This window comes from Anaeromyxobacter oryzisoli (assembly GCF_022690765.1).
In the GTDB taxonomy this organism is placed as follows: Bacteria; Myxococcota; Myxococcia; order Myxococcales; family Anaeromyxobacteraceae; genus Anaeromyxobacter; species Anaeromyxobacter oryzisoli.
The window spans coordinates 1-55609 of the sequence record NZ_JALCZA010000005.1 but is presented as its reverse complement, the minus strand read 5'-3'; the positions used below and the strand labels follow the sequence as shown (position 1 = coordinate 55609).

At 75.0% G+C, this 55609-nt stretch carries 50 protein-coding genes and 1 pseudogene (1 of these 51 cut by a window edge); 21 read left to right on the top strand and 30 right to left on the bottom strand.

Annotation, left to right across the window (positions count from 1 at the left end; genetic code table 11):
• Both MNZ27_RS02830 and MNZ27_RS02825 read left to right on the top strand, forming a co-directional pair.
• A protein-coding gene (locus MNZ27_RS02830) for an AMP-binding protein (RefSeq protein ID WP_242392513.1) crosses the window boundary here: on the top strand, window positions 1-975 show its 3' portion. The gene continues 528 nt to the left of window position 1, outside the view; the window shows 975 of its 1503 coding nt (coding positions 529-1503); its start codon lies beyond the left edge, outside the window; the stop codon is at window positions 973-975.
• Between the two features lie 188 nt (window positions 976-1163).
• A complete protein-coding gene (locus tag MNZ27_RS02825; RefSeq protein ID WP_242392512.1) occupies window positions 1164-2501 on the top strand; it encodes an SAM-dependent methyltransferase in 1338 nt (445 codons plus the stop codon).
• A gap of 27 nt (window positions 2502-2528) precedes the next feature.
• On the opposite strand, the gene MNZ27_RS02820 is transcribed toward MNZ27_RS02825, so the two are convergent.
• Window positions 2529-3371, bottom strand: a complete 843-nt coding sequence (locus MNZ27_RS02820) for an aldo/keto reductase (RefSeq protein WP_242392511.1) — start codon at window positions 3369-3371, stop codon at window positions 2529-2531.
• Between the two features lie 44 nt (window positions 3372-3415).
• A complete protein-coding gene (prpR, locus tag MNZ27_RS02815) occupies window positions 3416-5341 on the bottom strand; it encodes a propionate catabolism operon regulatory protein PrpR (protein ID WP_242392510.1) in 1926 nt (641 codons plus the stop codon).
• Between the two features lie 257 nt (window positions 5342-5598).
• On the opposite strand from prpR, the gene sucC reads away from it, so the two are divergent.
• The 3 genes from sucC to MNZ27_RS02800 all read left to right on the top strand — a co-directional run bounded on the left by sucC (window position 5599) and on the right by MNZ27_RS02800 (window position 8516).
• Window positions 5599-6765 (top strand): ADP-forming succinate--CoA ligase subunit beta, encoded by a 1167-nt coding sequence (gene sucC, locus MNZ27_RS02810; RefSeq protein WP_242392509.1) that lies wholly within the window; start codon window positions 5599-5601, stop codon window positions 6763-6765.
• A 17-nt stretch (window positions 6766-6782) separates the two neighbouring features.
• Entirely contained in the window at window positions 6783-7757 is a 975-nt protein-coding gene (gene sucD / locus MNZ27_RS02805) for a succinate--CoA ligase subunit alpha (RefSeq protein WP_242392508.1), read from the top strand.
• A 330-nt stretch (window positions 7758-8087) separates the two neighbouring features.
• Window positions 8088-8516, top strand: a complete 429-nt coding sequence (locus MNZ27_RS02800; RefSeq protein WP_242392507.1) for a CBS domain-containing protein — start codon at window positions 8088-8090, stop codon at window positions 8514-8516.
• A gap of 38 nt (window positions 8517-8554) precedes the next feature.
• Here MNZ27_RS02800 and MNZ27_RS02795 read toward each other — a convergent pair whose 3' ends face one another.
• The gene (locus MNZ27_RS02795) at window positions 8555-9091 is read right to left on the bottom strand and encodes a methylated-DNA--[protein]-cysteine S-methyltransferase (protein ID WP_242392506.1); all 537 of its coding nucleotides are present in this window, start codon (window positions 9089-9091) and stop codon (window positions 8555-8557) included.
• Between the two features lie 248 nt (window positions 9092-9339).
• Between MNZ27_RS02795 and MNZ27_RS02790 the strand changes: the two genes are divergently transcribed.
• Window positions 9340-9516 carry a hypothetical protein gene (locus MNZ27_RS02790; protein WP_242392505.1) on the top strand — a complete coding sequence of 59 codons (177 nt, stop codon included), beginning with the start codon at window positions 9340-9342 and terminating at the stop codon, window positions 9514-9516.
• Between the two features lie 33 nt (window positions 9517-9549).
• Here the strand turns inward: MNZ27_RS02790 and MNZ27_RS02785 are convergent, their stop codons facing one another.
• A complete protein-coding gene (locus MNZ27_RS02785; protein WP_242392504.1) occupies window positions 9550-11118 on the bottom strand; it encodes a sodium:solute symporter family protein in 1569 nt (522 codons plus the stop codon).
• A gap of 141 nt (window positions 11119-11259) precedes the next feature.
• Here MNZ27_RS02785 and MNZ27_RS02780 point away from each other — a divergent pair, with 141 nt between their 5' ends.
• Window positions 11260-13206 (top strand): APC family permease, encoded by a 1947-nt coding sequence (locus MNZ27_RS02780; protein ID WP_242392503.1) that lies wholly within the window; start codon window positions 11260-11262, stop codon window positions 13204-13206.
• Window positions 13207-13222: 16 nt separating this feature from the next.
• On the opposite strand, the gene MNZ27_RS02775 is transcribed toward MNZ27_RS02780, so the two are convergent.
• From MNZ27_RS02775 to MNZ27_RS02755, 5 genes are all read right to left on the bottom strand, one after another.
• Window positions 13223-13657, bottom strand: coding sequence for an acyl-CoA thioesterase (locus MNZ27_RS02775; RefSeq protein WP_242392502.1), 435 nt, complete (start codon window positions 13655-13657; stop codon window positions 13223-13225).
• Window positions 13658-13665: 8 nt separating this feature from the next.
• Window positions 13666-14763: a CDF family Co(II)/Ni(II) efflux transporter DmeF gene (dmeF, locus tag MNZ27_RS02770; protein ID WP_242392501.1), complete on the bottom strand. Its 1098-nt coding sequence runs from the start codon at window positions 14761-14763 to the stop codon at window positions 13666-13668.
• A gap of 767 nt (window positions 14764-15530) precedes the next feature.
• Window positions 15531-16010, bottom strand: coding sequence for a cupredoxin domain-containing protein (locus MNZ27_RS02765; protein ID WP_242392500.1), 480 nt, complete (start codon window positions 16008-16010; stop codon window positions 15531-15533).
• A 195-nt stretch (window positions 16011-16205) separates the two neighbouring features.
• Window positions 16206-16883 carry a polyamine aminopropyltransferase gene (locus MNZ27_RS02760; protein ID WP_242392499.1) on the bottom strand — a complete coding sequence of 226 codons (678 nt, stop codon included), beginning with the start codon at window positions 16881-16883 and terminating at the stop codon, window positions 16206-16208.
• Between the two features lie 209 nt (window positions 16884-17092).
• Window positions 17093-18223 carry a DUF3187 family protein gene (locus MNZ27_RS02755; RefSeq protein WP_242392498.1) on the bottom strand — a complete coding sequence of 377 codons (1131 nt, stop codon included), beginning with the start codon at window positions 18221-18223 and terminating at the stop codon, window positions 17093-17095.
• Window positions 18224-18469: 246 nt separating this feature from the next.
• Between MNZ27_RS02755 and MNZ27_RS02750 the strand changes: the two genes are divergently transcribed.
• Window positions 18470-19189, top strand: coding sequence for an alpha/beta fold hydrolase (locus MNZ27_RS02750; protein WP_242392497.1), 720 nt, complete (start codon window positions 18470-18472; stop codon window positions 19187-19189).
• An 87-nt stretch (window positions 19190-19276) separates the two neighbouring features.
• Here MNZ27_RS02750 and MNZ27_RS02745 read toward each other — a convergent pair whose 3' ends face one another.
• The 3 genes from MNZ27_RS02745 to MNZ27_RS02735 all read right to left on the bottom strand — a co-directional run bounded on the left by MNZ27_RS02745 (window position 19277) and on the right by MNZ27_RS02735 (window position 22827).
• Window positions 19277-19765 (bottom strand): DUF456 domain-containing protein, encoded by a 489-nt coding sequence (locus MNZ27_RS02745; protein ID WP_242392496.1) that lies wholly within the window; start codon window positions 19763-19765, stop codon window positions 19277-19279.
• A 201-nt stretch (window positions 19766-19966) separates the two neighbouring features.
• Entirely contained in the window at window positions 19967-21352 is a 1386-nt protein-coding gene (locus MNZ27_RS02740; RefSeq protein WP_242392495.1) for a sigma-54-dependent transcriptional regulator, read from the bottom strand.
• On the bottom strand, window positions 21349-22827 hold the full coding sequence (locus MNZ27_RS02735; protein WP_242392494.1) for a sensor histidine kinase: 1479 nt from the start codon (window positions 22825-22827) through the stop codon (window positions 21349-21351). The genes MNZ27_RS02740 and MNZ27_RS02735 overlap by 4 nt, the downstream gene beginning before the upstream one ends.
• Window positions 22828-23034: 207 nt before the next feature.
• Between MNZ27_RS02735 and MNZ27_RS02730 the strand changes: the two genes are divergently transcribed.
• Window positions 23035-23475, top strand: coding sequence for a cupredoxin domain-containing protein (locus MNZ27_RS02730; RefSeq protein WP_242392493.1), 441 nt, complete (start codon window positions 23035-23037; stop codon window positions 23473-23475).
• A 313-nt stretch (window positions 23476-23788) separates the two neighbouring features.
• Here MNZ27_RS02730 and MNZ27_RS02725 read toward each other — a convergent pair whose 3' ends face one another.
• Window positions 23789-24688: a transposase gene (locus tag MNZ27_RS02725; protein ID WP_242392492.1), complete on the bottom strand. Its 900-nt coding sequence runs from the start codon at window positions 24686-24688 to the stop codon at window positions 23789-23791.
• A gap of 134 nt (window positions 24689-24822) precedes the next feature.
• Window positions 24823-25833: an aldo/keto reductase gene (locus tag MNZ27_RS02720; protein WP_308197896.1), complete on the bottom strand. Its 1011-nt coding sequence runs from the start codon at window positions 25831-25833 to the stop codon at window positions 24823-24825.
• A 241-nt stretch (window positions 25834-26074) separates the two neighbouring features.
• On the opposite strand from MNZ27_RS02720, the gene MNZ27_RS02715 reads away from it, so the two are divergent.
• The gene (locus tag MNZ27_RS02715) at window positions 26075-27361 is read left to right on the top strand and encodes an RsmB/NOP family class I SAM-dependent RNA methyltransferase (RefSeq protein ID WP_242392491.1); all 1287 of its coding nucleotides are present in this window, start codon (window positions 26075-26077) and stop codon (window positions 27359-27361) included.
• A gap of 57 nt (window positions 27362-27418) precedes the next feature.
• On the opposite strand, the gene ilvD is transcribed toward MNZ27_RS02715, so the two are convergent.
• Complete coding sequence (ilvD, locus tag MNZ27_RS02710; RefSeq protein ID WP_242392490.1) at window positions 27419-29098, bottom strand: dihydroxy-acid dehydratase; 1680 nt, start codon at window positions 29096-29098, stop codon at window positions 27419-27421.
• Between the two features lie 120 nt (window positions 29099-29218).
• On the opposite strand from ilvD, the gene MNZ27_RS02705 reads away from it, so the two are divergent.
• Complete coding sequence (locus MNZ27_RS02705; protein ID WP_242392489.1) at window positions 29219-29893, top strand: NUDIX hydrolase; 675 nt, start codon at window positions 29219-29221, stop codon at window positions 29891-29893.
• 48 nt (window positions 29894-29941) lie between these two features.
• Here the strand turns inward: MNZ27_RS02705 and MNZ27_RS02700 are convergent, their stop codons facing one another.
• A complete protein-coding gene (locus tag MNZ27_RS02700) occupies window positions 29942-30106 on the bottom strand; it encodes a hypothetical protein (protein ID WP_242392488.1) in 165 nt (54 codons plus the stop codon).
• 191 nt (window positions 30107-30297) lie between these two features.
• On the opposite strand from MNZ27_RS02700, the gene MNZ27_RS23880 reads away from it, so the two are divergent.
• Window positions 30298-31812 carry a LysR substrate-binding domain-containing protein gene (locus tag MNZ27_RS23880; RefSeq protein ID WP_242392487.1) on the top strand — a complete coding sequence of 505 codons (1515 nt, stop codon included), beginning with the start codon at window positions 30298-30300 and terminating at the stop codon, window positions 31810-31812.
• Window positions 31809-33515, top strand: coding sequence for a phosphonate ABC transporter, permease protein PhnE (gene phnE / locus MNZ27_RS02690; protein ID WP_242392486.1), 1707 nt, complete (start codon window positions 31809-31811; stop codon window positions 33513-33515). The genes MNZ27_RS23880 and phnE overlap by 4 nt, the downstream gene beginning before the upstream one ends.
• Here the strand turns inward: phnE and MNZ27_RS02685 are convergent.
• A complete protein-coding gene (locus tag MNZ27_RS02685) occupies window positions 33464-34363 on the bottom strand; it encodes a putative selenate ABC transporter substrate-binding protein (protein ID WP_242392485.1) in 900 nt (299 codons plus the stop codon). The genes phnE and MNZ27_RS02685 overlap by 52 nt on opposite strands.
• An 85-nt stretch (window positions 34364-34448) precedes the next feature.
• Between MNZ27_RS02685 and MNZ27_RS02680 the strand changes: the two genes are divergently transcribed.
• Window positions 34449-35825 carry an IgA Peptidase M64 gene (locus MNZ27_RS02680; protein WP_242392484.1) on the top strand — a complete coding sequence of 459 codons (1377 nt, stop codon included), beginning with the start codon at window positions 34449-34451 and terminating at the stop codon, window positions 35823-35825.
• A 284-nt stretch (window positions 35826-36109) separates the two neighbouring features.
• Window positions 36110-37852 (top strand): acyl-CoA dehydrogenase family protein, encoded by a 1743-nt coding sequence (locus MNZ27_RS02675; protein ID WP_242392483.1) that lies wholly within the window; start codon window positions 36110-36112, stop codon window positions 37850-37852.
• Window positions 37853-37925: 73 nt separating this feature from the next.
• Here MNZ27_RS02675 and MNZ27_RS02670 read toward each other — a convergent pair whose 3' ends face one another.
• Both MNZ27_RS02670 and MNZ27_RS02665 read right to left on the bottom strand, forming a co-directional pair.
• Window positions 37926-38624 (bottom strand): glycine cleavage system protein H, encoded by a 699-nt coding sequence (locus MNZ27_RS02670; protein WP_242392482.1) that lies wholly within the window; start codon window positions 38622-38624, stop codon window positions 37926-37928.
• A 412-nt stretch (window positions 38625-39036) separates the two neighbouring features.
• Complete coding sequence (locus MNZ27_RS02665; RefSeq protein ID WP_242392481.1) at window positions 39037-39993, bottom strand: ketopantoate reductase family protein; 957 nt, start codon at window positions 39991-39993, stop codon at window positions 39037-39039.
• Between the two features lie 271 nt (window positions 39994-40264).
• Here MNZ27_RS02665 and MNZ27_RS02660 point away from each other — a divergent pair, with 271 nt between their 5' ends.
• On the top strand, window positions 40265-40897 hold the full coding sequence (locus MNZ27_RS02660; RefSeq protein ID WP_242392480.1) for a hypothetical protein: 633 nt from the start codon (window positions 40265-40267) through the stop codon (window positions 40895-40897).
• Window positions 40898-41068: 171 nt separating this feature from the next.
• Window positions 41069-41326, top strand: a complete 258-nt coding sequence (locus tag MNZ27_RS02655) for a hypothetical protein (RefSeq protein WP_242392479.1) — start codon at window positions 41069-41071, stop codon at window positions 41324-41326.
• Between the two features lie 46 nt (window positions 41327-41372).
• Here MNZ27_RS02655 and MNZ27_RS02650 read toward each other — a convergent pair whose 3' ends face one another.
• The 4 genes from MNZ27_RS02650 to MNZ27_RS02635 form a co-directional block, all read right to left on the bottom strand.
• The gene (locus MNZ27_RS02650) at window positions 41373-42194 is read right to left on the bottom strand and encodes a C40 family peptidase (RefSeq protein WP_242392478.1); all 822 of its coding nucleotides are present in this window, start codon (window positions 42192-42194) and stop codon (window positions 41373-41375) included.
• Window positions 42191-42772, bottom strand: coding sequence for a TIGR02265 family protein (locus tag MNZ27_RS02645; RefSeq protein ID WP_242392477.1), 582 nt, complete (start codon window positions 42770-42772; stop codon window positions 42191-42193). Before MNZ27_RS02645 ends, MNZ27_RS02650 begins: the two co-directional genes overlap by 4 nt.
• Before the next feature lie 195 nt (window positions 42773-42967).
• Complete coding sequence (locus MNZ27_RS02640) at window positions 42968-43795, bottom strand: family 1 encapsulin nanocompartment shell protein (RefSeq protein ID WP_242392476.1); 828 nt, start codon at window positions 43793-43795, stop codon at window positions 42968-42970.
• A complete protein-coding gene (locus MNZ27_RS02635; protein WP_242392475.1) occupies window positions 43792-44154 on the bottom strand; it encodes an encapsulin-associated ferritin-like protein in 363 nt (120 codons plus the stop codon). Before MNZ27_RS02635 ends, MNZ27_RS02640 begins: the two co-directional genes overlap by 4 nt.
• Before the next feature lie 207 nt (window positions 44155-44361).
• Between MNZ27_RS02635 and MNZ27_RS02630 the strand changes: the two genes are divergently transcribed.
• Together MNZ27_RS02630 and MNZ27_RS02625 are read left to right on the top strand one after the other, a co-directional pair.
• The gene (locus MNZ27_RS02630) at window positions 44362-45006 is read left to right on the top strand and encodes a DedA family protein (protein ID WP_242392474.1); all 645 of its coding nucleotides are present in this window, start codon (window positions 44362-44364) and stop codon (window positions 45004-45006) included.
• A 120-nt stretch (window positions 45007-45126) separates the two neighbouring features.
• Window positions 45127-45495, top strand: a complete 369-nt coding sequence (locus tag MNZ27_RS02625) for a response regulator (RefSeq protein WP_242392473.1) — start codon at window positions 45127-45129, stop codon at window positions 45493-45495.
• Between the two features lie 7 nt (window positions 45496-45502).
• On the opposite strand, the gene MNZ27_RS02620 is transcribed toward MNZ27_RS02625, so the two are convergent.
• Genes MNZ27_RS02620 through MNZ27_RS02590 form a run of 7 tightly spaced genes read right to left on the bottom strand, consistent with a single transcriptional unit; the run spans window position 45503 to window position 53456 of the window.
• Entirely contained in the window at window positions 45503-48004 is a 2502-nt protein-coding gene (locus MNZ27_RS02620) for an MMPL family transporter (RefSeq protein WP_242392472.1), read from the bottom strand.
• A 55-nt stretch (window positions 48005-48059) separates the two neighbouring features.
• On the bottom strand, window positions 48060-48761 hold the full coding sequence (locus tag MNZ27_RS02615; protein ID WP_242392471.1) for a metallophosphoesterase: 702 nt from the start codon (window positions 48759-48761) through the stop codon (window positions 48060-48062).
• On the bottom strand, window positions 48758-49501 hold the full coding sequence (locus MNZ27_RS02610) for a lysophospholipid acyltransferase family protein (protein WP_242392470.1): 744 nt from the start codon (window positions 49499-49501) through the stop codon (window positions 48758-48760). The genes MNZ27_RS02615 and MNZ27_RS02610 overlap by 4 nt, the downstream gene beginning before the upstream one ends.
• On the bottom strand, window positions 49498-50208 hold the full coding sequence (locus MNZ27_RS02605) for a 1-acyl-sn-glycerol-3-phosphate acyltransferase (RefSeq protein WP_242392469.1): 711 nt from the start codon (window positions 50206-50208) through the stop codon (window positions 49498-49500). The genes MNZ27_RS02610 and MNZ27_RS02605 overlap by 4 nt, the downstream gene beginning before the upstream one ends.
• 5 nt (window positions 50209-50213) lie before the next feature.
• A complete protein-coding gene (locus tag MNZ27_RS02600) occupies window positions 50214-51362 on the bottom strand; it encodes a glycosyltransferase family 4 protein (protein WP_242392468.1) in 1149 nt (382 codons plus the stop codon).
• Window positions 51363-51367: 5 nt separating this feature from the next.
• A complete protein-coding gene (locus MNZ27_RS02595; RefSeq protein WP_242392467.1) occupies window positions 51368-52129 on the bottom strand; it encodes a CDP-alcohol phosphatidyltransferase family protein in 762 nt (253 codons plus the stop codon).
• A 25-nt stretch (window positions 52130-52154) separates the two neighbouring features.
• Window positions 52155-53456 (bottom strand): inositol-3-phosphate synthase, encoded by a 1302-nt coding sequence (locus MNZ27_RS02590; RefSeq protein WP_242392466.1) that lies wholly within the window; start codon window positions 53454-53456, stop codon window positions 52155-52157.
• Between the two features lie 381 nt (window positions 53457-53837).
• On the opposite strand from MNZ27_RS02590, the gene MNZ27_RS02585 reads away from it, so the two are divergent.
• A complete protein-coding gene (locus MNZ27_RS02585; protein WP_242392465.1) occupies window positions 53838-55355 on the top strand; it encodes a Ppx/GppA phosphatase family protein in 1518 nt (505 codons plus the stop codon).
• Between the two features lie 57 nt (window positions 55356-55412).
• Window positions 55413-55609 (top strand): annotated as a pseudogene (locus MNZ27_RS02580) (hypothetical protein); the annotation flags it as partial.

The following is a 55609-nucleotide window of genomic DNA, read 5'->3' as shown; positions in this document are numbered from 1 at the left end:
CACGGCAACCTCTCCTCGAACGCCGAGGCGCTCACCCGCGCCTGGGGCTTCACCCCGCGCGACCGGCTCCTCCACGTGCTCCCGCTCTTCCACGCCCACGGGCTGTTCATCGCCGCGCACTGCGCCCTGTTCTCCGGCAGCGCGATGATCTTCCTGCCCCGGTTCGCCGCCGACCGCGTCCTCGCGCTGCTGCCGCGCGCCACCGTGCTGATGGGCGTCCCCACGTTCTACACGCGGCTCCTCGACCTCCCGGGGCTCGGCCCGGAGGCGTGCCGCGGCGTGCGCCTGTTCACCTCCGGTTCGGCGCCGCTCCTCGCCGAGACGAGCCGGGCGTTCACCGCGCGGACCGGCCACGCGATCCTCGAGCGCTACGGGATGACCGAGGCGGTCGTCATCACCTCGAACCCCCTCGAGGGGGAGCGGCGTCCCGGCAGCGTCGGGCGCCCGCTCGAGGGGGTAGCGCTGCGGATCGTGGACGCCGAGGACCGGCCGGTGCCGCCCGGGGCGGTGGGGCTCGTCCAGATCCGCGGCCCCGCCGTCACCCGGGGCTACTGGCGACAGCCGGAGAAGACCGCCGAGGCCTTCACCTCCGACGGGTGGTTCCGCACCGGCGACCTCGGCGCGCTCTCCGACGACGGGTACCTGACCCTCGTCGGCCGCAACAGCGACCTCGTCATCTCCGGGGGCTTCAACGTCTACCCGAAGGAGGTCGAGCTGGTCCTCGACGCGCTCCCGGGCGTCGCCGAGTCGGCGGTGATCGGCGTACCGCACCGCGACCTCGGAGAGGCCGTGGCGGCGGTGGTCGTCCGACGCGATCCCACCCTGGACGCCGACGCGATCCTCGAGGCGCTGCGGGGCCGGCTCGCCCCCTACAAGCTCCCGCGGCGCGTCCACTTCGTGGGCGCGCTGCCGCGCAACGCGATGGGCAAGGTCCTCAAGACCGTCCTCCGCGCGACCTTCTCCTCCGCTTCCTGACGGCGCCAACCGGTCGAGCGTCACGCCGCGACGACGGGGCGCCGCGGCGGCGCACGCCCGGCCGATCGGCCCCCCCTCGAGTCGCCCCCTTCGCGAACACCGCGGTGCCGACGCGCCCGGGCGACCCCACCAGGGAGCGCCTCCGAGGCGCGGCGGCCGAATAGCGTCGGCGGTGGGAGGGGACGGACATGGAGACCGCCGCGGCCCGGGAGACGAAGCACCTCGCGCCGTCGTCCGGCGCGCGCGACGCGCTCCGGGCGCTCGAGACGCTCCTCGCGCCGCTCGAGCCGCGCGAGTTCTCGGTGCGGCTCTGGAGCGGCGACGTCCTGCCGCCTTCGCCCGGCCGCCCGGTCCGCTTCGTCCTGGTGCTCCCGCACCCCGCGTCGCTCCTCCGCATGTTCTGGCCGCCGGGCGAGCTCACCGCGGCCGAGGCGTTCCTCCGCGGCGACTGGGACGTCGAGGGCGATCTCGTGGCGGCGCTCGCGCTGCGGAATCGCCTGCGCTTCGGCCTCCGCGAGCTCCTCGCGCTCCTCCCCCTCGCCCCCGCGCTGCTCCGCGGCGCCGCGTCCCCCGCGCCGCCCGGGTCCGCCGTCCAGCTCCGCGGCGGCCTGCACAGCCCGGCGCGGGACGAGCTCGCGGTGCGGCACCACTACGACGCCGGCAACGACTTCTACGCGCTCTGGCTCGACGCACGGATGGTGTACTCGTGCGCCTGGTTCCCGGAGCCGGGGACGAGCCTCGACGCCGCGCAGGAGGCGAAGCTCGAGCTGATCTGCCGCAAGCTCCGGCTCGCGCCCGGCGACCGCCTCCTCGACATCGGCTGCGGCTGGGGTGGGCTCGTCCTCTGGGCGGCGGAGCGCCACGGCGTGACGGCGCTGGGGGTGACCCTGAGCCCGGCCCAGGCGGCGCTCGCGCGCGAGCGGATCGCGGCGCGGGGGCTCGGCGCGCGCTGCCGGGTCGAGGTGGCCGACTACCGCTCCCTCGGCACGGAGGCGTTCGACAAGATCGCGAGCGTCGGGATGGTGGAGCACGTCGGCGTCGCGGAGCTGTCGGCCTACTTCCGGCAGGCGGCCCGCCTGCTCCGGCCGGGCGGCCTCTTCCTGAACCACGGGATCGCGTCCCTCGGCCCCCGGGACGGCGGGCTGCGAAGCCGGCTCCTCCGCGAGGGCGTCTTCCTCCGCAAGTACGTCTTCCCGGACGGCGAGCTGCCGTACCTGCACGAGGTCGCCGAGGCCGCGCTGCAGGCAGGGCTCGAGCTCCGGGACGTGGAGTCGCTCCGCGAGCACTACGCCCTCACCCTCCGCCACTGGATCGACCGCCTCGAGCGGCGCCGCGCCGAGGTGGAGCGCGTCGCCGGCCCGACCGCGTACCGCACCTGGCGGCTCTACATGGCGGGCGCCGCGGCGGACTTCGAGCGCGGCGAGAACACCGTGTACCAGGCGCTCCACGTGAAGCCCGCGCGCGGCGCGAGCGGGCTCCCGCTCACGCGCCGCGGGTGGTACGAGGAGCCCGTCCCGCCGCGGTGATCCTGGCGACGGAGCCCGGCGCGTTCGTCAGATGATCTCGAGCGGCACCTTCCGCGCGGGCGGCGGGAAGGCGCGGTCGAGCGCGGCGAGGTCCTCCGGACCGAGGAGCAGCTCGAGCGCGGCGCGGTTCTCCCGCACGTGCGCGGGGGTGCGGGCCTCCGGGATCGCGCAGACGCCGCCGCCGCGGATCGCCCAGGCGAGCGCCACCTGGACCGCGGTCGCGCCGTGGCGCCGCCCCACCTCGCGGAGCGCGCGGTTCCCGAGGAGGGCCCCCTGCTGGAGCGGCGAGTACGCCATCACCGCGACCCCGCGGGCGCGGCACCAGGGCAGGAGGTCGTGCTCGACGCCGCGGCGGCTCGGGTTGTAGAGCACCTGATCGGAGGCGACCTCGGCCCCGCCCCGCAGCGCGACCAGCTCCTCCAGGTCGGAGACGTCGAGGTTGCTGACGCCCCACGCGCGGATCTTCCCCGCGCGCACGAGGTCCGCGAACCCCGCGACCGTCTCCTCGAGCGGCGTCGCGCCGCGCCAGTGCAGGAGGTAGAGGTCGAGCCGGTCGGTCCGGAGGCGCCGCAGGCTCCCCTCGCAGGCCCGCACCACCCCGCGCCGCGTCGCGTGGGAGGGCAGGACCTTCGAGACCAGGAAGACCTCGTCGCGGCGCCCGCCGATCGCCTCGGCGACCCGCTCCTCGGAGGCGCCGTCGCCGTACATCTCCGCCGTGTCCACGACGGCGAGCCCGAGGTCCAGCCCGAGCCGGAGCGCCGCCACCTCGTCGGCCCGCCGCGCCGGGTCCTCCCCGAAGCGCCAGGTCCCCTGCCCCAGGACGGGCATCGACCCGCCGCCCCGGAGCGCGATCCGCGCCACCTTCGCCATGGAGACCTCCTCCGCCGGCGCGCGCCGGCCCGATGACCTCATGGCTAATCGGACCCCCCGAGCTTCCGCCACAGCGTGGTCCGCCCGATGCCGAGCCGCCGCGCCGCCCGGGACTGGTTGCCGCCGCACTCCTCGAGGACGCGGAGGATGTGCGCGCGCTCGAGGTCGTTGCGCGCCGCGCGCAGCGTGCTCGCCTCGCGCGTCCGGCGCCGGTCCTGGAAGAGCTCGGGGACGACCACCCGCAGCTCCCGGGCGTCCACCGCCGCCCCCTTCGGCTCCGCGTAGAGCACCGCCACGCGCTCGAGGACGTTCTCGAGCTCGCGCACGTTCCCGGGCCAGGCGTGCGCGAGGAGCCGCGGCAGCACGGCCTCGAGCGCCCGCTCCCGGGCCTCCAGCGCCCCGTGCTGCGCGAGGGCGCGCCCGAGCAGGTCCTCGGCGAGGAGCGGGATGTCCTCCGGGCGGGCCGAGAGCGGCGGCAGGTGCAGCCGCAGGATCGCGAGCCGGTAGTAGAGATCCTCGCGGAAGTCGCCCTGCTCCACCCGCGCGGCGAGGTCCTGGTTGGTGGCCGCGATCACCCGCACGTCCACCGGCGTCGGATCGTTGCTCCCGAGGCGGAGCACCTCGCGCTCCTGCAGCACGCGCAGGAGCCGCGTCTGGAGGGCGACCGGCATGTCCCCGACCTCGTCGAGGAAGATGGTGCCGGTGTGCGCCGCCTCGAAGAGGCCGGCCCGCCCGCCGCGGCGCGACCCGGTGAACGCGCCCTCCTCGTAGCCGAAGAGCTCCGACTCGAGGAGCGTCTCCGGCAGCGCCGCGCAGTTGACCGCCACGAACGGCCGATCGGACCGGCGGCTCGCCGCGTGGATCCCCTGCGCGAACAGCTCCTTCCCGGTGCCGCTCGCGCCCGTGACGAGCACGGTCGCGTCGGTGCGGGCGTACCGCTCGGCCAGCTCCCGGGTGCGGGCGATGGCCTCCGAGCGACCGATCACGTCGGAGAGGCGGTGGCGCGCCTCGTAGCGGCGCGGCCGGTGCTGCGAGCGGAGGCTCCGGTCCACGCGCTCGATCGCGCTCGCCTCCTGGCACGTCAGCACCGCCCCCGTCCGCACGCCCTGCTCGCGGATCGGGATCCGGTTGGTGACCAGCGTGTGCCCGCCGAGCCGCTCGATCTTCTCCAGCTCGGCGTCGCCGGTCTCGAGCACCCGCGCGAGGCTGAGCCCCGGCGCCACCCGGGAGAGCGGCGCGCCGAGGGCGGCCTCGGCGGAGACGCCGAGGAGCCGCTCCATGGCCGGGTTGAGCGACTGGATCCGCTGCTCCAGGTCCACCGCGACCACGCCCTCGGCGAGGTGGCGCAGGACCGCGTCCACGCGCTCGCGCTTCGCGTCCTCGACCCGCGTGGCGCGGGCGATCTCGATGGCGCGGTCGATCGCCTCGCACACCGCGGTCTTGGAGTAGAGGAAGATCCCCTTCAGCCCCAGCCGCTCCGAGATCTCGGCGACGCCCGAGGGGCCGACCACGACCTCGATCCCCTTCGCCGCGAGCTCCTGCACGCAGGCGCCGGCCTCCTCCATGGTGTCGTAGGCGCGCTGCTCGATCTCGAGGCCGTAGAGGCTCTTGAAGTGCTCGAGCTCGGGCGTGACCGCCCCGTAGTTCACGATCGCGACGCGGCGCGAGAGCCGCCGGGCCTTGGCGAGGGCCTGGAGGACGTCGAAGCCGGTGGCCTGGATCGCCACGACCGGGACGGCGGTGCGCTTGCGGATGTAGGCGCCGTTCGCACCCGCGGAGATGAGGACGTCCACCTCCTCGCCGGCCCGGATCAGCTCGCGCGCGGTCTCGAGGGCGTCGTCGAAGGCCTTGTGGAAGACGCGGATGTCGGCGCGGCCGGCGTAGGAGGGGACGACGCGCTCGAGGAGGTCGGTGAGCCGGCTCAGCGTGAACGCCCACAGGATCGGCTTGCGGTCTCGCGCCTGGGTCATGCGTTTCATGACCGGAACACACCTGTTCCGGAAATGGAAGCTCCGTCCCCGCCGCCCGGTGGGGGGTCGCCCGGCCGCGCCGTGGAGACGCGCACTTGCGACCCGGCGCCGCGCGCGCCGCCGGCTGGCGCGCGCCTTGCGATGACCCGTCTCGTCCGGCGCGAAGGGACGCCGGCGTTTCGGGCACGGTGGACCGGCAGCGCTCGCGCGCCGGATCCAGCGGCCGGCGGCATCGGCTCCGTGGCCCCGGAGGTCGCGTGAAGATCCACGAGTACCAGGCGAAGGAGCTCCTCCGACGCTTCGGCGTCGCGGTGCCGCGCGGCTACCTCGCCGCGACCGCCCTCGAGGCGGAGAGCGCGTCGCGCCAGCTCGGCGGCCCGATCTGCGTGGTGAAGGCCCAGATCCACGCGGGCGGCCGCGGCAAGGCGGGCGGCGTGAAGCTGGCGCGCTCTCCGGAGGAGGCGCAGCAGCACGCGGAGGAGCTGCTCGGGACGATCCTCCGCACCGCCCAGACCGGACCGGCCGGCCAGGAGGTCCGCAAGCTCTACGTCGAGGAGGGGTGCCGCATCGCCCGCGAGCTCTACCTCGGCGTCACCCTCGACCGCGAGAGCGGCCGCGTCACGATGATGGCGTCGTCGGAAGGTGGAGTCGACATCGAGGATGTCGCGAGGAACCATCCGGAGCGGATCCTCCGCGCGTCGGTGGATCCGCTCACCGGCCTGACGCCACACCAGGCGCGCCGCCTCGCGTTCGAGCTCGAGCTCGTCGGCGAGTCGGTGGACGCCTTCGTGCGCTTCGCCACCGGGCTGTACCGCGCCTACGCCGCGACCGACGCCTCGCTCGCGGAGATCAACCCGCTCGTCGTCACGGTCGCCGGCGAGGTCGTCGCGCTCGACGCGAAGATGACGTTCGACGACAACGCGCTCCCGCAGCACCCGGACGTCGCGGCGCTGCGCGATCCCGCCGAGGAGGACCCGCGCGAGGCGGCGGCGAAGGACCACGAGCTCTCGTACATCGCCCTGGACGGCGACATCGGCTGCATGGTGAACGGCGCCGGCCTCGCGATGGCGACCATGGACGTGATCCGGCTGGCGGGGGGCGCGCCCGCGAACTTCCTCGACGTGGGCGGCGGCGCCGACGAGGCGAAGGTCGCCGCCGCGTTCGAGCTCCTGCTCGCCGACCCCAACGTGAAGGCCGTCCTGGTGAACATCTTCGGCGGCATCATGAAGTGCGACGTCATCGCGAACGGGATCCTCGCCGCCGCGCGGCAGGTCGGCCTCTCGATCCCGCTCGTCGTCCGGCTGCAAGGCACGAACGTGGCGCTCGGCGCGCAGCTCCTCGCCGAGAGCGACCTCGACATCATCCCCGCCGACGACCTCGGCGACGCCGCCCGCAAGGCGGTCGCCGCCGCCCGGGCCGCGTGAGGCGAGAGGAGCGGACCATGAGCATCCTCGTCGATCGCAGCACCCGGCTCCTCGTCCAGGGCATCACCGGCTCCGCCGGGAGCTTCCACGCCGAGCAGATGATGGACTACGGCACCCGCCTGGTGGCCGGCGTCACCCCGGGGCGCGGCGGCACCCGCTTCGCGAACGCCGTGCCGGTCTTCCACACCGTGGAGCGCGCCGTCCGCGAGACGGGCGCCGACGCGTCGGTGATCTTCGTGCCGCCGGCGCACGCCGCCGACGCGATCCTCGAGGCCGCCGAGGCGGGCCTCCGGCTGGTCGTCGCGATCACGGAGGGGATCCCCATCCTCGACATGGTGCGGGTGAAGCGGGCGCTCGCCGGGAACACCCGCACCCGCCTCCTCGGCCCGAACTGCCCCGGCGTGATCACCCCCGGCGAATGCAAGATCGGGATCATGCCCGGTCACATCCACCGGCCGGGCCGCGTCGGCATCGTCTCCCGCTCCGGCACCCTCACCTACGAGGCCGTCGCGCAGCTCTCCGCGCTGGGGATGGGCCAGTCCACCGCCGTGGGCATCGGCGGGGACCCCGTGCACGGGACCGGCTTCGTGGACGTCCTTCGCCTCTTCGAGGAGGACCCCGGGACCGACGCGGTGATCCTGATCGGGGAGATCGGCGGCACGGAGGAGGAGTCGGCCGCGGCCTGGATCGCCGAGCACATGACCAAGCCGGTGGTCGGCTTCATCGCCGGCCGGACCGCCCCGCCGGGCAAGCGCATGGGGCACGCGGGCGCGGTGATCTCCGGGGGGAGCGGCACCGCCGAGGCCAAGCTCGAGGCGCTCCGCCGCGCCGGCGTCGCGCTGTGCGACGGGCCGCACCTCCTCGGCCGGACGATGCGCGAGGTGCTCTCCGCGCCGGCGCGGAGAGCCCAGCACCGACGCGAGCGGCGCGGCGCGGGTGGAGTCCGGGTCGTCCCCGCACGCGCGGCCAAGGCCCCCGACCGTGAGGCGTGACCGTCCCGCGGCGCGCGGGTCGAAATACTCCGTTGCCGGCCCTGACGCCCGCCACGGTCTCCGGCCGATCGATCGGTCGCCGTCCCCGCCTCCGCGTCACGCAAATCCACACGCCGATGACCGGGCGCGGTGCCCGGCGGCCGGGCGGGGACCAGGCCGCGAACCTCCGATCCGATGTCACGCAACCTTCGCGTTGGCGCGCGCCCACCGCCGTCCCCATCCTGACGCAGGGATCCGCCGGCGCCGCCCGGCCGCGCCGACCGCGGGCTGGGTCGCGACGGTGGCGGCAAAGCGACCAGCGCCTCGCCCGGCCGGCCGCCGGAGGGGATCATGCACGTGGAAGAGCTGATGAGCAGCGCGAAGTGCTGCATCGAGGGGCAGTCCGTCCGCGACGCCGCCAGGCTGATGCGCGACGAGAACATCGGGTTCGTACCGATCTGCGACGCGCAGGGGATGCCGCTCGGCGCCGTCACGGACCGCGACCTGGCGATCCGCGTCCTCGCCGAGGGACGCGCGGCGGACGAGCGGATCGAGCAGGTCATGACGCACGATCCGGTGAGCTGCCGGCTGGGCGAGGACGTGAAGAACGCCGAGCGGCTGATGCGCCGGAGCCGGAAGTCGCGGGTGATGGTGTGCGACGAGCGCGGTCGGCTCGCTGGCGTGATCAGCCTTGCGGACATCGCCGAGGTCGAGAGCGGCACCACGACGGGCGCGACGCTGCACGAGGTGAAGAGCGATCAGCCCCCGGTGATCCACTGATCGCGCCGGCGCCCGGCCGGACCGCCGGGCGTCGCCGCTCACCCTGCCGGCGGGAGGGGGAGCCGGGGCGGGGACCCCGCACCGGCACGCGCCGCCTCATGCGCGAGGAGCCAGCGCTTGCGGTGGAGCCCGCCGGCGTATCCGGCGAGGGCGCCGTCCGCGCCGATCACGCGGTGGCAGGGCACCACGATCGCGAGCGGGTTGCGGCCGTTCGCGGCGCCGACCGCGCGCACCGCCGCAGGGCGTCCGAGCGCGCGCGCGATCTCCCCATACGAGCGGGTCTCACCGAACGGGATCTCGAGCAGGGCTGCCCAGACCGCGCGCTGGAAGGGAGTCCCCTCGAGGCGGAGCGGCAGGTCGAAGGTGGTCCGATCGCCCGCGAGGTACTCCTGGAGCTGGGCACGCGCCCGGGCGAGCACCGGCTCCACCGCGGCCGGGGCGAGGCTCCACCCGGCCGGCCGCTCACCCGCGTGTACGAGGTGCACGGCCGCGAGCGCGCCGTCCCTCGCCACCAGGCGCAGCGCGCCGAGGGCCGCCGGCGCCTCCATCCACAGCTCATGGCCCCCCGCCGTCATCGACTCGACTCCTCCGTACTGACCCGCATGCGCCTCCGACGCGGGAGAGCGGGTGGCCCCATGGTGTGCACCGGGCGCGGCGCCGGCGCGCCCCCCTCGCGACCGTGCACCTCGCGCCGCGATCGTCGGCCCGCCACGCGCGCGGCCGGGCGGGCCCCGCGGTCGAGCTACCCCGCCTGCGCCGTGCCCACCGCGCCCCGCCGAGCGACGATTCAAGACGATTCAATCGTCCAACGGGAGGTTCGGCGATGGCGGAGACCAGACGAGGCGGATTCCACGCGCTGGAGAAGAAGATCCACGACATCGAGAGCCAGGATCGCGCCACGGAGAAGAAGGCCGAGGCGGAGAAGAAGGGCAAGGTCCAGGCGCCCCCGGAGGCCGAGAAGGCCGCCGAGCGCCGTCCGCCGCCGGAGCACGACGAGTGACCCCGGCCGGGCCGCGCCGGGGCGCGCTCGCCGTCACGCGCTGAGCCGCTCCGGCGCGGCCGCCTCGACGCCCGCCGCGCCCGTCCCGAACGCCGCGTCGAGCCGCGCCGCGTCCGGCGGGCGGGTGACGAGCGAGACCGCCGGGACGACGAGGAGCGGCACGATCATCCCGATCGCGCCGGCGAGGGGGACGCCGTCGCCTCCCCAGAGCGCGAAGAGGACGCACGCGACGAGCAGGCCGACGGCGATGCCGGCCCAGACGCCGGCGCGGGTCGTGCGGCGCCAGAAGAGGCCGTAGAGGTACGGCGCGAGGAACACGGCGGAGAGCGCGCCCCAGCTCATCACCATCAGGTTCACGATCAGCGCCGGGCGGGACAGGGCGATCGCGAGGGAGAGCCCGACGAACACGGCGCACAGCGTCCGCATGAGCGCCATCGCGCGCCGCGGGTTGGCCCGGTGGTCCACGAACGCGCCGTACACGTCGATCGCGATCGCCGAGCTCGAGACGAGCACGAGCGACGACAGGCTCGACATCGACGCGGAGAAGACCATCAGCACGATCACCAGCACCAGCGCCTCGGGCAGCCCGGCGGTCGTGATGAAGTGCGGCATGATCTTGTCCCAGATCGGCCCCTGCGGACCCATCAGCGCCGGGGGCAGGCGCGGCCCGTAGTAGAGGTGGGTGAGGGCGCCGCTGAAGTAGGCGCCGAAGGACATGAAGAGGGCGAAGATGGCGGCGATCAGCACCGCGCGGTTCACGTCGGCGCGGCTGCGGATCGAGTAGAACTTCTGCACCATCTGCGGCAGCGCCCACGGGCCGAAGCTCGTGACGAGCACGAGCGCGGCGAGGGTGAGCCAGCCCGGGATGGCGAGCGCGAGCGGCGACCCCGCCCCGACCTGCTTCACCGCCACGACCCCGGGCGCCATCACCGCCGGGTCGCCGAGCAGCCGCGAGGCCGCCGCGAGGAAGCCGCCCGTCTCCGGCCGGTGCGCGAGCAGGTACACCATCAGCATCACCCCGGCGAACTCGACGATCCCGCGCACGAAGTCGCTCACCGCCACCGCGAGGTAGCCGCCCATCGTGAGGTAGACGGCGGTGATCACGGCGAGCAGCCAGAGCGCGCTCTCGTACCGGATGTGCAGCGTCATCTCGAACAGGTACGAGAGCCCCATCAGCACCGAGGCCGAGTACGGCACGAGGAAGACGAACACCACCGCGGCGGCGACGATCTGCAGCGCCCGGCTGCCGTACCGCGCCGCGAGGAACTCCGGCATGGTGAGGGCGCGCAGCCGCGCAGTCATCTCGCGGGTGCGCCCGGCGAGGAGCCGCCAGGCGAGGATCGTCCCCACCACCGTGTTGCCGAGGACGATCCACATGGTGTGGATCCCGAACCCCCACCCGAGCTTCCCCGCGTAGCCGATGAAGAGCACCGCCGAGAAGTAGGTGGTGCCGTACGCGAAGGCGCTCATCCACGGGCCGAGCGTGCGGCCGCCGATGAAGAAGTCCTGCACGTCCCGGGTCCGACGCATCGCCAGGTAGCCGATGGCGAGCATCGCGAGGACGTACAGGACGACGATCCCGACACGGACGGTGGAGGCCATCCCGGCACTCTACCGCCTCCGCATGCCCCCGATCACCTGCCGGCGCGCCGGGCGGCCGGCGGCCGTTGGCGGCGATCGGCGAGGCGGGCGGCGAGCGGTCGCGGGCGGGGCGCGGCCGCGCCGGCGACGTACCTTGCTCCCATGCGGCTCCGCGAGGCGCTCCTCGGCCAGCGCATCCCCGACTCCGAGGCGGAGCGCGAGGAGCTCGGGGCGCTCTCGGGCGTCCCCGTGCTCGGGCTCGACGCGCTCGCCTCGGCAGCGTACGGGCCGGAGGCGGCGCTCGCGCTCCTCGCCCCGCTCGGCGCGGCGGGCGCCGGCCTCATCACCCCGATCACCGGCGTGATCATCGCCCTCCTCCTCGTCGTCCAGGCGTCGTACCGGCAGACCATCGGCGCCTACCCGGACGGCGGGGGGGCGTACACGGTCGCGAAGGAGAACCTCGGAGCCGGGGCGAGCCTCCTCGCCGCCGCCGCGCTCTCCGTGGACTACATGCTGAACGTGGCGGTGGCGATCTCGGCCGGCGTGGGGGCGCTCGTCTCCGGCGTCCCCGCGCTCCAGCCGCACACGCTCGGCCTCTGCCTCGCGCTCCTCGCCCTGCTCACCCTCGCGAACCTCCGCGGCCTCCGCACCACGGGGGTCGTCTTCATGGCGCCCACCGTCGCGTTCGTCGCCTGCCTCGCCGCCGCGATCGTCGCGGGCATCGTGAAGCTCCTCGCCTCCGGCGGCCACCCGGCGGCGGTCATCCCCCCACCGCCGCTCCGCCCGCCGGCCGAGGCGGTCACCCTGTGGGTCGTCCTCCGCGCGTTCGGGAACGGGTGCACCGCCATGACGGGCGTCGAGGCGGTGTCGAACGCGGTCCCGGTGTTCCGGGAGCCGGCGCGGCGGAACGCCCGGCGCACCCTCGCGATCATCATCGGGATCCTGGTGGTGCTCCTCGCCGGGATCGCCGTCCTCGCCCACGGGTACCGGATCGGGGCGATGGACCCGGACCGCCCCGGCTACCAGAGCGTGCTCTCGCAGCTGGTCGCGGCGGTGTCCGGCCGCGGCGCCTTCTACGGCGTCTCGATCGCGAGCATCCTCGCGGTGCTGTGCCTCTCGGCGAACACGAGCTTCGCGGACTTCCCCCGCCTCTGCCGCGCCCTCGCCCTCGACCGGTACCTCCCGGAGACCTTCGCGCACGCCGGCGGTCGCCTGGTCTACTCCACCGGTGTCGTGTTCCTCGCGGGCACGGCCGCGCTCCTGCTCGTGGCGTTCCGCGGGCTGACCGAGCGGCTCGTGCCGCTCTTCGCGGTGGGCGCGTTCAGCGCGTTCACCCTCTCCCAGCTCGGGATGGTCCGGCACTGGCATCGCCGGCTGCGCGAGCCCGGCGCGCGATCGGCCCTCGGGATCAACGCCGTCGGCGCGATCGCGACCGCCGCGACGCTCGGGGTGGTGCTCGTCTCCAAGTTCGTCGAGGGCGCGTGGCTGACCGTGCTCGTCGTCCCCGCGCTCGTCCTGCTCTTCCGGCGGACGCGCCGCGCCTACGACGAGGCGGATCGGGCCGAGGCCGCCGCCGTCCTCGACCTCGAGGACGCCGCGCCGCCCGTCGCGGTCGTGCCGGTGAAGCGCCTCGACGCCGTGACCCTCAAGGCGCTGCGCTTCGCGCTCACGATCAGCCCCCGCGTGCACGCGGTGCAGGTCGTCGCCGAGGGGCACGCCCACGACGACGTGGCGCGGCGCTGGCCCGACGCGGTCGAGCGGCCGTGCCGGGCCGCCGGGCTCGCCCCGCCCGACCTCGTGGTGCTCCGCTCGCGCTACCGGCAGGTGGTCGACCCGCTGCTCGGGCACGTGCACCGGCTCGCCGCCCTCGACCCGTCGCGCTTCGTCGCGGTGCTCGTGCCGGAGCTCGTCGAGACGCGGTGGTACCACTACCTGCTCTTCAGCCACACCGCGACCGCGCTCAAGATGATGCTCCTCTTCCGCGGCGGGCCGCAGGTCGTGGTCGTGAACGCGCCCTGGTACCTCGAGCCGCGCTCGCGGCGTCGCCGCTGGCGGCGGTGGCTGCGGCGCGGGGTCGTGCCGCTCGCGATCCGGACGGCGGAGCGGTGAGGCGGCCGCTCCTCGATCACCCCTGCGGCGCGACCACTCGCCGGAACGCCTCCGGCATGCTCACGACCTTGCGCGCGGCGTAGTCGAACCAGACCAGCCCGGTGGCGACGCGCGCGATCTCCTGCTTCGTCGCCGCGTCGCGCATCCGGTAGAGCAGCTCGAGGCGGCGCGAGCGGACCTCGCCGATCGCGAGCTCCACCTCGAGGACCATCCCGTACCTCCCCTCGGCGCGGTACTGGACGGCGGCGTCGGACATCAGCAGGCCGACGCCCCCCACGTCGAGCTCGGAGGCGAACCCGTTCGCGACGAGGAAGCGGAGCCGCGCCTCGTGCGCGAGGGCGAGCACCGCGTCGTTGCCGAGGTGACCGCCGTAGTTCAGGTCGCCGACGCGGATGGGCAGCTCGGTGCGGAAGAGGCTCTGCTCGGGGAACGCGACGTCGACGCGGGGCATGCGCGGCATCAAGCCCGAAAAGCACCGCCGGCGCCAGCGCCGACCGCGGTCCGGTCGGCCGGGGTGCCCTCCGCGCACCCGTTCACCTCGACGGTGACGTGCACCAGGTCCGGGAACCCCTCGAGGCGGGCGCGGTAGTGCGCCGGCTCGCGCGGCGCGCGGGTGACCACGGAGACGATCGCCGCGAGGTGGCGGGGGCCCACGCGCCAGACGTGGAGGTCCGCGACGCGATCGTCGCGCCCGTCCTCGATCGCCGCGGCGATGGCACGGCGCTGCGCCGGCTGCACCTCGGCGTCGAGGAGCACCGCGGCGGTGTCGCGCAGGAGCCCGAGGGACCAGCGCGCGATGACCACCGAGCCGACCACCCCCATCACCGGGTCCATGAAGGTCCAGCCGAAACTCCGTCCGGCGAGGAGGGCGACGATCGCGAGCACGGAGGTGAGGGCGTCGGCGAGGACGTGGAGGTAGGCGGCGCGGCGGTTGTGATCCGGGTGGCGATCGGGCCTGTGCGCGGGGCCGTGAGGATGCGCCGGCCCGTCGTGCTCGTGCTCGTGCTCGTCCTCGTCCTCGTCCTCGTGCGCGTGCGCGTGCCCGTGCCCCTCGTGCCCGTGCTCGCCGTGATCACCGTGGGCGTGCCCGTGCTCGTGCGGCGTGTCGCGGAGGAGCAGCGCGCAGCCGAGGTTCACCGCGAGGCCGAGGACGGCGACGGCGATCGCCTCGTCGTAGTGGATGGCGACCGGCGCAGCCAAGCGCATCACGCTCTCGCCGAGCACCAGCAGCGCGACCACCGCGAGGCCGACCGCGCTCGCGAAGCCGGCGAGCGCCCCCACCTTGCCGGTGCCGAAGCTGTAGCGCGCGTCCGCGGCGTGCTTCCGCGCGTAGACGTACGCGAAGACCGCGACGCCGAGCGCCGCCGCGTGCGTCCCCATGTGCCAGCCGTCGGCGAGCAGGGCCATGGAGCCGAAGCCGATCCCGGCCACGATCTCGCCCACCATCATGGTGAGGGTGATGCCCACCACCCACCGCGTGCGCCGCTCGCCGTCCCCGCCGGCGTCCGCGCCGTACGCATGTCCGTGCCGCCACCGCGCCAGGTCCTCGACGTGCATCCAGCCTCCGGGCCGTGCTGAATAGCACTGGCGGAGGTGCCCCGCAGCACGTCGCCTGGACGGCGGATGCTCGGCGCATCGCCACCGCGATACGCGAGCCCCCCGATCGGGGGGCGATAGCCCCGCGCGCCGCAATCCCGACGACCGCCGCCCGCCCCCCCCGGCCCCCGCGCCACCCGACCGAGAGAAGTTCAACCCCGGGCCGCCTGCCCCGCCCCCGACGGAGAGAAGTTCAACCCCGGCCCGCCTGCTGGCGCGCCGACCGGGCGCGCCCGGCCGAGAGAAGTTCAACCCAATTGTTGCGTGTCTTCTAACTACCTGTAATTCCAAATGAACGCAACGTTTGCACGCTATGTTTGCGTCCCTTGATTGCCGTCAATGAGATCGTGGCGCGGATGCGGTGACATTCCGCCCGATGGCGAAGAGCGAGCTCACCGCGCGGCAGCAAACGGACCGACCCCGGACGGGTCCGACGGAGCGCCCGCGCGACAAATCTCCCGCCGTCGCAGCGAGGGAGGCGGCCCGGGGCGGGGCCGCGTAGTTCGGGGTCGCGCGGTCCTCCACACGTGCGGTCCCGGGAGGCCTCCGCATTCCGCGGGGGCCTCCGCTTTCGTCCGAACTCGCGGCGCAACCGGGACCAGGGCAGGACCCTCAGCGTGGCGAGGAGCTGCGCCCGTGCGCCCTCCGCCGCGGCGGGTCCGGCGCACAAGTTCGCGTCCAGGTTCGGGAGCGCAATCACGATCAGTACGTCGGCCCGGTGCCCCGCCTCACCCGCCGCCACCGGTGCCGGTGGTGGGGTTCGGCCCCGGCTGTGCGGCCGCACGGATGGTGATCGTCGGGTCGGGGTTGTTCGCCATCGTGCTCGTGTGCACGGTGCAGAAATACGGCACCACCGTGCCCTCGGCCGCCGTCGACGGGATCGTGAAGGTCGTCTGGCCCGTGAACGGCTTCGTGTCGAACGAGATGCCTGCCACTGCACCCGACGTGAACGAACGCTGCTGGCTCTCGCTCGTCGCCGAGTGCGGGCCGATGCTGGAGCTGTCCTGGTTGATGACGGTGACGGTCGCGCCAGGCGGGACGTCGAGGTTCTGCGGAGAGAACCGCATCCCGGAGATGGTGATGAAGAAACCGGTCGGCTGTGGGTTCGTCGGGGTCGGGGCCGGGGTCGGAGTCGGGGTCGGGGTCGAGGTCCCTCCGCCACCCCCGCAGGCCACGACGAGCCCGGCGGCGATCGCCGCGAACAGCATCAGGCGTGATGCGCGCATACTCACTCACTCCTCCGGGGCGGCATGCTGTCGCCCTCTCTCGAATCGTGATGCGCCGCGCGCTCTCCGGTGGAGCCACGCCCTATATGACGACCGCAGACCGGCCGGGGGGACGGCACGCGGGGACCCGGCCGACCGTCGCGCCGGCGGGGAGCTCTCATGGCGTGGGTGTCGCCATCACCGGCGCGCCGGGCTGCGCCCGACGAACACCACGTGGCAGGCCCCGCTCCCCCTGCCCGCGGGCACCGGGACGGCCGACGCCTCGAGGCCGCCGCGCCTCAGGCGCGCCAGGTACCGATCGTCCGGCGCAGCGGACCAGACCGCGAGTACGCCGCCCGGCCGGAGCGCGGCGGCGGCCGCGGCGATGCCTGCCGCGCCGTAGAGCCGGTCGTTCGCGGCGTGGGCGAGCGCCGCCGGCCCGTTGTCCACGTCGAGCAGGATCGCGTCGAACGCGTGCGGCCGGGCGGCCGCGATCCGGGCCGCGACGTCCCCGACCTCGAGCCGCACCCGCCGGTCCTCCAGCGGCCGTCCGGCGAGGTCCCCGAGCGTCCCGCGGTTCCACTCCGCGAGCGCGGCGACCAGCTCGACGACCGTCACGGCGCAGGTCGCCGGCAACCGATCGAGCGCGGCGCGCAGGGTGAAGCCCATCCCGAGCCCGCCGATCAGCACCGCGCGCGGCGGCCGCGCGAGCCGCTCGAGCGCGAGCGCCGCGAGGGCCTCCTCCGAGCCGTGCAGGCGGCTCGTCATCAGCACCCGCCCGGCCGCACGCACCGCCCACTCGTCGCCGTGCCGCGCGAGGACGAGCTCGGCCCCGTCCGGCGCGGCGGCCCGCTCGATCGTCTCCCAGGGGATCACGCCCGGACTCTAACCCGGCCCGAGGCCCGCGACCGGGCCCGTGCTCGAGCGCATACCCGTTCCCGTCGCCGGGTGCCGCGTGTCCCCCGTCCCGCCATCGGTCGGAGCTCGGGCCACGGGATGGAGGGCGGGTACGTACAATCGACGGTCCTGGCTCGCCGCAGGCCTCGGCCCTGGTGCCGGAGGTCCGAGGCCCGAGGCCTTCCCGTTCAAAGGTCCCGCGCCCACGACACGCCGATCACGATGTCCGGCGCGTTCGAGTCGTAGAACCAGCGCGGCCCCGGATCGCTCGCGATGCGCCCTCCCGGAGTGAAGTCCTCCGAGAGGAACACGGTCACCTCGCCGATCCGCACGCCCCCGCTCACCTGGTTGTGCGCGCGGAAGAGCGCGTACCAGGTGGTCGCCTCCGGCTGGGTCTCGTTCGCCGGCAGGCGCCACCCGGACCGCATGAGCGGCGTCGAGAGCCGGTCCTCGAGCAGGAGCGCCACCCGGCGGCCGACGCGCAGCACGAGCGACAGATCGCCGCCGGCCTGGAGCCGCCGCGGCTGGAGCGCGAACCCTTGCGGCAGCCCGGACACGACCCGCGCCGACGCCAGCGCGTGGACCGTCAGGGGCCCGGCGCGCACCGTCCCGGCGAGGCCGAGCCCGGCGTCGGCGCCGCCGCTGCCGCCGAGCCGGTGCAGCGGGCCGGTGGGAATCTTCAGGTCGAGGCGGACCGCGAGCGAGGCGCGCGGCGGCGCGCCGGACGGACCGGGCTCGACCCCGACGAGCACGAGCTGGTTGCGGACGACGAGATCGCCCAGGACGACCCCGGCGGAGTGGACGTCGGCGAGCGTGGGGCCGCCGTCCTCCGAGAGCCGAAGGTTCACCCGATCGCGCGGGAAGATCTGGCGCTGGAAGTTCGAGGACCCGATGAGCCTGTGCCAGTCCTCGATGAGCCCGTCGGTCCAGCCGCCCCAGATCACGGAGGCGTGCGCCTCGACCGTGGTCGAGAGCCGCCGCGCGAACGGCGCGCGGAGGAAGCGCCGCCACGGCACCGTCACCGCGACCTGGAGGGTGTCGTACTGTGCGTCGCCCTGGAGGCGCACGGTCCGGCCGTCGCGCGACACCACCGTCGGCTTCGACCAGTCGTTGGCGAGCCACCAGCGGACGTCGATCGCGAGCGCCGGCGGCGCCCCCGCGTCGGCGAGGGGCAGGTCGAGGAAGAGGCCCCGGAACGGGCCCGGGGTGGCGACGCCGAGGGGAGCGTCCGGAGCTGCGGCGATCACCGGAGACGCGTGAAGCGCGAGGAGGAGCGCGCCGACGAAGGCGCACAGCCTGGCCGTCCCGCGAGGAGTCATCGGTGCGGCCGGAATGTAGGCAGCCGTCCCGGGCGCTGCACCGGACCAGGGAGGTGCCGCGGGAGGACCAGGCCGCCGGAGCTCGAGGTCGAGCGGGTTCGCCGCGAGATCGGGCCCCCCGACCACTGGCATCGAGGTTCGCGCGACGTACCTTCGATGACACCGTCGCGACTCGATCGTTCACCGAGAGTGGTACCATCGACGCGAACGGTGCCCCGGGGAGCTCCCCGCGACCAGCCGATCGTCATGCGCAGCCGCCACCTCTGCGTGCTCCTCCCCGGCTTCGACGGCGACGGGCGGCTCTTCGCCCCGTTCCTCGCCGAGTCACCGCCCTGGCTCGAGCCCCGCGTCGTCGCGCTCCCCACCGACGCTCCCCGGGGCTACGACGAGCTGGAGGAGTGGCTCTGGCAACGACTTCCGACCGGCCGGCCGTTCGCGCTCCTGGCCGAGTCGTTCTCGGGCCCGCTCGCCGTCCGGGTCGCGGCGCGGCGGCCGAGGCTCCTCACGCACCTCGTGCTGGCGGCGACCTTCCTGCGCTCGCCGCTGCAGCCCTGGCTCGCCCCCTTCGGGCGCCTCGCCTGCCCCGCCCTCTTCACCTGGCCTCCCCCGGCCCTCGCCGTGCGCATCCTGCTCGCCGGCTGGGATGCGGCGCCCGCGCTAATCTCCGCCGTGCGCGACACCATGGCGAACCTGCGGCCCGAGGTCGCCGCGGCGAGAGCACGCGCGGCCCTCTCGACCGATGCGCGCAGCGCGTTCGCTCGCGTCGAGGTACCAACGCTCTGGATCGACGCCTCGGCGGACCGCCTCCTGGGCCCCGGCCACGTAGACGACGCCCTGGCTTCGCGCCCGGGCGTCCGTGCGGTGCGGATCGAAGGACCGCACACCATCCTGCAGCGCCGACCGCGCGCGTGCCTCGCCGAGATCGCGCGGTTCTTCGACGCGAGCGACGGCGCCGCTGGCCGTTGAGCCGGGCGAAGGCGCTCGACGAACGCAGGGGCTCGCGCGCGACGCGACCCCCGCAGGGATCGACCGCGGGCGCGAGGTCCGCCGCCCTCACCAGATCAGCGCGACGACCAGGACGCCGACGAGGACGAACGAGAGCGCCACCTTGACGGCGCCCCCGAGGACGAACCCGACGAACGCGCCGAGCCCGGCCCGGGCGGCGCGGGCGAGATCGGGGTTCCTCGCGTACTCGAAGACGATCGCCCCGACGGCCGGGCCGAGGATCACGCCGGGGAGACCGAGGAACAGGCCGGCGACGACGCCGACGGCGGCGCCCACCACCGCCCAGCGCGAGGCGCCGAACGCCCGCGCGCCGAGGACCCCGGCCGCGAGGTCCACGATCCAGATGAGGGCGCCGATCGCGGCGCAGACCGCGACGGTCCAGCCGGAGACGCGCTGGAAGCGTTCGGCCCACGCGACGAGGAACGCGCCGCCGACGAGGAGGGCCGAGCCCGGGATCGCGGGCAGCACCACCCCGGCGATCCCGACGACGAGGGCGGCGGCCCCGAGGACGTAGAGCAGGATCTCCACGAGCGACATATGCCGCGTCCGGCGCGCGCGGTCCACCTCCGATGGCCGACCGCCCGCGGTGCCCGCCCGCGCCCGCCCGACCGAGAGCGCCGCCCGACCGAGAGAAGTGTTCCCCCGCTCGCCCCCGCCCGCCCAACCGAGAGAAGTTTTCGTCGCAGGCCGCGGCGGCGGCCGCTGGACAAATCGCCGCGTGGTGCTCCTGCGCCGCCCCTACTTGAAGTCGTCGGAGCGCAGCCCGTACTTGCGGAGCAGCCGGTGCAGGCTCTCGCGCTCCATCCCGGCCCGCTCCGCGGCGCGGGTCACGTTCCCGCCGAACTCGGCGAGGAGGGCGACGAGGTACTCGCGGGAGATGCGGTCGCGCGCCTGCTCCACCGCCTCCCGATACGGGAGCTTCGCGAGCGCGGCCGGCTCCGGCGCGGCAGCGGGCGCGGCCGCGACCTCCGGCGGGAGATCCTGTACGCCGACCTGCGGGCCCGCCGCCACCGCGACCGCCCGCTCGACGGCGTTCTCGAGCTCGCGGACGTTCCCGGGCCAGGCGTACCCGGCGAGCCGCTCGAGCGCCTCCGGCTCGACCCCGGCGAGCTCGCGCCGGAGCGCGTGCGCGTGCTTCTCGAGGAAGTGCGCGGCGAGCAGCGGGATGTCCTCCGCGCGCTCGCGCAGCGCCGGCAGGATCACGGGGAAGACGTTCAGCCGGTAGAAGAGATCCTCCCGGAAGCGCCCCGCCTTCACCTCCTCGCGCAGATCGCGGTGCGTCGCGGCGATCACCCGCACGTCGATCTTCACGGGATGGGTGTCGCCCACCCGCCGGATCTCCCGCTCCTGAAGGGCGCGGTTCAGCTTCACCTGGGCCGGGAGCGGCAGCTCGCCGACCTCGTCGAGGAAGATCGTCCCGCCCTCCGCCTCCTCGAACAGCCCGAGCTTCGCGCCGGCGGCGCCGGTGAACGCGCCGCGGGCGTGGCCGAACAGCTCGCTCTCCACGAGGTCCGCCGGGAGCGCGCCGCAGTTCACCGGCACGAAGTGCCGCTCCCGCCGGGCGGAGTGATAGTGGATCGCCCGCGCCGCGAGCTCCTTCCCGGTGCCGGTCTCCCCGAGGAGCAGCACGGTGATGTCGAGCCCCGCCGCCTTCTCCAGGAGCGCGTACACCGCGCGCATGCTGGCGCTGCCGCCGACCAGGTTGTGGAAGCCCGCCACCGCGCCCGGCGCAGCCGCGGCCCGCGCCGCGTCGGCGAGCCGCTTGCGCTCCGCCGCGCGCGCCACGACGGCGAGGGCGGCGTCGGGGTCGAACGGCTTCTCGAGGTAGTCGAAGGCGCCCTCCTTCATCGCCCGCACCGCGTCCGACACGGTGGCGTACCCGGTCATCATCACCACCTCGGTGTCGGGCGCGTGCGCCTTCACCGCGCCGAGGAGCTCGAACCCGTCTGCCCCCGGCATCTTGATGTCGGTGACGACGACGTCGTAGGGCCGCGTCGCGACCAGGGAGAGGGCGCGCGCGCCGTCCTCGGCGGTGTCCACCGCGTAGCCGTCCACCAGGATCTTCTGGAGCAGCTTGCGCATGTTCTCCTTGTCGTCGACGACCAGGACCCTCGCCTCGCTCATGCCGCCTCCCCGCTCGCGCGATCCCCGCGCGCACGGTCCACGGGCGAGGCCGGCAGCGTGAGCGCGAACCGCGCGCCGCCGCCGGGCGCCTCGCCCGCCGAGAGCTCGCCGCCGTGCGCGCGCGCGATGGCCCGGGACACCGAGAGCCCGAGCCCGGTACCCTGCGGCTTCGTCGTGAAGAAAGGCTCGAACAGCTTCGCGCGGGCCGCCGGCGGGATCCCGGGCCCGGAGTCGTCCACCGCGACCTCGACCGCGCCGCCCCGCTCCTCGATGCGGACCTCCACGGCTCCGCCCGGCCCGGCCGCCTCGGCGGCGTTCCGCACCAGGTTCACGAGCACCTGCCGGAGCTTCCCGGGGTGGCCCAGCACGCGCGCGGTCCCCTGCACCTCCACGGCGACCGCCTCGAGGAGCCGCGCCTCCCGCAGCCGCGCGATGACGTCCTCGGCCACGCCGCGGAGGTCGACCGGTTCGCGGTTCGGCGCCGGGATCGGGCGCGAGAGGTCGAGGAGGCCGTCCACGATCTCCTTCGCCCGGAGCGCCTCCTCCTCGATCACCAGGAGGTCCTCGGCGAGCGGCCCCTCGGCGCGCTTCCGGAGCAGCTTCGCGTACCCGAGGATCACGCCGAGCGGGTTGTCGATCTCGTGCGCGACGCCGGCGGCCAGGCGGCCGATGCCGGCGAGCTTCTCCGAGCGGACGAGCTGCTCCTGGTGATTCCGCAGGGCGGCGGTCATCGCGTTCCATCGCTGCGCGAGCGCGACCAGCTCCGGGGCGCCCGTCACCTCGATCCGCGCCTCGAGATCGCCCGCCGCGATGCGGGCCGCCCCCGCGGTGAGCTGCGCGACGGGCGTCGCGATCGACCGGGCGATGGCGAGGCTCACGCCGAGGGCGATGAGCGGCGCGGCGAGCAGCAGCGCCACGAGCACCCACAGCGTGTGCCGCTCGATCCGGGCGGCCTCGTCCCGGGCCACCTCGATGCGGGCCTGGAAGCGCGCGCCGAGCTCGCGGGTGAGATCCTGGATGCGGGTCACGACCACCTGGGCCCGGCCGTGCTCCTCCTGGACCGTCGTCCGGTCGCCCCGGAGCACCGCCGGCACGATCGACTGCCGGAAGATCCGGTCGAGCGCACCGCTCTCCGCCTCGATGCCGTCCACGAGCCGCTGCTCCTCTTCGCCGCCCGCGATCCGCCGGAGGCGCGCGGTGAGGCCGAGCACGTTCGCGTGCGCCTCGGCGTAGAACCGGAGGTGGCTCTCGTCCCCGATGATGATCGTGTGCGCCTGGTGCGCGTACTGATCGCGCACGGCGCTCGCGAGCTCGAGCGAGAGGCGGACGCCCTCCTCGCGCCGCACGGTCTCGGCGAGGCTGCGGTGGATGCGGGCGGAGGCGACGATCGCCGCCGCGGACGCGGCCACCAGGAGGAGCACCAGGGCGCCGAGCCCCAGGCCGAGCCGCTTCGCCGTGCCGTACCGTTCGAGCATGTTCCGGATCACTTTACACAGGCCACGCGCTCGCCGCGCGATCGCGCAGGCCGGGAGGACGACCCACCGTGACCTGCTCCGTCACAGTGTAGCGGGAGGGGGCACGCGCCGCCGCCCAGGAAGCTCGCAAACGAGCGTGGCGTGGCCGATCCGGGTCGGCACGGCGTGTGCTGTGTGAGCCGACGAACCTCAACCCCGGAGAACCGGATGAACGCCTGGATGCTCGCCCCCTCGACGCTGCTCGCCGCCGCCCTCGCCCTCCCTGCCCCCTCCCGCGCGTGCGAGGACTGCGATCACGCGAAGAGCCACGCCGCGCACGCCGGGATGGTCGCCATGGCCGCTCCCGGGGCGAAGGGCGCGGCGCCCTCCAAGGTCGTGAAGGGCGTCCGCACGATCGAGCTCAGCGTGACCTCGGACGGCTTCGTGCCCGCCGTGGTGAAGGCGAAGGCGGGCGAGACGGTGAGGCTCGTCGTGACCCGGAAGGTCCAGCGGACCTGCGCCACCGAGATCGTGATGAAGGACTTCGGCGTGAACCAGCCGCTGCCGCTCGACAAGCCGGTCACCGTGACGGTGAAGCCGACGAAGGCGGGGGCGTACCGCTACGCCTGCGGGATGGACATGATCGCCGGCCAGCTCGTCGCCGAGTGATCGCGCCCGGCGCGCGGGCCTCCGGTGCGATCCCCGACCGGAGCCTCGCGCCGGCCCGCCAGCGCGCCAGCCAGACCGAGAGTCGTTTCGACTCATCGTCGAGCCCACCGCACGCGAGCGGCTATGTTCGCGGTCCGAGATCGGATCGGAGCCGCACGCCGATCCGCCGCGGATGCGATGATGGACGCGGGACGAGCCCCAGGCTGTCCTGAACGAGTTTGCGCTGCACCAGAGCCGACGCGATCGCAGCCGCGAGCTCCGGCGTCTCACGTGAGCGCCGGTCCGGGCTGGCTAGGGTGACAGCGCGATCGGACTATTCGCAGGCTCCGCCGCACCTCGCGGCGTGCTGGACGCGCATCAGCCACGTGCCTGGCGGGAACAGGACGTCGCGGACGCCCGCTCTCCAGGACTCGAGCGCCTCTTTGTACGCCGCGACGAACTCGGCGAGTCGCTGCAGCGCCTCGATCCGCTTCCACCCGTTCCTGCACGCGACGCGAGGGTTGAGCCCCCGCCGCGGCTCGCCGGAGGGCGGATGCGCGCGGGGCTTCTGGGCCATGACGCGGGCCACTCCGAGGAAGGATCGTCCTTCGCGCCCGAGCTCGGACGCGGCGCGATCCTCCGCGTCCCGCAGCGCCTCGCCAAGGCGCTTGCGGAACGCAGCATCCGACGCGAAGCCAGGAGGCCGACGAAGCTGAAGGCTCGCCGACGTCGGCATCCGACCGAGCTTGCGGAAGAACACCGTCGGACGTTCCGCGGCGATGGCTTCTCCGCCGATCAGGCCCGGATCGGACCAGGCGCCGGGCCACTCCCGCCCACGGCGAACGAGCCCGGCGGCGACGGGATTTGCGAGGACGTAGACCATCTTCTCGATCACCGCGTCGTCCGTCTCGAGCTTCACCGCGCTGTAGCTGTCGCGTTCCCAGAAGCCGTCCCACCGGCCGAGAGAGCAGTTCATCGCCCTGGCGACGAGGCCGTCGAGGTAGCGGTGGAACTCGGGGAGCCGCGCACGCGGATCGGTCACGACCAGGTGGAAGTGGTTCGAGAGCACGCAATACGCGTGCACCTGGATCCCGTACCGGTTCGCAGCGACCGCGAGGACGTAGCGAAAGATCGCGTCCGTGTCCTTCGAGGGCCGGAGGAAGAAGCGACGCTCCGAGCAGCGGCGCGTGACGAGGTAGGTGGCGCCCTCGAGAACCTGACGCGGAAGGGTCATGCCAGGGCGCAGGGCAACCGGCGTGCCGACGCGACACCCTTGAAATTGCGCGACGTCGCCGGTGCTGCGCGTCCGCGCGGCGGACGGGTGGTCCGCGAAAACTTCTCTCGGTCGGGGGCGAAGGGGGCGAACCGTCACCCCAGCCACTGCGGGTTGTGCGTGGTCCCGTCGTAGTGCTGCGTCGTCTTGTACTGTTCGTAGACGCCGCCCTGGGCGGCCTGCTCCGTCCGCGTGAGCAGCGCGGTGATCTCCGCCTCGGCGTAGGGCCTGAAGGCTCGCGCGGCGTCGAGCGCCTGGTCGAGGACGCGGAGGGAGTCGCAGCCGGTGATCGCGACGCTCACGGGGAGGCTCATCGCGTACCGCAGGCACTCGGCGGCCGTGACCGCGTCGCTCTCGAGGACGTGCCCGTCGCCCAGCGGCTTCATCCCGATGACGCCGATCTCCTCCTTCAGCAGCACCGGCAGGACCCGCTGCTCGAAGCTCTGGTAGTGCGCGTCCATGACGTTGAGCGGCATCTGCACCGCGTCGAGCCGCAGCCCGTTCGCGGACGCCATCCGCAGCATCTCGAGGTGGAGGTCCGGCGACTTGTGGCCGGTGAAGCCGACGAAACGGATCTTCCCCGCCTCGCGCGCCGCGCTCACGGCCTCGAGCGCCCCGCCGCGGGCGAAGATGCGCGGGGCGTCCGTGGCGCGGATGATCTCGTGGAACTGCAGGAGGTCGATCCGGTCGGTGCGCAGCCGGCGGAGCGACTCGTCGATCTGCCGGGCGGCGGCGGCGCGCGTGCGCCCGTCGATCTTGGTCATGAGGAAGGCCTTCTCCCGGTACCCGCCCTGGAGCGCCCTCCCCATGCGCACCTCGCTCTCCCCGCCGTTGTAGTCCCAGCAGTTGTCGAGGAAGTTCGCGCCCGCGTCGAGCGCGGTCCGGACGATGCGGATGGCCTCCTCCGCGCTGGGCCTGCCGAGGTGCGCGCCGCCGATCCCGATGATCGAGACGAGCTCGCCGGTGCGCCCGAGCTTGCGACGCGGGATCGAGGCCGCAGGCTTCCCCTCCCCCTGCGCGAGCGACGGGGCGATCGTCATCGCGGCGGCCAGCTCGAGGAACTCCCGACGGGTCATCATGATCGCCTCCGGCGCGGTGCGATCCACCCTGATCGCCGCTCGTCGCCGGACGGTGGGCGCGTCGCGGCGCCGCGGACAGCGCCCGGGCGGGTGGGCGTCGCGACGACCTCGGGGCGCACCCCCGCGGCGCGCGCGGTCGTGGCGAACTTCTCTCGGTCGGGGAAGACGAACGGGAAAACTTCTCTCGGTCGGGCGCGGCGCGCACCCCTCGCGTGGATCGCCGCGCCCGCGCCTCGCCGCGCTATCTTCCCCGCCCGAGCGCCCACGCATGATCCTCTCCGTCCAGCCGGGCTCGCCGCCCCATCCGCCCCCCGCCGAGCGACGGGTCGCGGAGGTGCCCTGGGAGGCGCTCGCCAGCGTGCGTCCGCCCCTCGACGCGGCGCTCGCGGAGGTCCTCGCCGGCGCGCCCGCCGAGCGGATCGTCGATCGGGCGCTGCGGGATCGCCGCTCCCTGGATCGGGCCGGCCGCGCCGCCGCCGCCGAGGCGCTCTTCGGGGTCGGCCTGTGGCGCCGCCGCCTCCGCGCGCAGCTCGGCGCTCCCGACGCGCCGCCGCCCCTCCTCCTCGCCGCGCTCCTCCGCGACCTCGGCGGCCGGACCGGCGCCGACGCGGAGCGGCTCTCCGGGCTCGCCTCGGGGGCGCTCCCGCCGCCGCGCCCGCCGCCGGAGGACCTCGCGGACCGCTGGTCGCTCCCGGACTGGCTCGCCGCCGAGCTCCGCCTCGCCGCGGGCGACGACGCGGCCGCCCTCGCGGAGGCGCTCGCCCGGCCTGGGCCGATCTGCCTCCGCGCGAACACCCTCCGCGCGCCGGCGGCCGCGATCGCGGCCCGGCTCGCCGCCGAGGGGCTCGCGACCCGCCCCGGGCACCTCGCGCCGGACGCGCTGGTGGCGCTCGACGCGCGGCCGAACCTCTACGGGCTCGCCGCGCTCCGGGACGGCGCGGTCGAGGTCCAGGACGAGGGGAGCCAGCTCCTCGGCGCGATCGTCGGCGCCCGCCCCGGCGAGGCGGTCCTCGACGCCTGTGCAGGCGCGGGGGGCAAGGCGCTCCTCCTCGCCGCAGCGGTCGGGAGGACGGGCCGGGTGCACGCGGCCGATCCGGACGCGGGGAAGCTCGCGCGCCTCGAGGTCCGGGCGCGCCGGGCCGGCGCGGAGGAGATCGTGGTCGTGCACGGCGCGGCGGCGGCGCCGGAGCTGAGGGTGGACCGGGCGCTCGTGGACGCGCCCTGCTCCGAGCTCGGCGCGCTCCGTCGTGGGCCGGACCTCCGCTGGCGTCTCGATCCGGCGTCCTTCGCGCCGCTCCCGGCGCTCCAGCGCGAGATCCTCTCGCGCGCCGCGCGCCACGTCCGTCCGGGCGGCCGCCTCGTGTACGCGACCTGCACCTTCCGGCGCGCGGAGGACGAGGACGTCGCCCTCGCCTTCGAGGGCGACCACCCCGCCTTCGAGCGGGTCGCCCCGGAGGCGGACCCGTCGGTCGTGACGCCCGAGGGCTTCCTCCGGACCTGGCCGCACCGCCACGGCACCGACGGCTTCTTCGCGGCGGTCTGGACGCGGCGCTGATCGGCCGCGAGCCTGCGGAGGCGCCCGGCACGCGGCCGGGTCCTCCGCCCGCGGCGCCTAGACGTCGCTCCGCAGCACCGCGCCCTTCGCCGCGTTCGTGACGAGGTGCGCGTAGCGCCGGAGCCAGCTCGAGCGGATCTCCTTCTTGGCGGGCCGGAACGACTCGCGCCGGCGGGCGAGCTCCGCGTCCGGCACGTCCAGCGTGAGCGAGCGCGCCGCGACGTCGATCGTGATCGCGTCGCCGTCGCGGACGAGGCCGATGGCGCCGCCCTCGGCGGCCTCGGGCGAGACGTGGCCGATGCAGGCGCCGCGGGTCGCGCCGGAGAAGCGCCCGTCGGTGACGAGGGCGACCTGCTCGCCGAGCCCCATGCCCATGATGAGCGCGGTCGGGGAGAGCATCTCCTGCATCCCCGGCCCGCCCTTCGGCCCCTCGTACCGGATCACCACGAAGTGGCCCGCCTTCACCTTGCCGGCCATGATCCCGGCGGCCGCCTCGTCCTGCGAGTCGAAGCAGATCGCCTTGCCGGTGAACTTGCGCATCGAGGGCTGGATGCCGGCGGTCTTCACCACCGCCCCCTCCGGCGCGAGGTTCCCGTGGAGCACCGCGAGGCCGCCCACCTTCGAGTACGCGTCCTCGAGGGGGTGGATCACGGCGGGGTCCGCGATCTTCGCGTCCTTGATCCGCTCGCCGACCGTCTCGCCCGTCACGGTCAGCGCGCCCTCGCGGACCAGCCCGCCGCGGCGCGCCACCTCGTGGAGCACCGCGGGGACGCCGCCGGCGCGGTGGACGTCCTCCATGTGCACGGTCGAGAGCGACGGGGCGATCTTCGCGATGTGCGAGACCTTGCCCGCGATCGCCTCGATGTCGTCCAGGCCGAACTCCACCCCCGCCTCGCGCGCGATGGCGAGCATGTGCAGGACGGTGTTCGTCGAGCCGCCCATGGCCATGTCCACCACCATCGCGTTGTGGACCGCGTCGGCCGTGACGATGCGGCGGAGCCGGAACCGCTCGTCCGCGGCGATCTCCACCGCGCGGCGCGCCGCGCGCCGGACGAGGGCCTCGCGCTCGGGGGTGAGGGCGAGGATCGTCCCGTTGCCGGGGAGCGCGACGCCCATGGCCTCGCAGAGCACGTTCATCGAGTTCGCGGTGAACATGCCCGAGCACGAGCCGCCGGACGGGCAGGCCCGGCACTCGAGGTCGTGCAGCTCGGCGTCCGTGATCTGCCGCTGGGCGCGCTGGCCCACCGCCTCGAACACCGAGTTGAGGTCGATGGGCGTCCCGTCCGCCTTGTGCCCGGCCTTCATCGGCCCGCCGGAGACGAACACGGTCGGCACGTCCACCCGGAGCGCGCCCATCAGCATGCCCGGCACGATCTTGTCGCAGTTCGGGATGCAGAGGAGCGCGTCGAGGCAGTGCGCGTTCATCATCGTCTCGATGGAGTCCGCGATGAGCTCGCGCGAGGGCAGGCTGTAGCGCATGCCCTCGTGGCCCATGGCGATCCCGTCGTCGACGCCGATGGTGTTGAACTCGAAGGGTACGCCGCCGGCCTTGCGGATCTCGTCCTTCGCGATCCGCCCGTACTCCTGCAGGAAGAAGTGGCCGGGGATGATGTCGACGTGGCTGTTCGCGATGCCGACGAACGGCTTCTCGAAGTCCGCGTCGGTGAGGCCCGTCGCCCGGAGCAGGCTCCGGTGGGGCGCCCGCTCGAAACCCTTCTTGATCCGGTCGCTGCGCATCCGATGTTTTTCGGACGGCGCGACCGTGAAGTCAAATGGATGCGGCGCACCGGGGACCGGGGTCGGGGCGGCGCCGTCCGCGGCGCGGCGGGCGGCCGGGCGCCGGGTTAGAACCTCTCCGTGCCCGGACCGGAGCAGCAGCTCGATCTCGAGGTGGCGGCCGCGCGGATCCGCAGCGCGCTCGCGGCCCGCGCGCCCGCGCCCCTCGACGTCCCGGGCTTCCGCCGCGCCGCCGTCCTCGTCCCCCTGCTCGACCGGCCGCGCGGGCCCTCCCTCCTCTTCACCCGCCGTTCGAAGACCCTGCCGCACCACCGGGGCGAGATCTCGTTCCCGGGCGGCGGCGTCGAGCCGGGAGAGGGGCCGGTGGACACCGCGCTCCGCGAGACGGAGGAGGAGGTCGGCCTCCCCCCCGCGCGCGTCGAGGTGCTCGGGCTCCTCGACGATCGCCCGAGCGTCGCCGGCTACGTCGTGACGCCCGTCGTCGCCGCGGTCCGGGCGCCGCCGGAGGCGTTCGTCGCCGAGCCAGACGAGGTGGACGAGCCGTTCGAGCTGCCCCTCGCGCTGCTGCTCGACCCGGAGCTCCGCCGCGAATCGCTCTGGGACCCGGCCCGGCTGCCCCCGCGGCTGCTCGAGGTGGTGGCGCGCGCCGCGGTCCCGTTCGAGGACGTCGACCCCGAGAGCGGGCGCTGGCGGGTCTGGTCGTTCCACGCCGACCCCGCGCGCGTGGTCTGGGGGCTCACCGCCCGGATCCTGGTGGATCTCCTCGACCGCGCCTTCCCGGAACGAGCGGCGTGAGCGGCGCGGGCGCCCGCGCGAGCGGCAGGACCCCGGTGGGCTGGCGGGCTACGGCGCCCGGGGCGCCGACGCCGCGTCCTGAGAGGACGCCTGGGCGAACACCGCGCGCGGATCCGGCACCTGCTCCATGATCGCGATGCCGATCGCGCAGGCGAGGAACACCGCCAGCGCGAGCATCCACGGGCGGAACTCGAGCAGCTCCTTCGGGCTCACGACGGAGCTCCGACGCGGGGGCTGCGAATTCCGCGGCATCATACCTCGTAAGTAGACCGCTCCGGCCGCCGGATGCAACCCCTTCCGCCCGATCCGGACGGGGGCGGCGCGCGGCGCTCCCCGGATCGGGGGACGGAGCGGTGGTGGAGGGCCGCCGGCACCGGGGCGCCACCTCGGTTAAGGTACCGCGCGTGCGAACGCCGGAGACAGGAGGCGCCGCCGGCGGGTCGCCCAGCGCGGCTCCCCTCGCCGCCGCGCTCGAGCTCGAGGCCGTCTCGGTCGAGTACCCCGGCACCCGCGCGCTCCGCGCGGTCCGGCTCGCGATCGGACCCGGCGAGCGGGTCGCGGTGATCGGCCCGTCGGGCGCCGGGAAGTCCACCCTCCTCCGCCTCGCGAACACCTCGCTCCTCCCGTCCTCCGGCGCCCTGCGCGTGCTCGGCGAGGATCCGGCCGCGATCTCCGCCACCCGCCTCCGGGCGCTCCGGGCGCGCATCGGCACCATCTGGCAGCAGCTCCACCTCGTCCCCCAGGCGAGCGTCCTCGAGAACGTCCGGATGGGGCGGGTCGGCTCGTCCTCGCTCGCCGTCCTCGCCCTCGGCGGCGCGAGCGCCGCGGAGCGGGCGCGCGTCGGGGCGGTCCTCGCGCGGGTCGGGATCGAGGACAAGCTCGACCAGCGCCTGGAGACCCTCTCCGGCGGCGAGCAGCAGCGGGTCGCGGTGGCGCGCGTGCTGCACCAGGGGCCGGACCTCCTCCTCGCGGACGAGCCCCTCGCGTCGGTGGATCCGGCTCGCGCCGCGGAGGTGATGCAGCTCCTCCTCGCCGCGGCGGAGGACCGGACGCTGGTCGTCTCCACCCACCTCCTCGAGCCGGTGCTGCCCTTCTTCCCGCGGGTGATCGGGCTGCGCGGCGGCGAGGTGATCTTCGATCTCCCGCGCGAGCGCGTGACCGCCGCGGACCTGGCCCGGCTCTACCAGCCCGTCGGCGCGACCCCGTCCGGCGAACGGATCGAGACGCCCGCGGCGCCGCTCCCGCCCGCGCCGCCCGCCGACGCGCCGCCGCTCCGCGTCGCGGCCTCGTCGCTGCCCGGGGATCACCTGCTCCCCCGCGTGCTCCCGGCGCTGCGCGTGGCGCACCCCGAGATCCGCGTCCGCCTCGCGGTGTCCGACACCGGCGCCGCGCTCGGCGCGCTCCTCGGCGGCGACGCCGACCTCGCGCTCGTCGGCGCCCGCGAGCTCCACCCCGACCTGCTCTTCGAGGACGTGCTCGAGGACGAGATCGTCCTCCTCGCCTCGCCCGCCCTGGACGCGCTCTACCGGCCGGGCGGGGGACCGCTCGCGCTCTCCGTCCTCGCCCGGCTGCCTCGGGTGGACCGCGAGCCCGGCTCGGCCACGCGGCAGGTGGTCGAGGCGCAGCTCGCCGGGATGGGCGCGCCCCTCGATCCGGCGGCGCAGATCGCCGAGACCGGGAGCCCCGCGGCGCTCCTCGGCGCGATCGCCGCGGGCGTCGGCGTCGGCTTCGCGTCGCGCCTCTCCGCGGCGGGGCCGCTCGCCGCCGGCCGGGTCCGGGCGGTCCCGGTCGAGCGGCTCCGGATCCCACGCCGCGTCTACGCCGCCGTCCGCCGCGGCCGCTCGCTCCCGGTCGCCGCGCGGGCGCTGCTCGAGCTCGTCCGGGCCGAGGCCGCCCGGCTCGGGAGCCCGCCGGCGTGACCGGTCGTCCGCGACCCTGGTGGCTGCGCCTGCCGTTCCTCCTGTGCGCGGTGGCGCTCTTCGCAGCCTGGCGCGGCGCGGAGGGGAACCTCTCCGCCCTCGCCGGCCCCGAGGCGCGCCGCGCGCTCGCGGAGCTCGCCCGCGGCTTCTGGCCTCCGGCGCACGCCCCGGATCTGCTCGCCCGCCTCGCCCGGCCGCTCGCCGAGACCGTCGCCATCGCGATCCTCGGCCTCGGCCTCGCGGTCGTCCTCGCCGCGCCGCTCGCCCTCCTCGCCGTGTCGCCCGAGGTCCACGCAGCGTGCGGCCGCCGCCCCGGGCCGGCCCGGCGGGCGCTCCACGGCGCGACCCGGGCCCTCCTCTCGCTGCTGCGGTCGATCCCGGAGGTGGTCTGGGCCCTGCTCTTCGTGCGCGCGGTGGGGATCGGGCCGCTCCCCGGCGTCCTCGCCCTCGCCGCGTCCTACGCCGGCGTGCTCGGGAAGGTCTACGCCGAGATCCTCGAGTCCGTCCCGCGCCGGCCCGCCGAGGCGCTCGTCGCCGCCGGGGCGCGGCCGACGACGGCGCTCCTCCTCGGCGTCGCGCCCGCGGCCCGGCCGCTCCTCGTCTCCTACACCCTCTACCGCTTCGACTGCGCGCTCCGCACCTCGGCGGTGCTCGGCCTGGTGGGCGCGGGCGGGGCCGGGCAGGAGATCGAGCTCGCCCTGAAGATGCTCGCCTACGACGAGGTGGCGACCTGGATCCTCGCCCTCTTCCTCCTCGTCGGCGCGGTGGACCTCGGCTCGGCCGCGATCCGCCGGCGGCTCCGCGCCCGGCGGTCGGTGTTCCCGAGCTCGCGTGGCGAGGTGGCCCGGTGGGGCGCCTGGGCGGCCGGGCTCGCCGCGGCCGCGGTCGGATCGGCGCGGCTCCTCGACCTCTCCCCCGGCGCGCTCCTCTCCCCGGAGGCCCTCGCCGGGCTGGGCGAGTTCGCCCGGCGGCTGTGGCCGCCGGACCTCTCGCCCGGGCTCCTCCGCGGGCTCCTCCCCGCCGCCGGGGAGACGCTCGCGATGAGCGTCCTCGGCACCGCCCTCGCCGCGGCCGCCGGGATCGTCCTCGGCGCCCTCGCCGCGCCGCGCCTCTCCGCCGTGGGCGCCGGTCGGGAGGGCGCGCTCCGCGCGGGCGCGAGGCGCGGCGTCGCCGTCCTCGCCCGGGCGGCGCTCGCCCTCGGGCGGACGCTCCCGGAGCTCCTCTGGGCGCTGCTCTTCACCTTCGCCGTCGGGCTCGGCCCGTTCGCCGGCGCGCTCGCGCTCGCGGTCCACACCGGCGGCGTGCTCGGCCGGCTCTACGCCGAGGCGCTCGAGGAGGTCCCCGAGGGGCCGGTGCTGGCGCTGCGCGCCGGCGGCGCGACGCCCGCGGCGGCGACGGCGCTCGGCGTGCTGCCGCAGGCGTGGCCGCAGCTCGTCGCCTACACCCTCTACCGCTTCGAGGTGAACGTCCGCGCCGCCGCCGTCCTCGGCGTCGTCGGGGCGGGCGGCCTCGGGCGCGAGCTGTACCTCGCCCTGTCCTGGTTCCAGTGGGGCCGGGCGTCCGCGCTCGTGCTCGCGACGCTCGCCCTAGTGCTGCTCGTGGACGCGGGGAGCGGGTGGGTGCGGGGGCGGCTGATCCTGCCGCGCTCCCGTCAGTCCTTCACGAGCCCGGCGCTCCGGGCCGCGGACTCGATCCCGGCGTAGTCCTCCGGCCTCGCCTCGATGAAGCGGCTCGCGCGCTGGAGGTCGAGGATCTTCTTGTGCTGGGGGTTCGCCGGGTCGAGGGCGAGGAACGCGGCCTTGATCTTCTGCACGAGCTTCGGGTCGAGATCGCCGCGGACGGTCCAGTTGTAGTCGTGGAACTCCGGCGTCGTGTAGAAGACCACCACCTTCGCGGGGTCGATCTTCTTCTCGTCCACCAGCTTCTTCCAGACCGACTCGTTGAGGGCGCCCGCGTCCACCTTCCCGCCCTCGACCCACTTCGCCGTGGCGTCGTGCGCGCCGGAGAACGCGTAGCGCGAGAAGGCCTGGTCCGGATCGACGCCGGCCTCGAGGAGGAAGTGCCGCGGCATGAGGTGGCCGGAGGTGGAGGACGGCGAGCCGAACGCGAAGGTCTTGCCCTTCAGGTCCGCGAGCGTCGCGATCCCGGACCCGGCGCGGGTGATGAACTTGGAGTGGAAGTGCGCGTCCTCCTCGCGCTGGACGAGCGGGACGGCGTTCCCGGTCCGACGCCGCGCCTGCACGAAGGTGAACCCGCCGAGCCAGGCGAGGTCCACGTGGCCGCCGGCGAGCGCCTCGACGACGGCCGGGTAGTCGGTCACCGGAACGAACTTCACGGGCATCCCGAGCTGGCTCGACAGGTACGCGCCGAGCGGCTCGAACTTCCGGATGAGCTCGTTCGGCGCCTCGTCGGGGATCGCGGTGACGCGGAGCGCGCGCTTCCCCTGCGCGCCAGCGGGTCGGGTGAGGAGGACGGCCAGCGCGAGGGCCAGCGCGACCGCGCCGAGCGCGGCGAGCAGCTTCATCCGGGACGTCTCCGAGCGTCGAGTCATGGTGAGCGTCCTAGATCCCTTCGGGAGGTGGCGTCACGGACAATTCGAGGCCCACCCGGAGCACGCCGGATAGACTCCGGGGGGCATGCTCGGACTCCTCCTCGCCGTCGCCGTCGCCGCCGCCCCCCAGCCGCCCCGGACGTTCCGCGTCGATTTCTTCCACACCGGCAACGCCACCGAGGAGCGCTTCGCGCTCGACCGCCTCGTCCTCGAGCCGCTCCCCTTCCCCGGGAACCCGGCGAGGACCCTCGACGACACCAACCTCGGCAAGTACTTCTTCGAGGTCCGCGACCTCCAGACGAACCGCGTCCTGTACTCGCGAGGCTTCTCGTCGATCTACGGTGAGTGGGAGACCACGGAGGAGGCGCGGAGCGCGAGCCGGACCTTCTCGGAGTCGCTCCGCTTCCCGGCGCCGGAGCGGCCGGTGCAGGTGGTGCTGAAGAAGCGGGGCGAGCGGAACGCCTTCCGGGAGATCTGGACGCTGGTCGTGGATCCCGCCGACCGGGCGGTGGACACCGCGCGCCCGCCGTCGCCCGGGCCCGTGATCGAGCTGCTCCGCAGCGGGGACCCCGCGCAGAAGCTCGACCTCCTGCTGCTCGGCGACGGCTACACCGCGGCGGACCGCGCGAAGTTCGAGCGCGACGCGCGGCGGCTCGTCGGCGTGCTGTTCGAGCACGAGCCCTTCAGATCGCGGCGGAGCGACTTCAACGTGTGGGGGCTCTGCCCGCCGTCCGAGGAGCGCGGCGTCTCGCGGCCGCTCACCGGGCAGCACCGCCGGAGCCGCATCGGAGCGACATACGACGCGTTCGGCGCCGAGCGGTACGTCCTCACCTTCGAGAACCGCTCGCTGCGCGACGTCGCGTCCTTCGCGCCCTACGACGTCCTCGGCATCCTGGTGAACGGCGACACCTACGGCGGCGGCGGCATCTTCGGCCTCTACGTCACCGTCGCCGCGGGCAGCCGCTGGTCCGAGTACATCTTCGTCCACGAGCTCGGCCACGCGCTCGGGGACCTCGCCGACGAGTACTTCACGTCCGAGACGGCCTACCTGTCGTCGAAGCAGCGGCCGGAGCCGTGGGAGCCGAACGTCACGGCGGACCCGAAGGCGGCGAAGTGGGCGGACCTCGTGAAGCCGGGCACGCCGCTGCCCACGCCGTGGCCCCGGGACGTGTTCGCGAAGCGCGCGCGGGAGTACCAGGAGCGCCGGAAGAAGATCCGCGCCGCCAACCGCCCCGAGGCGGAGATGGACGCGCTCTTCCTCGCGGAGCAGCGGGAGGAGACCGCGCTCCTCGGCGGCGCCCACTGGGCCCTCGCGATCGGCGCGTTCGAGGGGGCGAACTACGAGGAGAACGGATATTTCCGGCCGCAGGTGGACTGCATCATGTTCACCCGCGACCCGGTCCCGTTCTGCGCCGTATGCCAGCGAGCGCTCTCGAAGGCGATCGATCTCTACACGCGATGACTCCCGCTACCGCTGCTCCCGACCGAGAGTAGTTTTCCGGCCCCCCGCGCCTGCGGCGCTTCTTCCTCCGGCCGCCTGACCGCGGCCGCCTGACCGAGAGTGGCCGCCTGACCGAGAGTAGTTTTCGGCCCGCCGCGCCCGCGGCGCCGCGCCACTCCCCTTCCTCCGGGACAGATCTGATGCAGTAGCCCGACGGGGTCTCCGGCCCTGCGGCGGTGTTTCCTTGCTGCCGCGCCGCGTTATGATTTCGCAGTCAAGCCTCGCGTCCCGGTCGGGAGGTCGCCATGGTGGACAAGAAGACCGCGAGCTTCATGCGCTCGCTCGCGATGGGCCACATCGAGGAGGAGATCCTCTTCCCCTACCCGGAGCCCAAGATCGCCGAGAAGGAGACGCTCCGCGCGATCTTCCAGACGCTCGGCGCCCTGCTCGGCGGCCGGGAGAAGGAGTTCCGGAGCTGGGACCGGGCCGGCGAGCTGCCCGCCACCTTCATCCGCGAGATCAAGGAGGCGGGGCTCTTCAGCCTGGTGGTGCCGGAGCGGTTCGGCGGCCTCGGGCTCGGGGCGACCGCGTACTCGCGGGTGGTGCAGGAGCTCGGGCGGCACGACGCGTCGGTCGCGGTCACGGTCGGCGCGCACAGCTCCATCGGGATGCGCGGGCTCCTGCTCTTCGGCACGGAGGAGCAGAAGGCGCGCTGGCTCCCGCGGCTCGCGACGGGCGAGCTCGTCGCCGCCTTCTGCCTCACCGAGCCGGGAGCCGGCTCGGACGCGGCGAGCGTCAAGACCACCGCTGTCCGCGACGGCGACGACTGGATCCTGAACGGCGAAAAGCTCTGGATCACCAACGGCGGCATCGCCGACTTCTTCACGGTGTTCGCGAAGACCTCGCTCGAGGGGCGCGGTCACATCACCGCGTTCATCGTCACCCGGGACATGAAGGGCGTCACGACCGGTCCCCACGAGGACAAGATGGGGATCCGCGCCTCCTCGACGACCACGGTCGCGCTCGAGGACGTGCGCGTCCCGGCCGCGAACGTCCTCGGCGAGGTGGGCAAGGGCTTCAAGGTGGCGATGAAGATCCTGAACGCGGGGCGCACCGGGCTCGGCGGAGGCTCGGTGGGCGGGATGAAGCGGCTCATCCGGCTCGCGGCGGAGCAGGCGAAGGCGCGGGTGCAGTTCGGCAAGCCCATCGCGAGCTTCGAGTCCGTGGCGCACAAGCTCGGCCAGATGACGATCGACTGCTACGCGGCGGAGAGCGTCGTGAACCTGGTGGCCGGCCTGGTGGACCGCGGCTTCGAGGAGACCCAGGTCGAGGCGGCCATCTCGAAGGTCCTCGCGACCGAGGCGCTCTGGCGCACCGCGGACGAGGCGCTCCAGATCGCGGGCGGCGCCGGCTACATGCGCGAGCTGCCCTACGAGCAGGTCCTCCGCGACAGCCGGATCAACCGGATCTTCGAGGGCACGAACGAGATCCTCCGGCTGTTCATCGCGCTCACCGCCGTGAACGACGCGGGCGCCGCGCTCGCCGAGGTGGCCGAGTCGATGAAGGGCGTGCTCGGCGATCCGATCAAGGGCTTCGGCGTCCTCTCGGATTACGCGAAGCGCCGCGCCGCCCTCGCCACCGGCGTCCGTCGGCAGAAGGGCAACTGGACGCTGCTCCACCCGTCGCTCGCGGAGGACGCGGCGCGCTTCGAGGGCGCCACCCGTCAGCTCGCCCTCGCCGCGGACAAGGTGCTCCGGCGCCACGGCAAGGCGATCGTCGGGAAGCAGCTCGTCACGCGCCGGCTCGCCGACGCGATGATCGACCTGTTCGCGCTCGCGGCGATGCTCGCCCGGGTCTCGACGCGCATCGAGGACCACGGCGAGGCGTCGGCCGCGGTGGAGAAGCAGATCCTCCGCGCCTTCGCGCACCAGGCCGAGCGGCGCGTGGGCGCCGGCCTCTCCGCGGTCGACGACAACGAGGACGCGTCGGTCCTCGCGGTCGCCGGGCACGTGCTGGAGGCGGGCCGGTACGAGTGGGACAACGTCTGACGGCGCCAGCCCCCTCGCGTCGGCGCGAGGGGGCGGCGTCATGCCGGCCGTCGCCCGGGAGGCCCGGCTCGCCTCACGCGGCGTGCAGGAAGGCGGACACGAGCCTCTTCCATCCGTCCTCGCCGAGCGCGCCGGGCACCGGGACGACGAGCGCGCCACCGTCGGCCGCGGCGAACCCGAGCTCCTGCTCCACGAACCGCTCGAGCCGCTGCCGCTCCGATCTCATCCAGCCCTCGGCTGCGGCATCGCGCGGCAGCTCCAGGTACCCGCGGTCCGCCGGCTCGAGCCTGAAGAGCCACCCGCCGCCATAGGGCTCGCGCTTCACCAGCCCCGGATCCCACCGCACCCGGCCGTTCACGCGGAGCACCGTCCCGTCCACCGGCGCGCCGAGGCGCACGATGCGCTGCCCGGCCCGAAGCACCGCGATGGGGTCGCCGCGGTGCACGGACATGCCCGGGCGCGGCAGCTCGACCGCGGTCACCGACGGCAGGATGCGCTGCCCGAGATCGTCGAGCCCGACCTCGAGCTCCCCCGGACCGCACGAAGCCAGCCAGGTGTGGTTCGGCGCGTGCCACGCGCCGTGCCGAAGCTCGATGCCGTCCACGCGCGGCACCGCCGCCGCGCGGTGCCGCCGCACGAGATGGATGCTCACCCCGATGATCACCGCCGGCACGAGCAGCACCAGCCCGAGCACGAGGGTCACCCCGAGGCGTGCGACGAGCCCGACCAGGAAGGCGCCAACGGCTTCCAGGATCTCCATCACGGTGGTCACGATGGCCTCCTCTCCCGCGGCGGGCGGCGCGCCCGCGATCTTCGAGCGAGAGGAGGGCAAGCGGCGGGCCAGCCGGGGGACGCGGCCGCAGCCTGCACTTCCAACGGGTTCCCGCAGTGCGGCCGGACGACGCGTGGCGTCTTTCAGCGGTGAGAGGGCACCCCGCAGGGAAAACCGTCGTTGATCCGCGGCGCAAGGGGGCAGTCGTGGAGATCCACAACAGGTGATGAATTCCTCACGACCGAGCGGTCGAGCGCGAGCGCGTCGAAACTTCTCTCGGTCGGGGCCGGCGGGGCCCCGGGGGAGGGCCAGCCAAACTTCTCTCGGTCGGGCTCGAATGCGCGAATGCGCGTGTCGCCGCATGCGCGGCAGGTCGCATCCCGCCCCTCGTGACCCGCCGGCGCGTGCGCCATCAGGTCCGGGTGAAGCGCGGGATGACTCTCCGTGCGGCCGCCTCCTGGGGCCGGAGCGCTGCGAGGGCGAACCGGTGCACGGGGACGGGCACCTGGGCGGCGGCCGCGAGTCGCACGACGGCGCCGACCTGATCGTCGAGCTCGGACGGGCGACCCGCCCCGATGTCGCGCTGCATCGACGCGGTGCCCTCGGCGGGCACGCCGTCGATGATCGCGAGGGTGCGGGCGACCGCGTCGGGCCGCAGCGCGACCCCTCGCGCCCGGCCGACCGCCGCGACCTCCTCGAGGGCCGCCCCGAGGAGCTCCCGGGTCTCCGGTACGCTCCGGACCACTCCGATGGGCGCCCGCGCCAGCGCCGAGACGGCCCCCCAGGGCTCGATGAGCATGAACTTCTCCCAGCTCGCGCGCTCGATGTCGTCGGTCACGCGGGCGCCGACCCCGGCGCGCTCGAGCGCGGCGGCGAGCGCCTCGAGCCGCGGGCTCGGCGCCTTCGCCCGCGCGCCGCGCTCGCCCATCGTGATCCGCGGGTTCGCGCCCACGTGCCGCACCGCGCCCGGCCCGGAGATCCGGGCGAGCACGTTGACGAGCCCACCCGCCACCCGCTCCTCCCCGAGCGCCGCCGCGAGGCGATCCGCCGCCTCGACGCCGTTCTGGAGCGGCACCGCCACGCCGCCATCGGCGAGGAGCGGCGCGAGGCGCGGCGCGAGCTCGCCGACCTGCCAGGCCTTCACCGCGACGAGGACCGCGTCGGCGGCGCCGAGCGCCCCGGGGTCGTCCGAGGCCGCAGCGACCGGCTGCGTGAAGACGCCGAGCGGCGACTCCACCGCGATGCCGGCGGACCGGATCGCCTCGAGCGCCGCCCCGCGGGCGACGACCACGACCTCCTCGCCGGCCCGCGCGAGGAGCGCCGCCACGAGCCCGCCCACGCCGCCGACACCGATCACCGCGATCCGCACGCCGTCCTCCTCCCGCCGGGCGGGCGTCGGCGCGCCCCGCGCCGGTGCCGCCCCGCGCCGTCTCGATCATTCGGGCGACGCCGCGGATTCCCGGACCACGCGGGCCGTCGCCCTCCCGGGCGCGCCCTGCTCCGGGGCGAGCAGCGCCGACGGTGACGCGCCCGCCCGAGCGCAGCGCGGCCCCGCCCGGCGTCGTACCCCACCAGAAGCACGGGCGGCAAGGCTTGCGCGCGGACGCCAGGCCGAACAGCTTGCGGTCCGGAGGTGGACCATGGTGCGCCCCGCTTCGCTCCTCCTCGCCGCGGTCGCCGCGCTCGCGCCCGGGCCGTTCGCGCCCGACGTCCGCGCGGAGGGCCCGAGCGAGGGGACCATCGACGCCGGCGACGCGCGGGTCGAGATCCTCGGAAAGCCCCTGCGGGTGGGCGAGACCATCGAGCTCCCGGAGGGCTTCATCCGCGTCGAGGAGGCCGGCACGGAGGACCTGCAGGTCGGCTCGTTCAGCGTGGTCCCCGCCTCCTCGCTCCGCGCCACCGCCGCGGCGCGGCTGGAGCCGCCCGACCAGGCGCCGCCCCCGCCCGACGCAGGCGCGGCGGCGGCGAGCGCCACGCCACCCGAAGGGCGGGACGCGGCGCGCGCGCCGGAGCTCCCCTGCCGCGCCGAGCGGAGCGCGTACCTGAGCGAGCTGTGGAAGCTGTCGGGGATCGACGCGCGTGACGCGGACGCGCTCCTCGAAGGGCTGGAGGGAGCGGGCCGCGGGCCGCGAACGGGCTTCTACTGGTTCGCGCTCGCGACGGACCCGTTCCGGCCGCTGGCGTGGTCGCCGGAGCTGCGCTCCCGCGCGGACGCGCTCGAGCGATGCGTGCGGGAACACGGCGACGACCGAGCGGTGAGCGGAGGGCGGTAGGCCGAGCCGCGCGGTGCCGTCCCGAAGCTGCCTCGCGCAGCCATCGCGACCCCTCTCCTCGTCCTCGCGCCCGCATGCATGCATCAGTCCCGTGACCGCGCCCGGCGCCCGTGCGCCGTCCCCGGCCCTTCTCCGCCTCCCGCTTTGACGGCTCGTTCCCCTCGTGCTGTCATGCCCTGCGTGGGCCGGCTCGAGCTCCTCGTCCTGTTCCTCACCGGCCTCGCCGCGATCGCGGCGGCCTGGTTCATCCGGACCGGCCTGTGGCGCCGCGCGCGGCTCGGCCTCGTCACCGCGGCCATCTTCGGCGGGCTCGCGCTCCTCTCCCGTCGCGTCGGCCTCGCCGAGCTGGTGGTCCTGGCGGTGATCGTCCTCGTCCCGCTCCTCGTCCTGCCCGCACGCCGGCCGCCCGCGGCGAGCGGCAAGCGCTGAAGGCGGGCGGCTCGTCGGAGGGCGGCGCCAGCGCGAAGGCCCGCCATCAAGCCGCGGCGGACGTGTCGATCGGCGGCTCGGACCGGGTCGCGCGGAGCGCGTCGAGGGCGCGCCGGCCCACCGACGGGCTCGCCCACGCCAGCTCGAGCGGCGAGGAGACGAACGCGTCGGGGACGATCCCGTCGCCGGAGAGGAGCAGGATCCGGTGGCGCGTCGGCTGGACCCCGAGGAACGGCGCGAGGGCGCGGGTGGCCCGGTGGACGAGCTCGGTGCAGGAGAGCCGGCGCAGGTCGTCGAAGTCGAGGTCGAAGTCGTAGCCGCGACCGAGCTGGGCGAGGGCCACCCGGCGCACCAGCGGCCACGCGTCCTGGAAGCGGACCTCGGCGCCGCCCGCGAGCGCGTCCCGCAGCCCCCGCTCCTCGGGCCCGAGCGGACCGGGATCGTCGGAGGGAGCCGCGGGGTCGGCCCGGAGCACCGGGGGGAAGCGCAGGATGGCGAGCCGGTCGCAGCGGCAGAAGTCGAGCACGTCCTCGGTCCGGACGCCCTCGGCGATCGCGTGGATCACCGTCTGCGGCCCGAGGGCGAGGGCGTCGCGGTGGCACGGGGGGACGAGGGCCCGGTCGGCCGCGGTGGTCTCGCCGAGGTAGAGGCCGGCGTGGCTGAACGTGCCGGGGATGAGCTTGCCGTCGAGGTACGCGTCGAAGCCGCGGACGAGCACGTCGCCGGGCCGGACGAGCTCGAGCACCTCCCGCATGTCCCGCCCCTTCACCCGGTACGACCCGGGGTCGTAGACGAGCCAGAGCGGGTACCGGAACACCTTGAGGTCGCCGAGGATCGTGAGGAGCCGGTCCCGGAGGCGCATCTTCACTCCCAGCTCACGTGGTACTCGCTCTCGAGGAACGCCACCTCGCGCCCCTCCACCGTGGGGCTGCGCGCGTCGGTCGGGACGATCGCGCCCCGGATCACCCCCGCGTGGAACGCCGCCGGCATGAAGTCGCGCCGGAAGACGAGGCGCGCGTGCCGCTCGCCGAGCCACTCCACCGTCCGATCCCCGTAGCTCACCGCCGCGCGGTAGCCGGTCGGGCCGGCGCCGACGATCCTCCGCGGGTCGCGCCCGGCCAAGGCGAAGACGGTCCGGCCAATCGTCGAGCCGAGGAAGCTCGAGATGGTGCGGTGCCCGAGCTCGGCCCAGACCGCGTCCACCGAGCCGAGCGCGGGCTCGAGCCAGTCGGCCGCCGCCCAGGCGATCCGGAGGTAGCTCGCCACGGGGTACGAGACGAAGTCCACCCGCGCGCCCTTCCCTTCGGGGTCGCAGGCGCGCGCGGCGGCGTCGCCGAGGTGGTCGCGCACCAGCGCGAACAGCGCGTTGAAGTTCATCCCGCGCGAGGTGTCCGCGTCGGTCGCGGCCCCCACGCGACGCTCGAGATCCCTCGGATCCGCCGGCACGCGTCCTCCCCCTCGCCCCGCGGGGCGAGTCCCGGGGTCATCCCACCACAGTCCGGGCGAGGAGTGGAAGGGTACGTGACGTACCGTGAACGGCCGACGCGGAAAGTTTCCCCAGAGTCGAGGAGGCGGGCGAGCCGCCGCCGGGTGGCCGTTCCCGCGCGCGTGCGTGGGCCGTGGGCGCCCCGCTTCGCCGTTTCACCTCGCCCCGGCGCGGAGGATCGCGACCGATCCCGGGACGCCGGGGAGCAGCGTGACCGACTCGACGAGGGAGATCCGGTGGAAGATCCCCTCCCGCCCGTCGTACGCGGCGGCGAGGTCCTGACCGATGACGGCCCGCGGCCCGGAGGCGGAGCGCATCACCACCACCGCGGCGTCGGAGAGGACGGGGGCCTTCACGATCCCGCCGGCGAACGCGGGCTGGAGCTGCTGGTACGGCGTGAGCCCGCTCGCCGGGTGCGGCCGGAGCAGCGCGTAGTAGCGCACCGGCGCGAGCGCCACCGCGTAGGGCCCATGGCGGCCGGCGCCGTCGAGGCGGATGAGCGCCTCGAGGAGATCGTCGGCGGCCCGGGCGGGATCCGCCCAGTCGCCGGTGCGGAGCTCGAGGGCGCCGGGGTGGCCGAGGAGCCCGATCACCCCGGCGCCGGCGTGACCGTCGAAGAGGACCCGGTCCTCGGCGCGCGCGAGGGCCCGCGCCGCCTCGGCGGCGTCCGTGAGGGTCAGCGGCTCGCCGCGCTGCTCGAGCGCCTCGACGCTGCGCGCGCCCAGGCTGAACGTGCGGTGGAGGACCGGCAGCATCCGCGCCCGCGGGACGTGCACGTGGGTCCGCTCCTCCGCCTCGTCGTCCCCGGGCTGCACCCGCTCGTCCTCCGCGACCCCGGCGCGCGCCTCGAAGCCGAGGGGCCCGATCACCTCGAGCACCCGGCGCGCCGCGCGCACCTCCTCGGCCGCCGCCCGCGCCACGGCGTCGATCTCGTCCCAGACCTCCTGCCCGAACGACGCGTCGCCGCGGTCCTGCCAGTTCATCGCTCCCCCTTCTGCCCGCCCTCGCCCGCGCCGGGCGCGGCGCCGCCGCCCGCCTCCCCGGCCGGCTCCTCGCGCGCGATGGGGCCGGGGCGGCCGACGTGCACCGCCACCTGCCGCTCGAAGGCGACGTCGTGCCGCCGGAGCCACTCCAGGAGCATCATCGCGTGCTCCTTCTCCTCGTCACGGTTGTGCGCCAGGATCCGCTTGAGCTCCGGGTCCTGCGTCGCGTCGATCCGCTGCTGGTACCAGTCGATCGCCTCGAGCTCCTCCTCGAGCGAGACGAGCGCCCGGTGAAGCTCCTTCGTGCGCTGGGTGAGCGCCGCCTCGTCCTCGTGCCAGCCCTGGGAAGCCCCCGCCATGCACGAAGGGGTGGGACGGCAACGAGGTCGCGCCAAGGCCCGGGGCAGGGTCCCGGCCCCGACTTCCGACCGCCGACCGCGGGCCATCCCGGTCGCCCGCTCTACCGCCGATCCGGCCGGCGCCAGGGTGCCGGGGGGGCGGGCCGTGGCACGGACCTCCGGCCATGGCCCTTGGCCGGGGGGCGGGGTCGTGAAAGAACAGGGCCCGTGCAGACGCCGGCCGACTTCCTCGCCCGCTGGCACTACGCCGGGCTGTTCCTCGTGATCCTCGTCGAGGAGGCCGGTGTGCCCCTGCCCGTCCCGGGGGACCTCTTCATCGCGGCGATGGGCGTGCTCGCGCAGTCCGGGGGCGCCGGGTTCGCCCCGACGGCCGCGGTGGTCACCGCCGCGACCGTGATCGGGGCGACCGTGCTCTACCTCGTGTCCCGCCACGCGGGCCGGCCGCTGCTCGTCCGGATCGGCCGTCGCTTCGGGTACACCGAGGCTCGTGAGCAGCGGCTCGAGGCGTGGCTGCTCCGGGGCGGCGCGACCGCGGTCGTCGTCGGGCGGCTCGTCCCCGGCCTCCGCATCGTCATGACGGTGGTCGCGGGCGCCTTGCGGCTCCCGCACCGGACGTTCGCCGCGGGGACGCTCGTCGCGGGCGCGCTCTGGGCGACGCTGTACTTCTGGCTCGGGTACGGGCTCGGCGCGGGGTGGCAGCGGCTCGCCGGGCGCGTCTCGCCCGAGGCGCTCTGGATCGTCGCCGCCCTGGCGATCGCGCTCGCCGCCGCCGTCCTCGCGCGCCGCGCGCGCGCCCGGCGGTCGGCGGCGGCGGCCGCGTCGGTCTCGGCGCCGCTCGACCCCGGCTCCTGACGCGCCGCGCTCGACGCACCGCGCCCGGCGCGAGCGGAGCGCGCCCCGGGAACGCGCCGCCCCGTCGTGGCTCGGCTCCCCGGGTCGCCCCGGCGCGCGCCGCTATGTAGGTTGATCCACGTGGAAGGGATCCTCATCCGCCGCGTCCTGCTCGTGGAGGACGACCCGGAGGTGCGTGACGCGATCCGGCAACTCCTCGTGCACGCGGGCTTCCTGGTCGCGCTCGCGGCCGACGGGGCGGAGGCCTGGGACCTGCTCGGGAGGGGGCCGCGCTTCGCGGCGATCCTGGTGGACCTCTACACGCCCCGGATGACCGGGCACGACCTCGTCGCGCGGGTGCGGCGGACGCCGCGGCTCGCCCACGTCCCCATCATCGCGATGAGCAGCGAGCCCGCCGCGCGCGACCGGCCCGCGGCGGAGGCGTTCCTCGAGAAGCCGTTCTCGCGCGAGCAGCTCGAGTGGGCGCTGCGCGAGGTAGGAGCGAGCTGATCCGTCCTTACGGCTGGGGCTCCACGTGCACGCGCTCGACGTCCCTGGCGCGCCGCTCCCGGACGAGCTCCCTCCAGCGCAGCAGGGCGGGGAGCCCGAAGAGCGCCGCGGCGAGGCAGGCCACCTCGCCGAGATCGGCCAGCACGCCGAACGAGATGAGGGCCTGGTTCCGCGCGATCAGGAGCGACGAGTACCCGATGATCGTGGTGAGCGAGCACAGCGCGACGGCGCCGCCGGTCGTGCGCACGATGTCCGCGATGGAGCGGCCACGATCGAGGCGCCGCCGCTGGAAGATGTTCGTCGCGTAGTCCACGCCGATGCCGAAGGTGATCGGCAGGGCGATGAAGTTCAGCATGTTGAGCCGGAGGTGGAGCGCGCCGGCGAGGCCGCCGAACCAGAGCACCCCCACCGCCAGCGCGGCGAGGACCCACCCGGCGTCGGCGAGCGAGCGGACCGTCCGCCGGCCGAGCCCGAACGCCACGAGCACGAGCAGGACGACGCCGACGAGCGAGAGCAGCGTCGCCCGCGGCCCGTCCTGCTCGATGGAGCGGAGCACGTCGGCGAACACGAGCGTCGAGCTCGCCATCGGCACGTCCGGGAGCGGGACGGCCCGCAGCTCCGCGGCGAACCGCGTCACGTCGAGGCCGTTCCACACGTCCATCCGCTGCGAGGGGTACACGAGGACCGGCGTCCCGACCCGGCCGTCCACCTCGGTGAGCTGGCGGCGCAGCGCCGGCGGGAGGTCCGCCGCGCCGAAGGGGCGCAGCTCCGCGGGCGGCATCACCTGCTGCACCGCGAGCTGCTGCTCGGGCGAGAGGAAGCGCAGGTTCTCGGGCGTGGCGAGGGCGCGGATCTCCCGCACGATCGGCAGCTTCGCCTCCTGATCGGTCGGGACGAGCGACGCGATGGAGAGCACGTGGCCGAAGAAGCCGGCCGGGTTCGCCGCCCGCGCCGCCTCGATCGCGGCCGCGATCCGCCGCGCCTCCGCCTCGTCCCGCCCGAGCAGCACGGTCGGGGAGAGGTGATCGCCGTGCAGCGCGTCCACGCGGGCGTCCCACCAGGCGGGGCCGCCCTCGGCGAGCGCCGACTGATCCCGCAGCTTGCGGAAGTCGTGCTCGATGGGGTCCTTCGCGAAGCGCGCGACGGAGAACGCCGAGGCGACCGAGAGCAGCGCCGCGACGAACGCCGTGAGGCGGGGCGCCCGGTCGACCGCCCTCGACACCGCCTGGGTGAACACCGGGTGCGCGGGGCGTTGCCCGGCCTTCGGGATGGGCGCCCGCCGCTCCCAGGCGAGGACGAGCGGCGGCGTCATGACGTAGGTGAAGATCCAGGACAGCGTCATCCCGATCCCGCCGATGAGCCCGAACTGGTTGAAGCCGCGGAAGTCGGTGGACAGGAGCGACCCGTAGGAGACGCCGGCCGCGAGGGCGGCGGTGAGCGTCGCGAGCCAGGTGGCGGACACCGCGGTCTTCATCGCGGGGAGCGGGGCCTGCCCCTGGCGCCGCTCCTCGAGGTACCGCGCGAACAGGATGAGCCCGACGTTGATCCCGTTCCCGACCACGATCGAGCCGAGGAACGCGGTGTTCGAGTTCAGGTGGCCGACGACCAGCTCGGCGATCCCGAACGTCGCGAAGGTCCCGGCGAGGAGCGGGATCCCCACGGCGAAGATCGCCTTCCAGGTCCGGTTGTAGATCGCCACCGCGGCCGCGACCGCGGCGAGGACGAGGACGGTCGCCCAGATCAGGTCCTCGGCGAGGGCGCCGTGCTCGAGGATGTTCGAGGCGACGTAGCCGCCGTAGCCGACCTCGACGCCCTTCTCGGCGGGCCGGAGCTCGGCGACGGCCTTCTTCACGTACCGGTCGAGCGCGGTGACCTGGGTGTAGTCGTCGGGCTGCGCCCCGAGCCGGATGACCATCGCGAGCGCGGTCATGGTCTCGCCGGGGCGGTGCCCCGGGACCTCGCCCATCACGTAGCCGCTCGGGAACTTGCCGAGGACGTCCCGCCGCTCGCGTGCGATCTCCGCGAGCAGCCCCTCGACGTCCGGCGCGGCCCCCTCCGCCTCCCCGGCCGCGCGGGCCCGCTCCCAGGTCACCCGGGCCGCCAGGGTGTCGCGCAGGCGCACCAGCTCCGGCCGCGAGAGGAACAGGAGCAGGCGCGGCTTGAAGAAGTCGCGGGTCTCGTCCACCCGGTACTCGACCCAGCGCACGAGGCCGTCCGGCGCCGCCTCGAGCTTCTCGGCGAGATCGTCGGCGAGGAGCTGGAGATCGAGCGGGTCCTTGCCCGCCAGGACGACGGTCTCCTCGGCGTAGCCGCCGACCCGCGCGGTCACCGTGGCGAGATCTCGCGAGCTCCGGCTGTTCGCCGGGAGCAGCTCCGCCATGTCGGGGCGCAGATCGGTGTACAGGCGCACCGCCCCCACCAGACCCGCCAGGGCGGCGATCGCGCACGCGGCGAGGATGAGGCCGCGGCGGCGGTCGGCGAGCTCGACCCAGCGATCCGAGAGGCGCATGGTGGACGTGTTCTTCTCCTGCCCGGCAGGCCGGGCGCAAGCGGCATCGTGCAGACTACCGCCGCGGGGATCGGCCGATTCCCGTGGCCTCGACCCCCGGATCCCCCGCCCGGACGGCGGCCAGGCGAGGGCCGGCTGGGCCGAGCTCGAGGTACTCGAGGACGTCGTCGTGGAGCGAGCCGGCGTTCGCGTAGCGGTCGCCCGGGGCGAGGTGGGCGGCGTGCACGTGCCCGAACACGCCGAGGTCGGCCCCCTCGCGCTCGATCCGCGCGAGGCACCGCGCCCGGAACACCGCGAGCATCCGGTCCTCGGCGACGGCGCGCACGGTCGCCTCGGCGAGCCGGGCCGCCCCGCGGACGAGCGCGAGCCGGCCGAAGCGCCGGGAGATGCCGTCGCCCAGCCGGCCGATCGCCGAGCTGCTCACCGGGTCCACGGCGTCCCCGTGCATCACGAGCACGCGCCCGGCGCAGGTCGCCTCGAGGACGAGCCGCGCCTCGCCCGCGTCCGGATCGTGGTTGCCGCGGGTCCGGCGGAGCCGCCCCGCCGCGCGGAGCGCGTCGAGGGCCTCGACGACCTCGGGGTGAGCGGCCTCGGCACGCCCGGCGCCGGCGAACAGGTCGTCGAAGACGTCGCCGTTCAGGACGACCTGGGCGCCGTCCTCTCGCGCGCGGACGAGGAAGGCCCGGGCGAGCCGGCCGTGCGCCGGCGGGCTCCCGGGCGCGAGGTGCCAGTCGCTCGCGATCCGGACGACCGTCACGGCCGCTTCCCGCGCCGCGCCCGCAGCCCGTCGTACAGGGCCTGGGTCCGCTCCCAGGCGAGGGCGTGGAGGGGCTTCACCACCGCCGGATCGCGCGCCCGCTCCGGCGCGCGCTGGACCGGGATCGGCTCGCCGAGCACCATGTCGAACCGGGCCGGGAGCGGGAGCGGCGACCAGAAGGAGAGCCTCTTCCAGCGGAAGCCCGGGTAGGCCTCGGCGCCGCCCACGATGGCGAACGGGACGATCGGCGCGCCGGTCCGCAGCGCGAGCCGGACGAAGCCGTACCGCCCCTCCCAGCGCAGCCGGTAGAAGTCCCGCGCCGGCTGCGCCTCGCGCATCCCGCCCGGCGTGACGAGGAGCTGCTCCCCGCGCTCGAGCACCGCGACGCAGGCGTCCTCGCTCGTGCCGATGGTGCCCGCGAACTGCTTCACCGTGGGCAACCCCGGGAGCGCCCGCTCGATCTTCGAGTCCGCCGCGACGATCCGCATGCCGGTGAACCCGCGCCCGGTCTCGTGGAACTCCTTCCAGCCGAGCTGGTAGCAGGCGAGGACGAGATCGACGACGAGGTACCCCGCCCCGTGGAGCGCGACGTAGATGCAGGGGCCCTTCGGCGGCGGGCCGCCGGCGAGGTGGAGCCGGTGGTAGCGCGTCATCGCCCGGGCCCAGGGCAGGATGAGCCCGCGATAGAACCAGTGCTCGGGGTCGAGGCGCGGGGGGGCGCCGTCGGGGAGATCGCTCACGTGAGGCTCCAGGGCTTGCGGCGCGCGGCTGTGGCCGCGTCGAGGAGCGCCTGCGTCGCGACCGCGGCCTCGCCGGAGAACGCGGCGATCGCGGCGGCGTCCTCGTCCGACGGGGGCGCGAGCGGCGCGCCGAACCAGAGATCGAGGGGCACCGGGAGCGGCACGGGCGGCAGCCAGAGCGAGCCGCGCGTGCCGAGCCGCAGCCGGCCCGGGTGCTGCTGGTCCGCCCCGGCGATGGCGACGGGGACGACCGGCGCGCCCGCCCGCGCGGCGATCCGGGCGAAGCCGTGCCGGCCCTTCCAATCGAGGCGGTCCGGGGGCCCGTACAGCTCGCGCCCGCCCCCGGGGAACACGAGCACCGACTCGCCGCCCCGGAGCGCGTCGAGCGCCGCCTCCTCGGTGGCCTCGATGGTGCCGACGTGGCGCCGCACCCAGCTCGTGACGGGCAGGCGGTGCAGCGAGGTGCCGCGCTTCTCCATCGGGCGGAAGGGGATCCGGTCCTCGTCCCAGAAGGTGAGGAGGCCGAGCAGCATGGTCTCGAAGTAGAGCCAGGTGCGCGGGTGCTTCGCGACGTACACGAGCGGACGGTCCCGCGGGATCGCCTCGAGGCCGTGCACGCGCGGCCGGTACCAGAGCTTGAGCGCCCGGACGAGCGGGATGAGCACGGCCTTCTGCCGCCAGGTCCGGGGGAACTTCGAGTCGCCCATCGCCGTCACCCGATCTCGCGGTGCAGCCCGGTCGGCGCGAGCGCCGCCGCCCCGACGTCGGCCGCGCGCAGCGCCGAGCGGTAGACGTGGAGCACCCGCCCGGCGACGCGCGTCCAGCAGAGGGCGTCCGCCCGGGCGCGGCCGCGCGCGACGAGCTTCGCGCGGAGCTCGGGGTCCTGGCCCGCCCGCCAGAGCGCGACGGCGAGCTGCCCCGGATCGCCGGCCGGCGCCAGGAGCGCCGCCCCGCGCGCCGCCTCGGCGTACCCCGGGAGGTCGCTCGCCACCACCGGGCAGCCCGCCGCCATCGCCTCGACGAGCACCATCCCGAAGCTCTCGCCGCCGAGCGACGGGGCGCAGAACACGTCGCTCGCCCGGTAGCGCGCGGCGAGCTCCGCGTCCGGCAGCCTCCCGTGGAAGCGCACCCCGAGCCGGTGCGCCCGCCGCTCGAACTTCTCGAGGGGACCGGCGCCCACCACGTCCACCTCGACCGGGCGCCCCTGGGCCCGGAGCAGCGTCACCGCGTCGAGCAGGACCGAGAAGCCCTTCCGCGGCTCGCCGTAGCGCCCGACGAAGAGGACGTGGAGCGGCCGCCCCGGCGCGCGCGGCGCCGCGGCGTCTCCGCCGGGCGCGCTCGCGAACCGGGACACGTCCACGCCGTTCGGGATGACCGCGGTGCGCCCGCGGTAGATCGTCCGCGAGAAGCGCTTCGCCTCGCGCGAGACCGCGATGCCGAAGGCGATGCGGGAGAGGCCGCCGGACGCGACGCGCCGGAGCACCTTCTGGAGCGGCAGCTCCCGCTCGGCGTTGGCGTGGAAGGTCGCGACGACGGGCACCTCCGCGAACCGGAGCGCGTGGCGTCCGGGCCCCGGCACGATCGGCTCGTGCACGTGGACGAGGTCGAACGCGTTCGCCTCGAGGAAGGCCCGCGTCGCGCGGGGCGAGACGAGGAGGCCGATCCGCGCCACCGAGCCGTTCGCCCGCACCGGCACGACGCCCGGGAGCCCCTCGCAGCCGTCGGGGACCTTGCCGCTCGCGGGCCCGATCACGCGGGCGCCGTGCCCGAGCGCGACGAGCGCGCGCGCCAGGCTCACGGCGTGGCGGTTCACGCCGCCCTCGAAGGCGAGGTCGTAGGGCGTGACGATGCAGACCCGCACGAGCGCTACCGGACGCCCTCCGGCGGGGTGCCCGGCGCTTCGGCGCCGGCGTCCCCGCGCCGGAGGAGGTGGTGGATGACGACCAGCCGGCCGAGGGCGGTCGCGCCGGCCCCTACCGTCACGAGCGCGCAGCCGCCCTCGACGAGGGTGACCGCGTTCTGCGGGTCGAGGAACGGCGCGACCAGCAGCGTCGCCATGAGGATCACGAGCCGGTGCGGCCGCTCGAGGCCGAAGCTCGGGCAGGACACCCCGAGCCCCTCGCCGCGCGCGCGCGCGTAGCTCACCATGAGCGAGGCGGAGAGCGCCGCCACCGCCCACCCCACGCCCGCGCGATCGGGGAACGCGACCGCGAGCCCCGCGAACAGGGCGATCTCCGAGATCCGGTCCAGGTTCGAGTCGAGGAACGCGCCGGCGGGGCTCTGCTGCCCGGTGGAGCGCGCGAGCTCCCCGTCGAGGAGATCCCCGATCGACCCCCAAACGAGGAGGAGCCCGGCCCAGCCCCAGGCGCCGTACGACGCGGCGACGCCGGAGGCCACGTTCAGGACGAGCCCGTACCCGGTGAGCACGTTCGGCGTGAGGCCGAGCCGCGCCGCCGCGTCGTGCATCGGGCGGGTGACCCAGTACGCCCAGCCGCCGAGCACCGCGATGGGGCCGCGGTACCCGGCGAGCCGCGCGGGGCGCGGCGGCCGGGCGAGGGCGTAGGCCACGGCCGTCGCGACGCCGACGGCGACGTGGAGGAGGATCGCGACGGCGGCGCTCTCGGTCATGCGAACGCGGGCTCTCCCGCCCTCGCTACCCGACCGCGCTCTTCGCCGCCGCGGCGGCGGCCTCGGCGAACTTCGCGAGCTGCGCGTGCAGGATGGCCTGCTGCTGGAAGAGGTCGTGCACGGGCTTGCCCGACGCGGTGACCGGGCTCTTGAAGAAGAAGGAGAGCCACTCCTGCGGCCCCTTGCCGCCGGCGCGCTGGCCGAGGTCGGCGAGGAGCGCGAGGTCCATCGCGAGCGGGGCCGCGAGGATCGAGTCGCGGCACTGGAAGTTCACCTTGATGTGCATCGGGTAGCCGAGCCACCCGAAGATGTCGATGGCGTCCCACCCTTCCTTGTTGTCGCCGCGGGGCGGGTAGTAGTGGATCGTGACCTTGTGGTCGATGTCCCCGTAGAGCTCCGGGTGCTGCTTGGGGATGAGGATCGAGTCGAGCACGCTGAGCTTCGAGACCTCCTTCGTCTTGAAGCTCGCGGCGTCGTCGAGCACCTCGCCGTCGCGGTTGCCCAGGATGTTCGTGGAGAACCAGCCCTCGAGGCCGAGGAGGCGCGCGTGCAGCATCGGCGCGATCGTCGTCTTCATCAGGGTCTGGCCGGTCTTGAAGTCCTTGCCGCCGGTCGCGACGCCCTCCCGCTCGGCGAGCTCCTGGAGCGCGGGCGTGTCCTGGGAGAGGTTCGGCGCCCCGTTCATGAACGGGATGCCGCACTTGATCGCGGCGTACGCGTAGATCATCGAGGGGGCGATCGTCGCGTCGTTCTTGTCGAGCGCGGCCTCGAACGCCTTGATCGACTGGTGCGCGGGGCCGGCCTGGACGTAGACCTCGGTCGAGCCGGTCCACACCATCACGCCGCGGGCGCAGCGGTGCTTCTCGAGGAAGCCCTTGATGTCGGCCTGGAGCGCCTCCGCCTTCTCGCGGAGCGTGCCCTTCTTCACGTTCGGCCCGTCGAGCCGGCGCACCCAGTTCTTGTCGAAGACCGCCGGCATCGGGCGGATCGCCTGGAGCTCGTCCTTGAGCGGGTCGAGGTGCTCGCGCCGGAGGACCTTCGCGCGCAACGCCGCGGCGTACACGTCGTCGGGGATGGGGTCCCAGCCGCCGAACACGAGGTCGTCGAACGACGCGAGCGGCAGGATGTCACGGAGCTGCGGCCCGTGGCGGCCGTCCGGCTCCATGAGGTGCCCGAGCTGCGTGAGGCTGCCCACCGGCGCGGCGAGCTTCTTCTTCACCGCGTGGACACCCGCGATGGCGGTGGTCGCGACGGCGCCCATGCCCGGCATGAGGACCGCGAGCTTCTCGCCCTTCGGCAGGGGCTTCAGACCAGAGACGACTTTCATGTGCACCTCTGGGCGGCGGCCGCGAGGGGCGCGGCGCATTCTTCCGCCCGGGTTTTCAGGCGCCTCCGCGGCCACCCGCGACGCGTCATCGGCAGACCCTGCCGGTGGCGGGTTTCTACCGCAAGGAGAGCCGTCAAGGAAGAGTCGAGGTGGCCGTCCGGACGACGGGAGCCGCGCGGAGCGGCGCGGTCGGGCTCGCCGCGGCGGGGGAAAGCTCGACGCTGGGTTCGTGCCGGGAGGTGGTCAGGGGTGCTCGCCGCCCCGCGAGATCCCCTGGCGCGGCCGGTGGCGGGCCGCCAGACTTCCAGGGTAGCCTCGCGCGGCGGGCCCGGGCGCCCCCAGGTTGCGCCCCCTTGGCCCCGGCGGCGAGGCGAGGAGCGCGTGCGCAGCGGACACGACCGGATCCTCGCCGCCATCGACGTCGGCACCAACGCGGTCCGGCTCGAGATCGCGCGCGTCCTCTCCGACGGCTCGCTCGAGACGCTTCACCAGGAGCGCGACCCGGTGCGCCCGGGCGAGGGCGTCTTCGCGAGCGGCGTCCTGGCGCGGCCGGTGGCGGACCGGCTGCTCGGGACGCTCCGGCGCTACGCCGTGCTGTGCCTCCGCTACCGGGCGCGGGTCCGCGCCGTCGCGACCAGCGCCGTGCGGGAGGCGCGGAACCGCGACGCCGTGGTCCGGCGCGTCCGCGACGAGGCGGGGCTCACCCTGGAGGTGGTCTCCGGTCGCGAGGAGGCCCGGCTGATCTGCCTCGGCGTCCTCGCGGGGCGACCGCCCACCTCGCGCGCGCTCGTCGTGGACATCGGCGGAGGCTCCACCGAGATCGCGCCCGCGGTCGGCGAGAAGCCCACCGCCCTGTTCAGCGTCGGCCTGGGCGCGGTGCGGCTCACCGAGATCTTCGCCTCCTCGGGCCGGGTCTCGCGCGAGCGGCTCGCCGTGATGCGGAGCTTCGCGGCCGAGGCGTTCCGCGACTCGCTCCCCGCGGACCTCCCCCGCTTCCGCCACGCGCTCGGCAGCTCCGGGACGATCAACGCCATCGTGGCGGCGCACGGCGACGGGCGGCGCCTCACGCTGCGGGCCCTCGACCGGGCCGTGGCCGGGATGGCCGACATGAGCCTCGCCGAGCGGCGGCGGCGGTTCGAGCCGAAGCGGGCGGAGATCGTCGTCGCGGGGGCGGTGATCCTCGAGACCGCGATGCGCCACCTGCGGCTCGAGCGGATCGTCTCGGTGGACACCGGCCTCCGGGACGGGATCCTGCGCGACCTGGCCCGCCGGTCCCCCGGCGCGGCCGCGGCGGCCGCGGCGGACCGGACCGAGGCCGTGCTCGCCCTGGGGCGACGGTTCGGGTTCGACGAGGCGCACGCGCGGCAGGTGGCGCGGCTCGCCCTCGCGCTGTTCGACCAGCTCGCCGGCGTGCACGCCCTCGCGGCGAGCGCGCGCGGCCTCCTCGAGGCCGCGGCGCTGCTCCACGACCTCGGCCACGCCGTCTCGCCGAACCGGCACCACAAGCACACCTATTATCTCGTCGTGAACGCCGACATCCCGGGCTTCTCCGACGAGGAGCGGCGGCTCGTCGCGCTGGTCGCCCGGTACCACCGCCGCAGCCCGCCCGAGCGCCACCGCGAGGACCTCGAGGACCTGTCGCCCGGCGACTTCCGCACGGTCCGCCGCCTCGTCGCGCTCCTGCGGATCGCCGACGCCCTCGACCGGAGCCATCACCAGCCGGTGGTGGAGCTCCGGGCGGCGGCGGCGCGGCGCGCGGTCCGGGTGGCCGTCCGGAGCCGCGGGGCGGTGGACCTCGAGCTGTGGGACGTCGCCCGCGAGGCGCGCCTCTTCCGCGCGGCGCTCGGGCGCCGCGTGGAGGTCGTCGCCCGCCGGGGAGGCATCACCGGGTCGCGTTGACGCTGCGTACGAGCGGGAAGCTTGCCGGCGCCGGCCCGGCCGGCATAGCCTCGGCGCGTGCACGCCGCGCTCGCCGCCCTCCTCGCCGCGCTGGCGCGCCAGGTGGCGCCGGCCGCGGCGGCCGTGAACCCGCCGCAGGCCGCGATCGCGCTGCCAGCGCAGACCTCCTCCACGGCCTCCTCCCAGGCCTCCTTCCAAGCTCCGTGGCGCGCGGTCGCCCGCGCCCTCGCCGCGGCCCCCGCCGGCGGCGCCCG

What these genes read in the sequence shown, in the direction of transcription:
- dmeF (WP_242392501.1), bottom strand. Translation starts at nt 14,763, where the DNA reads ATGCACGTCGAGGACCTGGCGCGGTGGCGGCACGGACATGCGTACGGC.
- MNZ27_RS02800 (WP_242392507.1), top strand. Translation starts at nt 8,088, where the DNA reads ATGCACGTGGAAGAGCTGATGAGCAGCGCGAAGTGCTGCATCGAGGGG.
- MNZ27_RS02795 (WP_242392506.1), bottom strand. Translation starts at nt 9,091, where the DNA reads ATGACGGCGGGGGGCCATGAGCTGTGGATGGAGGCGCCGGCGGCCCTC.
- MNZ27_RS02780 (WP_242392503.1), top strand. Translation starts at nt 11,260, where the DNA reads ATGCGGCTCCGCGAGGCGCTCCTCGGCCAGCGCATCCCCGACTCCGAG.
- MNZ27_RS02745 (WP_242392496.1), bottom strand. Translation starts at nt 19,765, where the DNA reads ATGTCGCTCGTGGAGATCCTGCTCTACGTCCTCGGGGCCGCCGCCCTC.
- MNZ27_RS02640 (WP_242392476.1), bottom strand. Translation starts at nt 43,795, where the DNA reads ATGAACTGGCAGGACCGCGGCGACGCGTCGTTCGGGCAGGAGGTCTGG.
- ilvD (WP_242392490.1), bottom strand. Translation starts at nt 29,098, where the DNA reads ATGCGCAGCGACCGGATCAAGAAGGGTTTCGAGCGGGCGCCCCACCGG.
- MNZ27_RS02660 (WP_242392480.1), top strand. Translation starts at nt 40,265, where the DNA reads ATGGTGCGCCCCGCTTCGCTCCTCCTCGCCGCGGTCGCCGCGCTCGCG.
- MNZ27_RS02590 (WP_242392466.1), bottom strand. Translation starts at nt 53,456, where the DNA reads ATGAAAGTCGTCTCTGGTCTGAAGCCCCTGCCGAAGGGCGAGAAGCTC.
- MNZ27_RS02735 (WP_242392494.1), bottom strand. Translation starts at nt 22,827, where the DNA reads ATGCTCGAACGGTACGGCACGGCGAAGCGGCTCGGCCTGGGGCTCGGC.
- MNZ27_RS02685 (WP_242392485.1), bottom strand. Translation starts at nt 34,363, where the DNA reads ATGACTCGACGCTCGGAGACGTCCCGGATGAAGCTGCTCGCCGCGCTC.
- MNZ27_RS02680 (WP_242392484.1), top strand. Translation starts at nt 34,449, where the DNA reads ATGCTCGGACTCCTCCTCGCCGTCGCCGTCGCCGCCGCCCCCCAGCCG.
- MNZ27_RS02755 (WP_242392498.1), bottom strand. Translation starts at nt 18,223, where the DNA reads ATGACTCCTCGCGGGACGGCCAGGCTGTGCGCCTTCGTCGGCGCGCTC.
- MNZ27_RS02675 (WP_242392483.1), top strand. Translation starts at nt 36,110, where the DNA reads ATGGTGGACAAGAAGACCGCGAGCTTCATGCGCTCGCTCGCGATGGGC.
- MNZ27_RS02750 (WP_242392497.1), top strand. Translation starts at nt 18,470, where the DNA reads ATGCGCAGCCGCCACCTCTGCGTGCTCCTCCCCGGCTTCGACGGCGAC.
- MNZ27_RS02595 (WP_242392467.1), bottom strand. Translation starts at nt 52,129, where the DNA reads ATGACCGAGAGCGCCGCCGTCGCGATCCTCCTCCACGTCGCCGTCGGC.
- MNZ27_RS02825 (WP_242392512.1), top strand. Translation starts at nt 1,164, where the DNA reads ATGGAGACCGCCGCGGCCCGGGAGACGAAGCACCTCGCGCCGTCGTCC.
- MNZ27_RS02725 (WP_242392492.1), bottom strand. Translation starts at nt 24,688, where the DNA reads ATGACCCTTCCGCGTCAGGTTCTCGAGGGCGCCACCTACCTCGTCACG.
- MNZ27_RS02765 (WP_242392500.1), bottom strand. Translation starts at nt 16,010, where the DNA reads ATGCTGTTCGCGGCGATCGCCGCCGGGCTCGTCGTGGCCTGCGGGGGT.
- sucD (WP_242392508.1), top strand. Translation starts at nt 6,783, where the DNA reads ATGAGCATCCTCGTCGATCGCAGCACCCGGCTCCTCGTCCAGGGCATC.
- MNZ27_RS02655 (WP_242392479.1), top strand. Translation starts at nt 41,069, where the DNA reads ATGCCCTGCGTGGGCCGGCTCGAGCTCCTCGTCCTGTTCCTCACCGGC.
- MNZ27_RS02635 (WP_242392475.1), bottom strand. Translation starts at nt 44,154, where the DNA reads ATGGCGGGGGCTTCCCAGGGCTGGCACGAGGACGAGGCGGCGCTCACC.
- MNZ27_RS02775 (WP_242392502.1), bottom strand. Translation starts at nt 13,657, where the DNA reads ATGCCCCGCGTCGACGTCGCGTTCCCCGAGCAGAGCCTCTTCCGCACC.
- prpR (WP_242392510.1), bottom strand. Translation starts at nt 5,341, where the DNA reads ATGACCCAGGCGCGAGACCGCAAGCCGATCCTGTGGGCGTTCACGCTG.
- MNZ27_RS02785 (WP_242392504.1), bottom strand. Translation starts at nt 11,118, where the DNA reads ATGGCCTCCACCGTCCGTGTCGGGATCGTCGTCCTGTACGTCCTCGCG.
- MNZ27_RS02740 (WP_242392495.1), bottom strand. Translation starts at nt 21,352, where the DNA reads ATGAGCGAGGCGAGGGTCCTGGTCGTCGACGACAAGGAGAACATGCGC.
- MNZ27_RS02820 (WP_242392511.1), bottom strand. Translation starts at nt 3,371, where the DNA reads ATGGCGAAGGTGGCGCGGATCGCGCTCCGGGGCGGCGGGTCGATGCCC.
- MNZ27_RS02715 (WP_242392491.1), top strand. Translation starts at nt 26,075, where the DNA reads ATGATCCTCTCCGTCCAGCCGGGCTCGCCGCCCCATCCGCCCCCCGCC.
- MNZ27_RS02790 (WP_242392505.1), top strand. Translation starts at nt 9,340, where the DNA reads ATGGCGGAGACCAGACGAGGCGGATTCCACGCGCTGGAGAAGAAGATC.
- MNZ27_RS02730 (WP_242392493.1), top strand. Translation starts at nt 23,035, where the DNA reads ATGAACGCCTGGATGCTCGCCCCCTCGACGCTGCTCGCCGCCGCCCTC.
- MNZ27_RS02605 (WP_242392469.1), bottom strand. Translation starts at nt 50,208, where the DNA reads ATGGGCGACTCGAAGTTCCCCCGGACCTGGCGGCAGAAGGCCGTGCTC.
- MNZ27_RS02620 (WP_242392472.1), bottom strand. Translation starts at nt 48,004, where the DNA reads ATGCGCCTCTCGGATCGCTGGGTCGAGCTCGCCGACCGCCGCCGCGGC.